This window comes from Novosphingobium sp. JCM 18896 (genome assembly GCF_025938095.1).
Taxonomy (GTDB): Bacteria; Pseudomonadota; Alphaproteobacteria; order Sphingomonadales; family Sphingomonadaceae; genus Novosphingobium.
The window spans coordinates 838,133-893,514 of the sequence record NZ_JAPCZF010000002.1 but is presented as its reverse complement, the minus strand read 5'-3'; the positions used below and the strand labels follow the sequence as shown (position 1 = coordinate 893,514).

51 protein-coding genes and 1 tRNA gene (2 of these 52 running past the window's edge) are annotated in these 55,382 nt (G+C 68.5%); 25 read left to right on the top strand and 27 right to left on the bottom strand.

The window, feature by feature from the left end; translation table 11 throughout:
* Nucleotides 1-715: the 3' portion of a sugar phosphate isomerase/epimerase family protein gene (locus tag OLX23_RS10235; RefSeq protein WP_264444863.1), read on the top strand. Its footprint begins 143 nt before the window's first position; only the last 715 of its 858 coding nucleotides appear in the window; its start codon lies beyond the left edge, outside the window; it ends in the stop codon at nucleotides 713-715.
* Here OLX23_RS10235 and OLX23_RS10230 read toward each other — a convergent pair.
* Nucleotides 712-1,683 carry a sugar phosphate isomerase/epimerase family protein gene (locus tag OLX23_RS10230; RefSeq protein WP_264444862.1) on the bottom strand — a complete coding sequence of 324 codons (972 nt, stop codon included), beginning with the start codon at nucleotides 1,681-1,683 and terminating at the stop codon, nucleotides 712-714. The two genes, OLX23_RS10235 and OLX23_RS10230, sit on opposite strands and share 4 nt — an antisense overlap.
* 161 nt (nucleotides 1,684-1,844) lie before the next feature.
* On the opposite strand from OLX23_RS10230, the gene OLX23_RS10225 reads away from it, so the two are divergent.
* From OLX23_RS10225 to OLX23_RS10215, 3 genes are read left to right on the top strand one after another with little or no spacing between them, the layout of a single operon-like run.
* The gene (locus tag OLX23_RS10225) at nucleotides 1,845-2,465 is read left to right on the top strand and encodes a gluconate 2-dehydrogenase subunit 3 family protein (protein WP_264444861.1); all 621 of its coding nucleotides are present in this window, start codon (nucleotides 1,845-1,847) and stop codon (nucleotides 2,463-2,465) included.
* Between the two features lie 28 nt (nucleotides 2,466-2,493).
* Complete coding sequence (locus OLX23_RS10220) at nucleotides 2,494-4,179, top strand: GMC family oxidoreductase (protein WP_319641308.1); 1,686 nt, start codon at nucleotides 2,494-2,496, stop codon at nucleotides 4,177-4,179.
* Between the two features lie 9 nt (nucleotides 4,180-4,188).
* On the top strand, nucleotides 4,189-4,869 hold the full coding sequence (locus OLX23_RS10215; protein ID WP_264444859.1) for a TetR/AcrR family transcriptional regulator: 681 nt from the start codon (nucleotides 4,189-4,191) through the stop codon (nucleotides 4,867-4,869).
* A gap of 6 nt (nucleotides 4,870-4,875) precedes the next feature.
* On the opposite strand, the gene OLX23_RS10210 is transcribed toward OLX23_RS10215, so the two are convergent.
* Nucleotides 4,876-5,256, bottom strand: a complete 381-nt coding sequence (locus tag OLX23_RS10210; protein ID WP_264444858.1) for a response regulator — start codon at nucleotides 5,254-5,256, stop codon at nucleotides 4,876-4,878.
* 113 nt (nucleotides 5,257-5,369) lie between these two features.
* Nucleotides 5,370-5,729 (bottom strand): hypothetical protein, encoded by a 360-nt coding sequence (locus OLX23_RS10205; RefSeq protein WP_264444857.1) that lies wholly within the window; start codon nucleotides 5,727-5,729, stop codon nucleotides 5,370-5,372.
* 200 nt (nucleotides 5,730-5,929) lie between these two features.
* On the opposite strand from OLX23_RS10205, the gene OLX23_RS10200 reads away from it, so the two are divergent.
* The 3 genes from OLX23_RS10200 to OLX23_RS10190 are packed head-to-tail and all read left to right on the top strand — an operon-like array spanning nucleotide 5,930 to nucleotide 9,335.
* Nucleotides 5,930-6,277, top strand: a complete 348-nt coding sequence (locus tag OLX23_RS10200) for an STAS domain-containing protein (RefSeq protein ID WP_264444856.1) — start codon at nucleotides 5,930-5,932, stop codon at nucleotides 6,275-6,277.
* A gap of 48 nt (nucleotides 6,278-6,325) precedes the next feature.
* Nucleotides 6,326-7,285, top strand: coding sequence for an MBL fold metallo-hydrolase (locus OLX23_RS10195; RefSeq protein WP_264444855.1), 960 nt, complete (start codon nucleotides 6,326-6,328; stop codon nucleotides 7,283-7,285).
* Complete coding sequence (locus OLX23_RS10190; protein WP_264444854.1) at nucleotides 7,260-9,335, top strand: CHASE2 domain-containing protein; 2,076 nt, start codon at nucleotides 7,260-7,262, stop codon at nucleotides 9,333-9,335. The genes OLX23_RS10195 and OLX23_RS10190 overlap by 26 nt, the downstream gene beginning before the upstream one ends.
* 102 nt (nucleotides 9,336-9,437) lie before the next feature.
* Here the strand turns inward: OLX23_RS10190 and OLX23_RS10185 are convergent, their stop codons facing one another.
* Together OLX23_RS10185 and OLX23_RS10180 are read right to left on the bottom strand one after the other, a co-directional pair.
* On the bottom strand, nucleotides 9,438-10,025 hold the full coding sequence (locus tag OLX23_RS10185; protein ID WP_264444853.1) for an OmpA family protein: 588 nt from the start codon (nucleotides 10,023-10,025) through the stop codon (nucleotides 9,438-9,440).
* Between the two features lie 2 nt (nucleotides 10,026-10,027).
* Nucleotides 10,028-10,462, bottom strand: coding sequence for a FecR domain-containing protein (locus tag OLX23_RS10180; RefSeq protein WP_264444851.1), 435 nt, complete (start codon nucleotides 10,460-10,462; stop codon nucleotides 10,028-10,030).
* A gap of 41 nt (nucleotides 10,463-10,503) precedes the next feature.
* Between OLX23_RS10180 and OLX23_RS10175 the strand changes: the two genes are divergently transcribed.
* Nucleotides 10,504-10,917 carry an ATP-binding protein gene (locus tag OLX23_RS10175; RefSeq protein ID WP_264444849.1) on the top strand — a complete coding sequence of 138 codons (414 nt, stop codon included), beginning with the start codon at nucleotides 10,504-10,506 and terminating at the stop codon, nucleotides 10,915-10,917.
* On the opposite strand, the gene OLX23_RS10170 is transcribed toward OLX23_RS10175, so the two are convergent.
* The 8 genes from OLX23_RS10170 to OLX23_RS10135 form a co-directional block, all read right to left on the bottom strand.
* Nucleotides 10,914-11,834, bottom strand: a complete 921-nt coding sequence (locus OLX23_RS10170; RefSeq protein ID WP_264444847.1) for a M48 family metalloprotease — start codon at nucleotides 11,832-11,834, stop codon at nucleotides 10,914-10,916. The two genes, OLX23_RS10175 and OLX23_RS10170, sit on opposite strands and share 4 nt — an antisense overlap.
* Complete coding sequence (locus OLX23_RS10165; protein ID WP_264444846.1) at nucleotides 11,831-12,337, bottom strand: SH3 domain-containing protein; 507 nt, start codon at nucleotides 12,335-12,337, stop codon at nucleotides 11,831-11,833. Before OLX23_RS10165 ends, OLX23_RS10170 begins: the two co-directional genes overlap by 4 nt.
* A 90-nt stretch (nucleotides 12,338-12,427) precedes the next feature.
* Nucleotides 12,428-14,266, bottom strand: coding sequence for a CHASE2 domain-containing protein (locus tag OLX23_RS10160; protein ID WP_264444845.1), 1,839 nt, complete (start codon nucleotides 14,264-14,266; stop codon nucleotides 12,428-12,430).
* A 258-nt stretch (nucleotides 14,267-14,524) separates the two neighbouring features.
* Entirely contained in the window at nucleotides 14,525-14,977 is a 453-nt protein-coding gene (locus OLX23_RS10155; protein WP_264444843.1) for a hypothetical protein, read from the bottom strand.
* Between the two features lie 548 nt (nucleotides 14,978-15,525).
* Nucleotides 15,526-16,242: a M23 family metallopeptidase gene (locus tag OLX23_RS10150; protein ID WP_264444840.1), complete on the bottom strand. Its 717-nt coding sequence runs from the start codon at nucleotides 16,240-16,242 to the stop codon at nucleotides 15,526-15,528.
* A gap of 155 nt (nucleotides 16,243-16,397) precedes the next feature.
* Nucleotides 16,398-17,189 (bottom strand): ferritin-like domain-containing protein, encoded by a 792-nt coding sequence (locus tag OLX23_RS10145; protein WP_264444838.1) that lies wholly within the window; start codon nucleotides 17,187-17,189, stop codon nucleotides 16,398-16,400.
* A gap of 25 nt (nucleotides 17,190-17,214) precedes the next feature.
* Complete coding sequence (locus OLX23_RS10140; RefSeq protein ID WP_264444836.1) at nucleotides 17,215-17,688, bottom strand: peroxiredoxin; 474 nt, start codon at nucleotides 17,686-17,688, stop codon at nucleotides 17,215-17,217.
* A complete protein-coding gene (locus OLX23_RS10135; RefSeq protein ID WP_264444834.1) occupies nucleotides 17,688-20,399 on the bottom strand; it encodes a bifunctional [glutamine synthetase] adenylyltransferase/[glutamine synthetase]-adenylyl-L-tyrosine phosphorylase in 2,712 nt (903 codons plus the stop codon). The genes OLX23_RS10140 and OLX23_RS10135 overlap by 1 nt, the downstream gene beginning before the upstream one ends.
* 104 nt (nucleotides 20,400-20,503) lie before the next feature.
* Between OLX23_RS10135 and OLX23_RS10130 the strand changes: the two genes are divergently transcribed.
* The 3 genes from OLX23_RS10130 to OLX23_RS10120 all read left to right on the top strand — a co-directional run bounded on the left by OLX23_RS10130 (nucleotide 20,504) and on the right by OLX23_RS10120 (nucleotide 23,368).
* Nucleotides 20,504-22,165, top strand: a complete 1,662-nt coding sequence (locus OLX23_RS10130) for a M28 family metallopeptidase (RefSeq protein WP_264444832.1) — start codon at nucleotides 20,504-20,506, stop codon at nucleotides 22,163-22,165.
* Complete coding sequence (locus OLX23_RS10125; RefSeq protein WP_264444831.1) at nucleotides 22,162-23,145, top strand: agmatine deiminase family protein; 984 nt, start codon at nucleotides 22,162-22,164, stop codon at nucleotides 23,143-23,145. Before OLX23_RS10130 ends, OLX23_RS10125 begins: the two co-directional genes overlap by 4 nt.
* 97 nt (nucleotides 23,146-23,242) lie before the next feature.
* Nucleotides 23,243-23,368 carry a hypothetical protein gene (locus OLX23_RS10120; protein ID WP_264444830.1) on the top strand — a complete coding sequence of 42 codons (126 nt, stop codon included), beginning with the start codon at nucleotides 23,243-23,245 and terminating at the stop codon, nucleotides 23,366-23,368.
* A 6-nt stretch (nucleotides 23,369-23,374) separates the two neighbouring features.
* On the opposite strand, the gene OLX23_RS10115 is transcribed toward OLX23_RS10120, so the two are convergent.
* The 5 genes from OLX23_RS10115 to OLX23_RS10095 form a co-directional block, all read right to left on the bottom strand.
* A complete protein-coding gene (locus tag OLX23_RS10115; RefSeq protein WP_264444828.1) occupies nucleotides 23,375-23,908 on the bottom strand; it encodes a hypothetical protein in 534 nt (177 codons plus the stop codon).
* 25 nt (nucleotides 23,909-23,933) lie between these two features.
* Nucleotides 23,934-24,344, bottom strand: coding sequence for a hypothetical protein (locus OLX23_RS10110; RefSeq protein ID WP_264444826.1), 411 nt, complete (start codon nucleotides 24,342-24,344; stop codon nucleotides 23,934-23,936).
* Nucleotides 24,341-24,787, bottom strand: coding sequence for an acetyltransferase (locus OLX23_RS10105; RefSeq protein ID WP_264444824.1), 447 nt, complete (start codon nucleotides 24,785-24,787; stop codon nucleotides 24,341-24,343). The genes OLX23_RS10110 and OLX23_RS10105 overlap by 4 nt, the downstream gene beginning before the upstream one ends.
* A gap of 13 nt (nucleotides 24,788-24,800) precedes the next feature.
* Nucleotides 24,801-26,792, bottom strand: a complete 1,992-nt coding sequence (thrS, locus tag OLX23_RS10100; protein ID WP_264444822.1) for a threonine--tRNA ligase — start codon at nucleotides 26,790-26,792, stop codon at nucleotides 24,801-24,803.
* A 243-nt stretch (nucleotides 26,793-27,035) separates the two neighbouring features.
* Entirely contained in the window at nucleotides 27,036-28,376 is a 1,341-nt protein-coding gene (locus tag OLX23_RS10095) for an ArnT family glycosyltransferase (RefSeq protein ID WP_264444820.1), read from the bottom strand.
* Nucleotides 28,377-28,602: 226 nt separating this feature from the next.
* On the opposite strand from OLX23_RS10095, the gene OLX23_RS10090 reads away from it, so the two are divergent.
* From OLX23_RS10090 to OLX23_RS10065, 6 genes are all read left to right on the top strand, one after another.
* Nucleotides 28,603-30,759, top strand: a complete 2,157-nt coding sequence (locus OLX23_RS10090) for a putative bifunctional diguanylate cyclase/phosphodiesterase (RefSeq protein WP_264444818.1) — start codon at nucleotides 28,603-28,605, stop codon at nucleotides 30,757-30,759.
* A gap of 41 nt (nucleotides 30,760-30,800) precedes the next feature.
* Nucleotides 30,801-31,568 (top strand): alpha/beta hydrolase, encoded by a 768-nt coding sequence (locus OLX23_RS10085; protein ID WP_264444817.1) that lies wholly within the window; start codon nucleotides 30,801-30,803, stop codon nucleotides 31,566-31,568.
* Between the two features lie 11 nt (nucleotides 31,569-31,579).
* Nucleotides 31,580-32,449, top strand: a complete 870-nt coding sequence (locus OLX23_RS10080) for a hypothetical protein (protein ID WP_264444816.1) — start codon at nucleotides 31,580-31,582, stop codon at nucleotides 32,447-32,449.
* Nucleotides 32,446-33,423, top strand: coding sequence for an LLM class flavin-dependent oxidoreductase (locus OLX23_RS10075; RefSeq protein ID WP_264444815.1), 978 nt, complete (start codon nucleotides 32,446-32,448; stop codon nucleotides 33,421-33,423). The genes OLX23_RS10080 and OLX23_RS10075 overlap by 4 nt, the downstream gene beginning before the upstream one ends.
* A gap of 26 nt (nucleotides 33,424-33,449) precedes the next feature.
* A complete protein-coding gene (locus OLX23_RS10070; RefSeq protein WP_264444813.1) occupies nucleotides 33,450-38,165 on the top strand; it encodes an NAD-glutamate dehydrogenase in 4,716 nt (1,571 codons plus the stop codon).
* Between the two features lie 125 nt (nucleotides 38,166-38,290).
* Nucleotides 38,291-39,514 carry an NAD(P)/FAD-dependent oxidoreductase gene (locus OLX23_RS10065; RefSeq protein WP_264444811.1) on the top strand — a complete coding sequence of 408 codons (1,224 nt, stop codon included), beginning with the start codon at nucleotides 38,291-38,293 and terminating at the stop codon, nucleotides 39,512-39,514.
* 173 nt (nucleotides 39,515-39,687) lie between these two features.
* Here OLX23_RS10065 and OLX23_RS10060 read toward each other — a convergent pair whose 3' ends face one another.
* Nucleotides 39,688-40,398 carry a hypothetical protein gene (locus tag OLX23_RS10060; RefSeq protein WP_264444809.1) on the bottom strand — a complete coding sequence of 237 codons (711 nt, stop codon included), beginning with the start codon at nucleotides 40,396-40,398 and terminating at the stop codon, nucleotides 39,688-39,690.
* Nucleotides 40,399-40,536: 138 nt separating this feature from the next.
* Here OLX23_RS10060 and OLX23_RS10055 point away from each other — a divergent pair, with 138 nt between their 5' ends.
* Complete coding sequence (locus tag OLX23_RS10055) at nucleotides 40,537-40,992, top strand: RidA family protein (protein WP_264444807.1); 456 nt, start codon at nucleotides 40,537-40,539, stop codon at nucleotides 40,990-40,992.
* A gap of 156 nt (nucleotides 40,993-41,148) precedes the next feature.
* Here OLX23_RS10055 and queG read toward each other — a convergent pair whose 3' ends face one another.
* Nucleotides 41,149-42,207 (bottom strand): tRNA epoxyqueuosine(34) reductase QueG, encoded by a 1,059-nt coding sequence (queG, locus tag OLX23_RS10050; RefSeq protein WP_264444928.1) that lies wholly within the window; start codon nucleotides 42,205-42,207, stop codon nucleotides 41,149-41,151.
* A gap of 70 nt (nucleotides 42,208-42,277) precedes the next feature.
* Between queG and OLX23_RS10045 the strand changes: the two genes are divergently transcribed.
* The 3 genes from OLX23_RS10045 to msrB are packed head-to-tail and all read left to right on the top strand — an operon-like array spanning nucleotide 42,278 to nucleotide 45,050.
* Nucleotides 42,278-43,267, top strand: a complete 990-nt coding sequence (locus OLX23_RS10045) for an ABC transporter ATP-binding protein (RefSeq protein WP_264444805.1) — start codon at nucleotides 42,278-42,280, stop codon at nucleotides 43,265-43,267.
* Nucleotides 43,264-44,508, top strand: coding sequence for an ABC transporter permease (locus OLX23_RS10040; RefSeq protein ID WP_264444803.1), 1,245 nt, complete (start codon nucleotides 43,264-43,266; stop codon nucleotides 44,506-44,508). Before OLX23_RS10045 ends, OLX23_RS10040 begins: the two co-directional genes overlap by 4 nt.
* A gap of 44 nt (nucleotides 44,509-44,552) precedes the next feature.
* Nucleotides 44,553-45,050, top strand: coding sequence for a peptide-methionine (R)-S-oxide reductase MsrB (msrB, locus tag OLX23_RS10035; RefSeq protein WP_264444801.1), 498 nt, complete (start codon nucleotides 44,553-44,555; stop codon nucleotides 45,048-45,050).
* A 7-nt stretch (nucleotides 45,051-45,057) separates the two neighbouring features.
* Here the strand turns inward: msrB and OLX23_RS10030 are convergent, their stop codons facing one another.
* The 4 genes from OLX23_RS10030 to OLX23_RS10015 all read right to left on the bottom strand — a co-directional run bounded on the left by OLX23_RS10030 (nucleotide 45,058) and on the right by OLX23_RS10015 (nucleotide 48,946).
* Complete coding sequence (locus tag OLX23_RS10030; RefSeq protein ID WP_264444798.1) at nucleotides 45,058-45,723, bottom strand: PilZ domain-containing protein; 666 nt, start codon at nucleotides 45,721-45,723, stop codon at nucleotides 45,058-45,060.
* 190 nt (nucleotides 45,724-45,913) lie between these two features.
* Nucleotides 45,914-48,421, bottom strand: a complete 2,508-nt coding sequence (locus OLX23_RS10025; RefSeq protein WP_264444796.1) for a TonB-dependent receptor — start codon at nucleotides 48,419-48,421, stop codon at nucleotides 45,914-45,916.
* A 97-nt stretch (nucleotides 48,422-48,518) separates the two neighbouring features.
* Nucleotides 48,519-48,603: transfer RNA gene (locus OLX23_RS10020), tRNA-Leu, on the bottom strand.
* A 61-nt stretch (nucleotides 48,604-48,664) separates the two neighbouring features.
* Nucleotides 48,665-48,946: an integration host factor subunit beta gene (locus OLX23_RS10015; protein WP_264444794.1), complete on the bottom strand. Its 282-nt coding sequence runs from the start codon at nucleotides 48,944-48,946 to the stop codon at nucleotides 48,665-48,667.
* 303 nt (nucleotides 48,947-49,249) lie between these two features.
* Here OLX23_RS10015 and OLX23_RS10010 point away from each other — a divergent pair, with 303 nt between their 5' ends.
* Entirely contained in the window at nucleotides 49,250-50,896 is a 1,647-nt protein-coding gene (locus tag OLX23_RS10010; protein WP_264444792.1) for a peptide MFS transporter, read from the top strand.
* Nucleotides 50,897-50,953: 57 nt separating this feature from the next.
* On the opposite strand, the gene rnk is transcribed toward OLX23_RS10010, so the two are convergent.
* Both rnk and dxs read right to left on the bottom strand, forming a co-directional pair.
* The gene (gene rnk, locus OLX23_RS10005; protein ID WP_264444790.1) at nucleotides 50,954-51,361 is read right to left on the bottom strand and encodes a nucleoside diphosphate kinase regulator; all 408 of its coding nucleotides are present in this window, start codon (nucleotides 51,359-51,361) and stop codon (nucleotides 50,954-50,956) included.
* 214 nt (nucleotides 51,362-51,575) lie between these two features.
* A complete protein-coding gene (dxs, locus tag OLX23_RS10000) occupies nucleotides 51,576-53,498 on the bottom strand; it encodes a 1-deoxy-D-xylulose-5-phosphate synthase (RefSeq protein WP_264444789.1) in 1,923 nt (640 codons plus the stop codon).
* Between the two features lie 97 nt (nucleotides 53,499-53,595).
* On the opposite strand from dxs, the gene OLX23_RS09995 reads away from it, so the two are divergent.
* Both OLX23_RS09995 and OLX23_RS09990 read left to right on the top strand, forming a co-directional pair.
* Nucleotides 53,596-53,979, top strand: coding sequence for a VOC family protein (locus tag OLX23_RS09995; RefSeq protein WP_264444788.1), 384 nt, complete (start codon nucleotides 53,596-53,598; stop codon nucleotides 53,977-53,979).
* A complete protein-coding gene (locus tag OLX23_RS09990) occupies nucleotides 53,979-54,434 on the top strand; it encodes a thioesterase domain-containing protein (RefSeq protein WP_264444786.1) in 456 nt (151 codons plus the stop codon). The genes OLX23_RS09995 and OLX23_RS09990 overlap by 1 nt, the downstream gene beginning before the upstream one ends.
* A gap of 2 nt (nucleotides 54,435-54,436) precedes the next feature.
* Here OLX23_RS09990 and OLX23_RS09985 read toward each other — a convergent pair whose 3' ends face one another.
* Nucleotides 54,437-54,913 carry a PilZ domain-containing protein gene (locus OLX23_RS09985; RefSeq protein WP_264444784.1) on the bottom strand — a complete coding sequence of 159 codons (477 nt, stop codon included), beginning with the start codon at nucleotides 54,911-54,913 and terminating at the stop codon, nucleotides 54,437-54,439.
* Nucleotides 54,914-55,034: 121 nt separating this feature from the next.
* Here OLX23_RS09985 and OLX23_RS09980 point away from each other — a divergent pair, with 121 nt between their 5' ends.
* A protein-coding gene (locus tag OLX23_RS09980) for a bifunctional arginine demethylase and lysyl-hydroxylase (RefSeq protein ID WP_264444783.1) crosses the window boundary here: on the top strand, nucleotides 55,035-55,382 show its 5' portion. Its footprint extends 510 nt past the window's final position; the window shows 348 of its 858 coding nt (coding positions 1-348); it begins with the start codon at nucleotides 55,035-55,037; its stop codon lies beyond the right edge, outside the window.

Below are 55,382 nucleotides of genomic sequence, written 5' to 3'. Positions count from 1 at the left end.
TCTCGCCAAGGTGCTCGACGACGTGGGGCTCGAGCGCACGGTCGTCGCGATCATTCCCGACGAGGCGCACAGCCCGATCTCGCCCGACGCCGCGGCGCGACAGGGGGCGGTCGATCATCTGAGCCGCGTGATCGACTGTTCGGCCGCGCTCGGCGGCCAGATCGTCGCCGGCCCCTGGTTCCAGCCGCTCGGCGTGTTCACCGGCGCCAAGCCGAGCGAGGCCGAACTCGATCGCTGCGCCGAGGTCCACCGCCAGGTCCTGCCGGCGATGCGCGCGGCGGGGATCACCCCGGGTCTCGAACCGCTCAACCGCTTCGAAGCGCACCTGCTCAACACCTGCGACCAGGCGATCGCCTATGCCGAGCGCGTGGGGGAAGGCGGCGTGGGCATTCTCTACGACACCTTCCACGCCAATATCGAGGAGAAGGACCCGCTGGCCGCGCTGCGCAAGCTGCACGCTTCGGGCCAGCTCAGCCACGTCCACATCTCGGAGAACGACCGCGGCACGCCGGGGCGCGGCCATGCGCCGATCCGCGAGACGATCCACGCGCTCAAGGCGCTGGGCTACGATGGCTGGCTGACGATCGAGGCCTTCGGCCGCGGCGTGCCCGATCTCGCCGCGGCAACGCGCGTCTGGCGCGACTTCTTCGCGAGCGAGGAAGAGGTCTACACCGAAGGCTTCGACCTCATCCGCCGCGCCTGGCAAGAGGCCTAGGCGCGCAGTTGCGCCAGGAACGCGTAGCCCTTGCGCGCCGCCTCGATGCGCGGGATCGCGAAGGGCGGTTCCTGCTCGACGTAGAAGTGGCGCACGCCGGCATCGTGGGCCGCGGGCAGGATCTTCGCCCAGTCGAGCGTGCCCGAGCCCACTTCGGCCGGCTTCATCGACAGCGCGAAGTTGGTCGTGTTGCCCGCCGCCACGTCCTTGACGTGGAGTTGCGCGACGCGGCCGCGATGCTGACGCAGGAACGCCGCGGGATCGAGCCCGGCGGTCGCGACCCAGCCGACGTCGACCTCGAAATGAACCGCGGCGGGATCGGTTTCTTTCACGAGGATATCCCACCCCGTGGTGCCACCAATCGGCGCGAATTCCATGTTGTGGTTGTGATAGCCGAGCGCCACGCCGAGCGGCCTGAGCGCCGCGCCCTTCTCGTTGAGCATGGCGGCGGTGCGGCGCCAGTGATCGGCGCCCGCCTCCGCGAAGGTGCGGCCGATCGTCGCCTGCATCGCCTCACCCGGCTGCGGCCGGAAATTGTCGGGGAACGGCGCGATCGGCAGGGCCGCGCGCTTGGCACCGAGCGCGCCGAGCGCATCGGCGATCTCCGCCGGCGCGCTGCCGAGCGTGAGCCCGGCCCCGCCCATGCCGCGCATCACCGGGTGGATATGCAGGCTGGAGATCGCCAGGCCGGCCTTGTCGGCGGCGGCGCGCAGATCGGCGGGCTTGCGGTTGTACAGGCTCGGCAACTCGATCTCGCGGTAACCGATCGCGGCGATCTGCGCGAAAGTGGCGTCGATGTCGCGGCCGGCCTCGTCACCGAGGGTATAGACCTGCAGGCCCACCGGCAGCCCGACGCGCGCGAAGAACGTCCGCCTCTTGGCCGCGATCGCGGTTCCTTCGAGCATTGCGACGGCTCCCGTCACGGCCATGCCCGCGAGCAGCGAACGACGGCTGATTGCCTCGATCATTAGACTTCCCCTCACCCGCAGTTTTTGCGGTTTCCGCAAGGGATATCCCCCGGGAAGGACCGCGGCAACACTTAATCGAACGATTTCGTTCGTTTTCTCTTGTAGGCCCCTGCGCACGGGCTTATGCCACGGCAAAACACATGGGATGGGAAAGGCCAGACATGACGACAACCAGCATGGATCGGCGGTCGCTGCTCGAAGGCGCACTGCTGCTGCTCGGCGTGACCGCGACCGCGGGCTTCACCCCGGAAGCCTTCGCCAAGGCGGCCAGCGCACGCCCCTCGCTCGGCGCGCCCGAGTTCGCACTGCTCAGCGCCGTCGCGGATACGATCATTCCGAAGACCGAAACGCCGGGCGCGGTCGATGCGAAGGTACCCGCGAAGTTCGACGCGCTCCTGGTCAACTGGGCCGCGCCCAAGCGCCGCACCGAACTGGTCGGCGCGCTGACCGCGATCGACCGCGTCGCCCGCGACAAGGAAGGCCAGCCCTTCGCCGCGCTCTCGCCCGAGAAGCGCAAGGAACTGCTCATCGCGCACGACGCCGCGTCGCTCAAGCCAGTGCCGCGCGCCGAGAAGCTGACGGGCATGCGGGCGATGATGGCCGGACCTTCGGTGGCCGATCCCGCCTATGCCAAGCTCAAGGAGCTGATCGTCGTGCTCTACTACTATTCGGAAGAAGCGCTCACGACCGAGCTGACCTACGAGCATTCGCCCGGCGACTGGACGCCGTCCGTGAAGGTGACCCCCGAGACCCGCGCCACCGGCGGGTTGGGCATGTTCTGAACCAAGGCCACGAACGGAAGGAATGACAATGTTCGATGCAATCGTGGTCGGCTCCGGCATGAGCGGCGGCATGTCCGCCAAGGAACTCTGCGAACGCGGGCTCAAGGTCCTCGTGATCGAGCGCGGGCGCAAGCTCGTGCACGGCGAATCCTACACCGACAATCTGCAGCCCTGGGAAGTGCCCAATGCCGGCATGGTCCCCGAGGAGGACCTGGCCCGCCACTACAAGATCCAGGGCGAGAGCTTCATCACCGCGGCGACGCAGCAGTATTGGGTCAAGGACGACGAGAACCCTTACATCACCCCCGAGGGCAAGCCGTTCGACTGGATCCGCGGCTATCACCTGGGCGGCCGTTCGATCATGTGGGGCCGCCAGTCCTACCGCCTGTCGGCGCAGGATTTCGAGGCCAATGCCAAGGACGGCCACGGTTCGGACTGGCCGATCCGCTATGACGACCTCGCGCCGTGGTATTCGCATGTCGAGAAGTTCATCGGCGTCGCCGGTTCGAAGGAAGGCCTGCCGCAGCTGCCCGACGGCGATTTCCTGCCCGCCTTCGCGCTCAACGACGGCGAGCTGCAGTTCAAGGCCGCGATCGAGAAGGCCTTCCCAGGCCGCAAGGTCATTCCCGGCCGCACCGCCAACCTGTCGCAGGCGCAGCCGCACCACGAGGAACTGGGCCGCATGACCTGCCAGGCGCGCTCGCTCTGCGATCGCGGCTGCACCTATGGCGCCTATCATTCGAGCCTGTCGTCGACCTTGCCGGCGGCCGATCGCACCGGCAACCTGACGATCGTCACCGATGCGATCGTCCATTCGCTGGTCCACGATCCCAAGACCGGCAAGGTCAGCGGCGTGCGCGTGATCGACAGCAACACCAAGGCGCGCAAGACCTACGAGGCCAAGATCGTCTTCCTCAACGCCTCGACGATCGGCACCGCGCAGATCCTGCTCAATTCGAAATCCGAGGCCATGCCGCGCGGGCTGGCCAACTCGTCGGACATGGTCGGCCGCAACCTGATGGACCACCTTTTCGCACTGTCGGTGGCGGGGCTGCTGCCCAATGGCCCCAAGGACAGCTTCTACCACGGCCGCCGGCCGACCGGGCTCTATATCCCGCGCTTCCGCAACGTCACCGAGCCCGGCGAAGGCTTCCTCCGCGGCTTCGGTTACCAGGGCGGGGTCTCGCGCATGTCCTGGCGCGCGGGCATCGGCCAGCCGGGCATCGGCGCCGAGCTCAAGGCGCGCACGCGCAAGCTCGGGCCCTGGTTCACCTATATCTCGGGCTTCGGCGAAATGCTGCCCAACCCCGAGAACCGCGTGACGCTGAGCACGACCCAGGTCGACAAGTGGGGCATTCCGCTGGTCGAGGTGAACTGCGTGCACGGCCCGAACGAGCAGAAGATGGCCAAGCAGATCCTCGACGACGGCAAGGCGATGATCCAGGCGGCCGGCGGCTTCGTCGTCAGCACAGCGACCGAGCCCGGCACCCCGGGCCTCGGCATCCACGAGATGGGCACCGCCTGCATGGGCAAGGACCCCAAGACCTCGGTGCTCAACAAGTTCAACCAGGCGCACGATGTGAAGAACCTGTTCATCACCGACGGCGCGGCGATGGCATCGAGCGGTTGCCAGAACCCCTCGCTCACGTACATGGCGCTGAGCGCGCGGGCCGCCCACCATGCCGTGGAGTTCCTGCGCGAGGGTACGATCTAGGAGCAAGCGATGGCGCAGCCGGCCGAACAGACGACCGGGGCCGCGGGCAAGACCAAGCCGGCCCGCCGCGGCCGGCCGACCGCCGCGCGCGTGGCGGAGATCGACGCCGAAATCCGCGCGGCCGCGCTCGACCTGTTCGTCGAACTGGGCTTCGAGGCGGCGAGCATGGACGCCATCGCCGCGGCGGCGAAGGTATCCAAGGGCACGCTCTATGCACGCTACGAGAGCAAGGAGCCGCTGTTTCGCGCGATCCTCGAGCAGCAGCTCGAGGAATTGAGCGATCGCTCGACCGCCGAGGATCGGCCCGTGCCCGCCAATCTCGAAGCGCGTCTGCGCCAATATGCCCGGGCGATCGCGAAGGTTCAGCGCTGGCCCGAATTCCGCCGGATCGCCACCTTGCTGACCGAATCCGGCCGCGCCTTCCCCGATCTCGCGCGCGAGTGGGACGAGATCATCACCCGCCGCTCGGTCGAATCGTTGCAACGCGACATGGCCGCCTATGGCGATCCGCATATCGACTGGGGCTTCTTCGCCCAGCTGTTTCACTCGGCTATATCGGGCTGGCACCGCGCCGAGAGCGGGCAGCGCCAGGTCGAGGACGAAGAGATCGTCGCTTTCGCCGACAAGGTGATCGACGTGATCCTCGCCTCGATCGGATCGGTCCCCGAGGCAGCGCCGCTGCGGCCGTGAGGAACCTCAGCGCGGGCTGATCAGCCCCGCCAGCAGCCGCAAGGTCTCGATCGCCGGCGCCGGCTTGGCGCTGTGCGGGACATCGGCATAGCGTTCGGGCAGCACCGCGGCGTCGTGACCCGAGGTCAGCACGAACGGCACGCCGAGCTCGACCAGCCGGTCGGCGACCGGATAGACCAGCTTCTTCTGCAGCTCGACGTCGAGGATGGCGGCATCGACCGCGCTCGTACCGATCACGTCGAGCGCGCCTTCGAGCGAGGCGACGGGGCCGATCACGCGCGCGCCCAGTTCCTCGATCTCGTCGACCAGCGCCATGGCCAACAGCGGTTCGTCCTCGACCACGAGGATCCGCAAGCCCTGCAATACGCTGACGTTGGTATAGGTCATTTCATTCCCGCGCCCGTTTTGCGTCGACTTAGAGGCCGTGTGCACAAGTCACATTAACCTGTGTTGCCTCGCCACAGAAAAAGCCACGAGATCGGTGCCTATCGCCCCGGCGGCTAGAGCCGTTCGCGGAAATCGAAGCGATGCGGCGGATCGAGTTCGGTGCGTCCGAGCAGGGTGAACACATATTCCCGATCGGCCTCGCCCAGCCGCGCCAGCCAATATTCGGCGAGCTTGACCGCGCCCTGCCATTCCTCGACCGAGACGAAGCGTTCGGACGAGGTGGCATCGGCGAGCTGCGGAACCGGCCCGCGGCGCAGGTGCGACCGGTCGAGCCGGCGCGCATGCCGACGCCCGTGGCGATCGATCTCGAGGCGGCCGCCGAGCCGCTCGAACAAGGTCGCCACGAACAGCGCCAGATCGCGATGATCGGCCAGCCCTCCGTCCCTGCTTTTCGACGATCTATCCTGATTCATGACCCGCGACCCCTCGCATGTGGAAACCCACTCATCCCATCACGAATCCGTAACAAAATGCCTGTGCCGTCAATGCGCAGCGCCACGGCTCACCGCATTTCCGCTGTGCCGTTCGGCAGAACTTGAGGACATGACCCCGGACCTGCGACGAACCGAAGCCGATGCTTTCCAATTCCCCGGCTATCGCTTAACCTTGCGGCATGACGCAGGGCACTCTGGACTGGACGGTCGAAACGCGCGAGGGCCTGCGCCTGATCGCTCCGATCGGCCGCGTCGACGAGACCACCGCCACCGAATTCGCCGAGCGTCTGGCCGAAGAGATCGCCAAGGCCGCGAGCGATGGGCACAAGCGTCTGGCGATCGATCTCGCCGAAATCGAATACATGTCCTCGCGGGGTCTCCGCGGCCTGACCCTGGCGCAGCGCCAGTCGGCCGACAGCGGCATCACCATCGTCCTCGCGCGGCCCAACCAGATCATGCGCGAGATCCTCGCGATCAGTCGCTACGACAAGGTTTTCCAGGTCTTCGACGACATCGATGGCATCTGAACCGCAAGAGGGGCACTCGCAGGCGGACAAATGCAGTCAGGAGGGGGGATGAAGGTCCGGTTCTGGGGTACGCGAGGTTCGCTGCCGGTGGCGCAGAAGGCCGCGGCCATCCGCGACAAGATCGCGACCGCGCTCGTCGCCGCCGACGGACGCCGCTTCGCCGACCTCGACGAGGCGCGCACCTTCGCCGACGACGAGCTCGAATTCGCGGTCGGCGGCACCTATGGCGGCGCCACCAGCTGCGTCGAGATCGAGGCCGGTGACGAATTCATCCTCTGCGACCTCGGCAGCGGCGCGCGCGAGTTCGGGCTCGACGCCATGGCCCGCTGCGCCCGCGGCCACGCGCGCGTCTACCACCTGTTCATGTCCCACTTCCATTGGGACCACATCATGGGCTTCCCCTTCTTCGTGCCGGTGTTCGATCCCGAAACGAAGATCGTCATCCATTCGGGCCATGCCGATGCCGAGCTCGCGCTGCGCCGCCAGCAGGAGGAAATCTCCTTCCCCGTCGCCTTCGACTGGCTGCGTGCGCAGATCAGCTTCGTCACGCTCGAGACGGGCAAGCCCTATGCGATCGGCGCAGTGACGGTGGAGCTCATCGAGCAGAACCACTCGCACAAGAGCTACGGCTACCGCTTCACCGACGCCGCCGGGAAGTCGGTGGTCTACAGCACCGACAGCGAGCACAAGGTCGATCGCATGGACCAGGAAGCGGCCTTCGTCGCCTTCTTCGGCGATTGCGATCTCGTCATCTGCGACACGATGTATTCGCTGGCCGATTCCGCCTCGATGAAGGAGGACTGGGGCCATTCGAGCAATGTCGTCGCGATCGACCTGTGCCACCAGGCGCAGGCCAAGCGGCTAGCGCTGTTCCATCACGAACCGACCTACAGCGACGCCGACATCCAGCGCATGCACCAGGAAAGCATCCGCTACGAGGAGCTGACCCGCGAGGCGGCGCCGCTCGCGGTGATCTGTGCCTATGACGGCCTCACCGTCGAGGTCTGATCCCCCGCTTCCGCGCCGCCCGCTGCGCCGACTGGTCTGGCTGGTGGCGGGGGCCGGCGCCCTGATCGGCGCGCTGCTGAGCCTGTGGATCGCGCCGCCCGTGCGCCGCGCGCTGTTCGACGAGTGGCAGGTGCTTGCGCCGCGGAAGATCGACGCAAACAAGGTCGCAGTCGTGCTGATCGACCGCGAGAGCCTGGCTGCAGTCGGCCCCTGGCCCTGGCCGCGCTATTATCTCGCGCGACTGACCGAGACGATCGCGGCGCAGCAGCCCAAGGCGATCGGCTTCGACATGATCTTCGCCGAGGCCGACCGGCTCAACCCCGATCGTTTCGTCGCGCTCTATCCCGAGATCGACCCGCAGGCCGCCGCGGCGATCGACGCGCTCCCCTCGATGGACGCGAGCTTCGCGCAAGTGCTCGGCACGGCGCCGGCCGTGCTCGGCCGGCTGGGCATCGACGGCGACGGCAGCGATCCCAAGGCGGTCTTCGTCGATCCCGAGGTCCAGGGTCGCCCGCCGCCGGCCACGCCGCGCCATAGCCACGTCCTCACCTCGATCACCGAGCTCGACGACGTCTCACTCGGCCATGCCATGCTCAACGGCCCGCCCGACGACGACGGCGTCGTCCGCCGCGTGCCTTTCACCGTGCTCGCCGGCGCGCGGCCAATGCCGGGCATGGCCGCTGAGCTCGCGCGGATCGCGCAGGACGTCCCGCAACTCGCCTGGCACGGCGACACGGCGCTGATCGGCAAGCGGCGCATTCCCGTCGACCAGGCCGGCCAGGTCCAGCTCCGCTTCGGCCACTTTCCCGACAGCGCGCGCCATTCGGCAGCGCGGGTACTCGCCAAGGCCGTGCCCGCCGACGCCTTTCGCGGCAAGATCGTCCTGATCGGCCTCGGCGCCGAAGGCATCGCCGATCTCGTCGCGACGCCGCTCGAGACCGAGGGCTACGGCGTCTTCGTCCAAGCCCAGGCGGTCGAGGCGCTGCTCAGCGGCGGCTGGCTGGCTCGCCCCGCCTGGCTCGCCGGGACCGAGTGGGCGCTAGGCTTGGCACTGGCCCTGCTGATCGGCCTCGCGGGAAGTCTCCGGCGACGCTGGCCGTGGCTGGTCGCAGGCGCAGTCGGGGTCCTGCTACCGCTGCAGTCCTGGCTGCTGTTCGACTACGGCGGGCTGCTGTTCGATCCGCTGCGACCCGCGATGATCGGCATTTCCGCAGCGCTCGCACTCGGCACCCTCGTCGCGCTGCGCAACCGCGCCGAACGCCGCCAGCTCGCGCAGGAACTCATCGAGCAGCGCGTCACCTCGGCCGTGCAGGAGGGCGAGTTGCAGGCCGCGCGGTCGATCCAGCTCGGCATGGTGCCGACGCGCGACCGGCTGGCCGGGCTCGATCCGCGCATGGACGCGGCGGCGGTGCTCGAACCCGCCCATTCGGTCGGCGGCGACTTCTACGACGCGATCCGCATCGATGCCGACCACCTGCTGTTCTTCGTCGGCGACGTCACGGGCAAGGGCGTTCCCGCCGCGCTCTACATGGCGCTGTCGAAGAGCCTGGCGAAGAGCGTGCTGGTGCGCGAGCGCGGCAGCCTCGCCCATGCGGTCAACACGCTGAACCTCGAACTGATGCGCGACGCCGACCCAGCGATGGGCGTGACCATGCTCGTGGTCCTGGCCAATTGCGCGACGGGCGAGCTGACCATGGTCAATGCCGGGCACGAGAACCCGATCCTGCTCAAGCCCGGCCGCCCGCCGCGCTCGATCCCGATGCAGGGCGGGCCGCCGTTCTGCGTCGTGCCCTTCTCCTATCCCGAGGAGGCCCTGTTCCTCGCCCCTGGCGATGCGCTGGTCCTGCTGACCGATGGCGTGACCGAGGGGCAGGATGCCGAGGGCGCGCTGTTCGGCCTCGACGGCGTGATGAAGAACCTGGGTGCGCGTGACGGCAACGCGCCCGAGGCCATGGTGCAGAGCCTGGTCGCGGCGGTGCGCGGCTTCGAGCACCCGACCGAGCCGAGCGACGACCTGACGATCCTGGCGCTGCATTACCGCGGGGCTTAGCGCTCAACAGGGCGATCGAACCCGCATCCACCTCTTTTCCGTCGCCCCTGCCTTCGCAGGGGCGACGGGCTGGCATGCGGAACAGGTAAGGCGGGATCGCCCCTACCGTACGATCACCTCGACCCTGCGGTTCTGGGCGTTGGCGACGTTGTCGCCGGTCTCGACCGCCGGCTCGCGCTCGCCGCGGCCGACCGCGCTCAGCGCATCTGCGGGGAAGCCCTCGGCGGCGAGCACGGCCATGACCTGCCTGGCGCGCTCGAGCGACAGCTGGTCGTTGGCCTCCTCGCTGCCGACCGTGTCGGTATGGCCGGTGACCTGGACCTCGGCGCCAGGCCGGACCGCCACGTCGGCGCGGATCTGGGCGAGCACGGCGCGCGATTCGGGAACCAGATTGGTCGCGCCGTCGCTGAAATAGAGCGTATAGCTGCGCGGCGCCGGCGGCAGGCCGCTCATCAGCCGCTGGTAGGCCGGCTTGATCGTCTTCACCGTGCGCAGCGAGGTGCGCCCCGCGGTCATCCGCGCCGAGCGCAGCGGTGCGTCGAGCACCTGCTCCTGGCCGTTTTCCTCGAGCACGGCGAGCGCGCCGACCGGATGCCCGTCCTCGCCCGGCAGCAGCAGGGTCTGCGGCGCGGCGCAGGCGGTGCAGGCCAAGGTCAGCAGAACCGCGGCGATGATCCCCCCTCTGGTCATCGTCAGGGCACTTCCACCACGAAGCGGGTCCCGCGCACGCCGAGCATCGAGGTGGGCGTGCGCACGCGCATGGCGTCGCGGCGCGACTTGGCGATGCGGCCCGAGACCACGCCGAGCGAGCCGCGATCGACGCTGGTGACGAAGGAGCCGGTCTGGCGCGTGCGGTCGAACTGGAATTCGGTCAAGGTCACGCGGCTGTTCGGGCCGACCGCGAAGCGCGTGCCGTCGGCGAAGGTCACACCCATGCGCCCGTCGCGACCGGTGACGAGCACGTCGCCCGGCTCGAGCTGTACCCCCGGCGCCACGGGCAGCATCCGCCCGCCGCGGCTGACCGAGGCGGCGCCGACGTTGCTCTTGACCCGGCCGATCTCGGCCAGGGCGGGACTTACGACGAACGATGCGGCCGCGAGGGCCGCCAGCATTGCTAGAGGACGCATTTTATTCTCCCCTGACCGCTGCCCCGTGGCATATCATCCGCATGGTTTCGGGCACAACCATTTCGCTGCGCCACCAGGCGGGGCAGGCGGCGGGCGACGCGCTGATCGCGGCGATGGCGCTGGTCGACCGCTTCGCGCGCAGCCAGGCGCTCGAGGTGCCCGCGGCCCAGCGGCTGGCGATCGTCGTCGAGGAGATCGTCAGCAATCTCATCGATCATGCCGCGCACGGTCGCGAGATCACTTTCGCACTCACGCTCGATCAGGACGAGGCGGGCCCGCATATCCTGCTCGACGACGACAGCGATCCCTTCGATCCGCGCGCAGCACCACTGCCCGATAGCCCCAACCCGGTGCGCGGCGGCGGCGTCGGACTGGCGCTGGTCGACGCCTGGTGCGACATCGTGGCCTACGACAGCGCTCAAGGCCGCAACCGCCTGATCCTGCGGCTCCGTTAGTTACGGCGACGCGGACGGCTGCGCGCGGGTGCGCGAGCCGGTGTCGACTTGGCGGCCGCGGGGGCCGGCGCGGCGCGCAGCGCGACGAAGCTCGGCAGGTCCTCGACCACTGCGATCACCGTGTCGAACTTGGTGCCCATCGCCCGATCGAGCCGCTCGATGCGATCGACCGGCAGCGGGTGGGTCTTGTTCATCAGCGCGTAGCCCTTCTCCTCGGGCGCGGCGCTGAGCGTCTGCAGCACGCCGACGAGGCCGTAGGGCGAATAGCCAGAGCGCGCGGCGATGACGACGCCCATGCGATCGGCGTCGTATTCGTCGTCGTGGTTGAGCCCGCGGGTGAACATGTCCTTGCCCGCAGAGATCAGCGCCGCCTTGAACGCCCCCCCGATCCCGCCGTTGCCGCCGACATATTCGGTGAAATCGCCGAGCGCGGCATTGCGCAGGCTGCCCTGCAAGGCGCCAAGGTGATCCTTCTTGGCGACGTGGGCGATCTCGTGCGCGAGCACCCCGGCCAGTTCGGCCTCGTTGCGCATCTGGTCGAACATGCCGCGCGAGATCAGCACGTAGCCGCCGGGCATCGAGAAGGCGTTGACGTCGTCGGTCTCGACGATGCCGAACTGCCAGGGCAGATCGGGCCGATCGCTGTGCATGGCCAGCCAGCGGCCGACGCGATTGACGTAGCGCTGCTTCTCGGCGTCCTGCACCAGCGGCGCCGCGCCGAGGATGATGCTGGCGAGATCGCCGCCGATCTTGATCTCCTCGGGCTCGGGGATCTTGCGCAGCGAGTCGCCGAGTTTCTTGACGTTCTGCACGCCCTTCACCAGCCCGCCGATATTGGGGAACTGCGCCTGGGCCATGCCCGGCAGCGACACGAGCGCGGCGGCCAGGGCGGCGCGGAGGATAGACCGTGCGATCATTTCCGCGACCTCCCCTTGTCGAGATAGGCGACGGTGTTTTCCTTGAGCGCGGCCTTCTGCGCGGTGGCGCGCGCGTCGTCGGCGGTCACCGCGAGCGTGCCGAGCAGCTCGAGCTCCTGATAGTCGGGCGTGGCGTTGCGGATGTCCTCTTCGTCCATGCCCTTGATGCCCGTGGTCGCAGTGCGGCCGGAGCTGCCCGTGCGCAGGCTCGCCATGCCGGGCCGCGATGCGCCCGGACGCGCCGCGCCCGCTTCGAGCCGCAGATTGAGCAGGCGCACCCAGCCCTTGGTGCCATTGCTCTCGACCGAGGCCCAGGCACCGCGCCGTTCTAGGATCGTCACCGGCTGGTTTGCCGTGACCGGTCCCGCTTTCGCCGCGTCGATGAAAGGCTGCGCGAGCAGGTCACCCGCGCGCAGGATCTGGCCCTTTTCGGCCGCTTCGGCGCTCGTGACCCGGCAAAGCAGGACGGCGGCGAGCAGGATGGCAGCGCAACGTCTCATCATTCCCCTCGATCGGTTGCGCGACCCGAAATACACCTATTCCCCTCTTGGTCCTAGTGCCAAGCCGGGGGCGAAACTTGTACGAACGCGACTCTAGGTTCGGCGGGTTGGTTCAAAAAGACGCACTGGCGCCTCGCGCCCCTTCACCTTGTGCGAGCCGCAGTCGCGCCATTCGAAGGCATCGCCGGCCGCTTCGCGCGTCGCCTCGGATACGAGCACGCGGGCGATGCCCTTGGTCAGCCCCTCGATGCGGCTGGCGAGGTTCACCGTGTCGCCGATCACCGTATAGTCGAGCCGGTCGTTCGAGCCGATGAAGCCGACCACCGCGCGGCCCGAATGGATGCCGATGCCGATCTCGAGCTCGGCCCCGAGCGCGCCGAGCTGGCCGCGCAGCGCCTCGAGCGCCGCCGACATGTCGAGCGCCGCGGCCACCGCCTGCTCGGCGTGGTCGGCGCTGGCGACGGGCGCGCCCCAGAAGGCCATGATCGCATCGCCGATGAACTTGTCGAGCGTGCCCGAGTGGCGGAAGATCACCTTCACCTGCTGCGAGAAATAGCCGTTGAGCAGCGCGACGACGTCCTCGGCACTCGACACTTCGGACAGCGAGGTGAAGCCGCGGATGTCGGAGAACAGCACCGAGACCTCGCGCGATTCGGCGCTGTTGCGGTGATCGATCTCGCCGGTCTCGATCAGGCTCGTCACCACCCGCGGATCGAGGAAGCGCTTGAACATGCCCGAGGTGCGCAGCCGCTGGTTGCGCTCCTCGAAATAGGCGATGCCCGAGCCGAGGAAGTAGAAGGTCCAGCCGAAGGCGAGCGGCCCGAAGGCGGGGACGAAGACGCCGTTGGCCAGGGCCAGCGCGCCGACCGCGATCGCCGCGACGGTGATCGCCAGCAGGGCATAGCCGATGCGATTGGCGCTGACGTTGCGCGCCAGCCCGATCGCCACGAGCGCGATCAGCGCCAGTGCGAAAGGCATGACGCTGGATCGCGGCACTTCGCGCAGCCAGTCGCCGCGGTCGAGGTTGTCGAGCCCGGTCGCGAGGATCTGCACGCCGGGATAAGTGCTCGACAGCGGAGTCAGGCGCAGGTCGAGCAGCCCCGGCGCGGCGGTGCCGACCACGACGAGCTTGCCCTTGAACTCATCGCGCGGACGCTGGGGATGCTCGCGCAGGGCATCGAGATAGACGTCGGCGAAGGAAACGTGCTTCCAACCGCTGCGCCAGTTGAGCAGCACCTCGCGGTCGGGCGGCAGCGGGCGGCCGAGATCGCGCAGCATCCGTGCGGCGAGTGAGGGAAAACGCCAGCCGCTCTGCTCGCGGTAGAGCGAATGGTGCCGGCCGACGCCGTCGCTGTCGCTGGTGAAGTTGATCAGGCCGCCGCGCATCGCCTCGGGCGCCACGACCAGCGGCATCATCAGTGGCACGCGCGCATCGACGGGCGGCTTTCTGGCGGGCTGCGCTCCGACCGCGGGCGGCATCTGGCTGACCCAGGCGCCTTGGCCGTCGGCGTTGAGCGTCATCGCCAGCCAGACGTTCGGATGGCGCGCCACGGCATCGGCAAAGGCGGCGTCGTGCTCGGGCCGGTAGATGTCGGCCTCGTTGAACAGGATGTCGAAGGCCATGCCGCGCGGCTGCTGCTGCATGACCCAGTCGATCAGCTCACCGTGGACCGAGCGCGGCCAGGGCCAGGAGCCCGCGAGATCGTTCATCATCTCGAGCGAGCGCTGGTCGATGTCGATGATCACGACGCGGTCGGATTGCGGTCGCCGGCTGGTGTTGAGCTTGAGCAGCACGTCGCCGCCGCGCTGGTCGGCCAGCCGTGACAGGCCGAGATAGCGATAGTCGAGGACGATCAGCAGCGCGAAGAGCATCGCCAGCAGGAACCACCTGCCCGTCGCGAGCCGCCGCACTCGTTCGCCCACCTGCCCCATGCGTGCGATCTTGAACGAGCACGTCGGCGGGCGCAATCGCTTCGCGCTTCGCGTCGTGACGGTTAAGTTGACGAAAGTGACAAAGGTGACAGGCTCAAGAAGGGCGCGAGTGTCACCTTACCTCCCGATCCTGTCACCGCACCGCGATGTAGGAAAGTCGGATAGCGGACGGAGGCGGACTTTTGGAGGGAACTCCCGGCCGGCGCCAAGTCCGGGGTGGAGTTCCCTCCGTTAACCGTTCAACCGGCCGTCACCGCATCATAGCGGCGGATTCTGACAGTTTGCTGTAACCGGACGCACCGGGAAGATGGTCGCCTCATCCATGATGCGACCCAACGCAGAAAGCGCCTCGAGCAGGTCGCCGATCGAGTCTTCCTCGATCAGCAGGGTCAGCGTGTCGCGCAGCATGTCGGGGCGGCCGTCGCGCAGCGAGCAGACGAGGCTGAGGATGATCGCCTCGTGCTCGGAAACGTGGTTGCAGGCGAGCGCGCAGAACTGGAAGGTCTCGAGCCCGTTGCGGTTGAACAGCGACATCATCCGCAGGAACGGCTGCAGCCCGGCAATCATGTTCCAGCGTGCAAAGGCGCTGCCGAGGGCCGTACCGGGGCACTGGCGTTCCCCCATCGCCTTGACCCAGGACCGCATCGACCAGACCATGAAGCGTCCGCCATGGTCGAGACCGGTGACCGGGCGGTCGAGAAATTCGTACATTCTGGGCTCCCGTTTTCTCTCGGTGGGGTGATTCCCTCTCCTGAGAAACAAAGAACACTATTCTTCTTGCAAATGCAAACGATTCGCAATAACAAGGTCTGGACAGCGGATGAAGCGTTGGCCTCGTCCGTTGCCTGGGTCATTTTTTGACCTTTTCTCCCTCCCCAACTTAGCCGGGGTCGCCACGTGCGACCCCGGGTTTTTCCTGGAGGGAAGAGCTTCTCACATCGTGGATTGGGGCTGGCAGTGCCGAGCGCTCTTTCATCCTCCCCGGTACGGGGAGGTGGCAGCCCGTAGGGCTGACGGAGGGGGCTGTCGGTCGATCGTCGCGCTCACGGGAGAGCCCCCTCCACCACCCGCTGCGCGGGCGGTCCCCCTCCCCGTACCGGGGAGGATCAGGTCTGCGCTCGTACGCATCGCGCACAAACAAAAAAGGCGGCGCTAGGCGCCGCCCTTTGATTGCATCCTCCACAGCGTCCTTGTTGTTCTACCCCTGTTTGTTGTTCTCGGGGCTTGGATCTTGGTGCCGCAAGCGCGGCTGAAACCTTTTAGCGGATCTGGGAGATCTGCATGTAGGGAACCGGGTTAACGGCCTGGCCGGCGACGCGCACTTCGTAGTGCAGGTGCGGGCCGGTCGAGCGACCGGTGGTGCCGACGTAGCCGATGACGTCGCCCTTGCGGACGGTCTGGCCGGCCGCGACGTTCAGGCGCGACATGTGACCATAGCGGGTCTGAAGCTCGCCGCCATGCTCGATCGCGACGTAGAGGCCGTAGGAGCTGAACCAGTCGGCGCGGCTGACCGTGCCGTCGGCCGTGGCGTAGATCGGCGTGCCGATCGGCGCGGCGAGATCGACGCCCTTGTGGGCGCGGCGACCGCCGAGAACCGGATGGACGCGCATGCCGTAGTCGCTCGAGAAGTGAACGCCTTCGACCGGGATGCGCGAGGGAATGGAAACCGCGGTGCCGCGGAAGGGGTTGGCGCCGCCGATCGTGGCGACCGGCGCGACGCGCGACGAAGCGGCGAGGTTGACCGACTGCGGTGCCTGCTGCTTCTCGATGGCTTGCCAGTTGGAGAACAGCTGCTTGAACTGCTCTTCCGAACCGCCGGTCGCCGGCTTCGCGGCCTGGGCGGCGCGGAGCGGGGCAGCGATGTCGGCGTTGGCACTGCTGTTGGCGAGCACGGGGCTTGCGCTGAAGACCGCGGCGGCAGCGAAGAGCGAACCTGCAACTGCACGAACCGTGGCAAAAAGACCGTTAGCGACCACTCAAAAAATACCTCGTCTAGGTCGGCTATCTCCGCTGCGCGGGCGCCGATACGACTGTCGTATTCTCCGGCGGCGGAACCGCCGAAGCCAATTTTTGGAGATGGTCGGAACCCCCCCGCCGTCTCGCAGATTGCTATTACCCAGTCGAAACTAAGCTAGGCAAGCGCACGCTCGGTTCGTCGCGGTAAACCGGCTGCCGCACGCGCTGAGTCGTTGAACGGTCCTTTCAAACCCGCCCGAAAATGCCGAGTTATTAACAGATTCCAGGTTTCGTTAATCTCTTCGCCGCGCGACGCGCAGACCGCGGCGAAATGAGTTGCACCGATTCGGACGTGGTTAATTTCGTCGTCAAGGATTCGTTCGAGGAGCCTCACGCCGGGCTCGTCGCCCATCGTCCGAAGCCGTTCGATCATCGCCGGAGTGACGTCGAGACCGCGCGCTTCGAGCACCATCGGCACGATTGCCAGCCGCGCCGCGACATCATGCGCGGTCTCGGTCGCGGCATCCCACAGACCGTCGTGCGCGGGCAGCGCGCCGTAGTGGCTGCCGAGTGTGCGCAGCCGCCGTTCGATCAGTGCGAAATGCATCGCCTCATCGGCCGCGACCGCGAGGAAATCGCCGACGAAGTTCGCGCTCATCTCACCGCCGAAGCGTCCGGCCATGTCGAGCGCCAGGTCGATCGCGACGAATTCGATATGCGCGAGGGCGTGCCACAACGCGATGCGGCCGCGCTCCGATCCGCCCTTGCGGCGCTTGGGCATGTGCCTGGGCAGCAGCAGTTCGGGCCGCTCGGGCCGCGCCGGGCGATCGGGCATGCCCACGTCGAACACGGCATCGAGCCGACCGAGCCGCCAGTCGCGCGCCACCGCCCGCGCCGCCATCGCCTTGGCGCGCGGATCGGCGGTCAGCAGCACCGACCGGATGGCAGATGCGACGCTTACGGGCATCGGCGCGGGCATCAACGCCTGGTCTCTAGAGCGCCTGGGCGGCCACCAGCACGGCCTCGGCGTGGCCCTTGACCTTCACCTTGTCCCAGACCTGCGCGATCTTACCCTCGGCATCGATCAGCAGGGTCGTGCGGACCATGCCCATATAGGTGCGGCCGTAGTTCTGCTTCTCGGTCCAGATGCCGAGCGCGTCCGACAGCCCATTTTCGAGGGCGTCGCTGGCAAGCGGTGCGACGAGCGCATGCTTCTCGGCGAACTTCGCGTGCTTCTTCGGCGGATCCTTGCTCACGCCGAGCAGCGCCGTGCCGGCCTTGTCGAACTCGGGCGCGAGCCGCGAGAAGTCGAGGTTCTCGGTGGTGCAGCCCGGGGTGTCGTCCTTCGGATAGAAGAACAGCACGAGCTTGCGCCCCTTGAAGTCCGAGGGCCGGACCGTACCGCCGTCGGGCGTCTCGAGCGCGATGTCGGGCAGGACTTCACCGGGCGTGGGGCGAGTGGTCATCAGTCGATCTCCAGGTCTTCGCCGAACAGATCGCGCCAGACCGCGGCGACTGCGCCGCGCGCCTGGGCCAGGCCGGCCAGCACCGCTTCCCAATCGCCGCATCCGCAGGCCTTGGCAAGCACCGCGCAGGCCGCGGCGTGCGGCTCCTGCGCATCGGGGGCGAGCAACCGCGCGGCGATCAGCATCCGCGCGAGCGCGCCGTGCGCGGCGATCATCGTCTCGGGAAGCAGGCCCTTGGCCACCAGCACGGGGATCGCCTCGCCCAGCCGCGGCAGCAGCGCGGTGCCCTCGCGCAGCTGCAGGTAGTGAACGATGAATTCGACGTCGACGAGCCCGCCGCGCGCGAGCTTGACGTCGAGCGGCCCCTTGCCCGGCTTGTGCTGCGCCATGGTCCGGCGCATCTCGATCACGTCGGCGCGCAGCTTGGCCGGATCGCGCGATGCGGTCAGCACGCCGGTGACGATCTCGCAGAGCTCGACACGCGCCTCGACCGAGCCATAGAGCGGCCGACCGCGGCACAACGCCATATGCTCCCAGGTCCAGGCCTGCTCGCGCTGGTAGCGCGCGAAGCTGTCGAAGCTGACCGCGAGCGGCCCCTGATCGCCCGAGGGTCGCAGCCGCGTATCGACCTCGTAGAGCGCGCCCTCGGCCGTGGGCACGCTGAGCGCGCCGGTGACGCGCTGGCACAGGCGGTTGTAATAGGCCGAGGCGCCAAGCGGGCGGCGGCCATCGGATTCGCCGGCGAAGTCGCCGGTGAACAGATAGACGAGATCGAGGTCCGAGGCGTGGGTCAGCGCGCCGCCGCCCATGCGCCCGAGCCCGAGGATCACGAGCTCGCTGCCCGGAATGCGGCCGTGGTTGCGCTCGAACTCGATCAGCGCGGCATCGGTCAGCACGCGGATCGCCGCCTCGGCGACGCGCGCGAGCGCGGCCGAGATCTCGAGCGGATCGGTCGCGCCCTCGATCAGTTGCACGCCCAGCGCGAAGCGCTTCTCGCCGACCCGGCGGCGGACGCGGTCGAGCACGCGCTCGTAGTCGTCGTCGCTCTCGCCGCGCGCGAACTCGGCGATCAGCGCGTTGACGTCGCCGGGCAGCGCGAAGGCGCTCTGGTCGATCAGCGGATCGAGCAGGTCGGCGCGGCGTGCGAGTTCGTCGGCCAGCGGCGGCGCCAGGCTGAGGATGCGCGCGAGCAGTTGCACCAGCGCGGGCCGCGCTTCGAGCAGGTTGAACAGGTTGATCGCGGTGGGCAGGTTGGCGAGCAGTCGCTCCCAGCGCAGCAGGGCCTGTTCGGGCTCGGGCGCCTTGGCGAAGCCCGCGAGCAGCGCCGGCTGGATCGCCTCGAAGGCCATGCGCGCGGCATCGCTGCGCAAGGCGCGCAGCTTGCCCGAACGCCAGCCGTCGATCCGCCGGGCGAGTTCTTCGGGATCGGCGAAACCCAGGCTCGCGAGTTCGTCGGTCACGGGTGCGTTGCTCGCGGGCATGGCCGGCGCGGCACGCCCCTCGCCCGGTCCGGTGCTGGCGATCAGCGCGTCGTAGCGCTCGCCGACGCCCTGGGTGATGCGGGTGATCTCGCTCAGCAGGGTATCGCTGTCGGGCAGGCCCTCGAGCTTCGCGACCTCCTCGATCGCCGCCCAGTCGCTGGGCAGCGCGTGGGTCTGCTGGTCGGCGACCATCTGCAGGCGGTGTTCGAGCGTGCGCAGCCGGTCGTAGGAGTCGCCGAGCAGCAAGGCATCGTCGGCCGGGATGATCCCCGCCTCGGCCAGAGCGTCCAGCGAGGCGCGCGTGCCGCGCAGCCGCAGCGCCGGATTGCGACCACCGTGGATCAGTTGGTGCGTCTGCGCATAGAACTCGATCTCGCGGATGCCGCCGCGGCCCTTCTTGAGATCGAAGTTCGGCCCAACGGTCCAGGCCTGACGCGTGTTCGAGCGGATCTGTGCGGTCAGCCGGCCGATCTCGGCGATCGCGCCGAAATCGAGGCTCTTGCGCCAGACGAAGGGACGGATCGCAGCGAGGAACTGCTCGCCCGCGGCCACGTCGCCCGCGCAGGCGCGCGCGCGAATGAAGGCCGCGCGCTCCCAGGCCAGCGCCGAGCTTTCGTAATGGGTCAGCGCCGCCTCGATCGGGATCGCCAGGGGGCTGACCTCGGAGGCCGGGCGCAGTCGCAGGTCGACGCGGAAGACGTAGCCCTCGTCGGTGGTGCGCGCGAGCGTCTCCATCAGCGCGCGCGCCACGCGCTCGGCCGCCTCGCCCGGATCGTCACGCTCACGCCGCGGCAGCAGCGCGGGATCGTAGAGCAGGATCGGATCGATGTCCGACGAGTAGTTGAGCTCGCAGGCGCCGTGCTTGCCCAAGGCCAGCGCGAGGAAGCCCGCGGGTTCGGCATCGGGCACGCGGCGGCGGATGGCCTCGGCGATCGCTGCGTCCATCGCCCGGTCGGCGAAGGCCGAAAGCTCGCCGGTGACGCGCGCGACGGGGAACGCGCCGGCGAGATCGCCGACGGCCAGCGCCAGCGCCAAGGCCAGCCGCTCGCGCCGCAGCGCCACGCCGACGTCTTCTATGCCCTCTCCCTGCGCCTTGGCCCAGGCCAGGGCCGCCTCGCCCTCACCCGCCGCGAGCAGCGCGACGAGATCGGGCAGGCGCCCCATCGCCCGCGAGAGGAAGGGCGCGTGAGCATCCGCGCGGGCCAGGGCTCCGGTCCAGTCTGCAGTCATGACGTCTGACTGCCCGCCCGGCGCGCGCAGGGCAAGCCGGCTTGTCCGCTCGAACCGCCTCTCCTAGAACCGCGCCATTCCCTCCCTTCGAGGTTCATTCGCTCATGAAATCGCAGCTTTTCGCTTTCGCCGCCCTGGCCACCGTCCTGGCAGCGCCCGCCCATGCCGCCGCCCCGGCTCCCAGCAATGCGGCACCGCAGATCGACGTCCCGCTGATGAAGCGCGTGGTCGAGACACTCGCCTCCGACGCGCTCGAAGGCCGCGCGCCGAGCACCGCGACCGAGCCCAAGGTGCTCGACGCGATCATCGCCGAGTTCAAGGCGGCCGGGCTCCAGCCCGGAAAGGACGGCTGGCTGCAGGACGTGCCCACGGTCGAAATCACCGGCAGCCACTATTCGCCGCTGACCGTTGCCGCCAAGGGTGCACCGCTGAGCTTCACCTATGGCAACGACTTCGTCGCCGCGTCCTATCGCGTCACCCCGCACACCGCGCTCAAGGACGCTGAGCTGGTCTTCGTCGGCTATGGCATCAACGCCCCCGAACTCGGCTGGAACGACTATGCCGGGCTCGACATGAAGGGGAAGATCGCGGTCGTCCTGGTCAACGACCCCGACTACCAGACCGAGAGCGAGCAGGGTCCGTTCAAGGGCCGCCGCATGACCTGGTACGGCCGCTGGCCCTACAAGTACGAGGAAGCCGCGCGGCAGGGCGCCGCGGGCGTGCTGATCGTCCATGATACCTTCCCCGCCGCCTATGGCTGGAACGTGGTCGAATCGTCGTGGTCGGGCGCGCAGTACTACGTCCAGTCGGCCAACGACGGCATGGACCAGACCGAGGCCAACGGCTGGATCCAGAAGGGCGTCGCCGAGAAGATCTTCACCGCCGCGGGCAAGGACTTCGCCGCGCTCAGCGCGGCGGCGCAGCAGAAGGGCTTCAAGGCGGTGCCGCTGGGGGTGAAAGCCAGCCTCTCGTTCGACAACGCCGCGCGCAAGTCGATCTCGCACAATGTCGTCGGCGTCCTGCCGGGCACGACCAGGCCCGACGAATACGTGCTCTATTCGGCGCACTGGGATCACCTCGGCCGTTGCAAGCCCGATGCCAGCGGTGACGACATCTGCAACGGCGCGGTCGACAACGCCACCGGCGTCGCCGCGCTCGCCGCGCTGGCCAAGGCCAATGGCACCGCCGGCCGCACACCGCGCAGCCAGGTGTTCCTGGCGGTGACGCTCGAGGAATCGGGGCTGCTCGGCTCCGAATTTTATGCGCAGCACCCCGTCTATCCGCTGGCCAAGACCGTCGGCGGCGTGAACATGGACGCGCTGCGGGTCAGCGGCCGCGCGCGCGACTATCAGATGATCGGCGGCGACAAGTCGGACCTGACCACGAGCTTCCGCGCGACCCTGCAGTCGCTGGGGCTCAAGGAGGCCCCCGAGGATCACGCCGAGCGCGGCGGCTACTACCGCTCGGACCACTTCAGCTTCGCCAAGCGCGGCGTGCCGATGTACAACCTCAAGCGCGGGCTCGACCAGTTCGACGGCGGCGTCGCCGCGGGCGAGGCGGCCAACGAGGACTACGTCAAGAACCGCTACCACGGCCCGAACGACGAATATTCGCCCGACTGGGACTGGTCGGGCATCACCCAGGACGTCGCGCTGTTCTACCGGCTCGGCCGCGATCTCGCGACGAGCAGCGCCTGGCCCAACTGGCATCCCGACGACGAATTCCGCCGCGTGCGCGACGCCAGCCGGGGAGCGACGAGCAAGTGACCTTCCGCTTCCCCCCCGAATGGCATCCGCAGGACTGGATCTGGATCGGCTTCCCGCATGACGGCGAGGAATGGCCGGGCTTCCTCGAAGCGGCGCAGGTCCAGATCGCCGCTTTCGCCAGCGCCGTCGCCGAAAGCGGCCAGGAGGCGCGCCTGATCGTCCGCAACGAGGCCAACGGAGCGCGCGCGCGGTCGCTGGTCAGCAGCAAGGTGACGATCGAGCGGCGCACCTATGGCGACGTCTGGCTGCGCGACACGGGCCCCTTGGTCATGATCGATCAGGCCGGCAACCGCCGCGCGCGGCGCTTCGGCTTCAACGGCTGGGGCGAAAAGTACCTGATGGACGGCGACCAGACCATCGGCGCCGCACTCGCGCGCGACGCGGGTCTGGCGATCGACACGTCGGACTGGATCCTCGAAGGCGGCGCGATCGACACCGACGGCGCCGGGGTGGTCGCGACCACCGAGCAGTGCCTGCTCAACCCCAACCGCAACCCGCAGCTCACGCGCGGCGAGATCGAGACGCGGCTCTGCGGCGATCTCGGCTTCGAGCGCGTGCTCTGGCTCGGCGACGGGCTGATCAACGATCACACCGACGGCCATGTCGACAACCTCGCGCGCTTCGTGGCCCCCGGCGTGCTCGCCGTGCCGCGCGCGACCGGAGCCGACGATCCCAACGCCGCGATCTATGCCGACACCAAGGCGCGCGCCGAGGCCTTCGGCGTGACGGTGCGCGAGGTCCCCTCGCCCGGCCGCGTCGAGCGCGACGGGCGGATCGAGCCGGCGAGCTACATGAACTTCGCGATCACCTCGAAGCTCGTAGTGGTGCCGACCTTCGGCACGCCGCACGATGCCGAGGGCGTGGCGGCCGTAGCGGCGCTGTTCCCCGATCGCAATACCGTGGGCCTGGCCGGCGATGCCGTTCTCGCGGGCGGTGGCGGTTTCCACTGCGCGAGCCAGCAGATGGCGGCGGCAATCTAACCACTCACACCGTCGCCCCTGCGCAGGGGCGACGGGATATGAGCGTGAGGCTGGCTCTTCACCTTTCGGTAACCGCCATGGGCGCAAGATCGCACCCATGGCCCGAGTCATCGCCCTCACCCGCACCGTCGCTCAGCATCGCAAGCTAGAAGCGCTGCGCATGGTGATCGTCAGCGGCTGCGCGCTTGCGCTGATCCTCGCCGGCCAGGCCTTCCCTCTCTAAGCGACGTCAGCCCTCGATCGCGTTCGCAATCGCGATGGCCTTCGCCTTGACCTCGGCCTCCGGCACCGGCGCCTGACCGAAGGTGATCGCGCCCGGCGGGGTCACCACGATCATGCGCTCACCCTCGGGCACGTAGGACAAGGTGCGCATCTTCGCCATCCATACGGCCTTGCCTTTGGGCATGGCGACGGGTTCGCCCGGCCCGGTCACGTCGGGCTGCGACGTCACGCCGGCGAGCTGCTGGTCGACGGTCTGGCCGCTGACCTTGTCCTGGCGCAGCAGCACGCCGAAGTTGTCCTTGCCGTCGGCGCTCGAATAGGTGCAGTTCGACACGGTGACCTGTTCGTTGCTCGTCGCCGCCGAGCCTTCGGCCTTGGCCACGGCGACGCCGGCGGCCTTGCTCGCGGCCTCGGCCGGGAAGGTCTTGCAGGCGTCGACCGCCCATTCGGCGCTCTTGCCGCCGGCCCCGCCGCCGCCGCAGGCCGCGACGAAACCGGTGAGCGCGAGCGCGCAGAGCGAACGACGAAGATCGATGGTCATCGGCAGTTTCCTCGGGTCGGGGTGATCAGGAACGGCGGCGGTGAGCCGCCCGTTTGGGCGCCGGCTTCGGCGCAGTCTCGAACCAGTAGCGGCTCTCGTCGGGCAGGATCGCAATGAAACCGGCGTCGGTCTCACGCAGGCGGAAACGCGGCTTGTGCAGCGGATCCTCGAAGCGGACCTCGCCCAGATCCGCGTCGAAGAACCAGCGCGCCGATTCGGCGAGCGCGGGCACCGCGCCGCAACCGGTGGCGACGAATTCGCCGCCGACGTCGTCGGCCCAGGCGATCTCGGCGCGGCAGACGGTGCGCGCCGAATCCTCGGTCTTCACGACGTAGCGGCCGAGATAATAGCGCTCGATTTCCGAGGCCGGCCGCGCGGCGGCGGGTACGGCGGCCAGCGCCAGCAGAATGCCTGCAACATATCGCACGCGCATCATGCCCCGTTTCCCCCGTGGCGCAGATGGATCAGCGGATAGGGTCGCCCCTCGCCGTCGGTCTCGGACCGTCCGACCGCTACGAAACCACGCGCGAGGTAGAAGGGCAAGGCATTCGTCGCCTGCTCGTTGGCATCGACACGCGCCTGCGGCGCCAGGGCAAGAGCGTGTCTTATCAAGGCGCTACCGAAACCGCGCCCGTGCACCGCGGGATCGACGAAGAGCGCGTCGATCATGTCGCCGTCCATCGCGAGGAAGCCCATGGCACGGCCCGCCGCATCGTCGACCAGCCACAGATCGGCGAAGGGCAGGAACTGCGTGCCGACCATCCGCTCGATCGCCGCGCGGTCCTCGGCGCTCAGGAACCCGTGCGTCGCGTCGACCGCGGCGCGCCAGATCTCCAGCGCGCGCGGTACGTCGGCCGTGGTTCCCGGACGGATGATCACCCCAGGTCGGCCACTATTTCAGATCAGGCGGCGTCGCCTCGGCGGTGAGCAGCGCGATCGCCTCGTCGAGCGAGACGAACTTCTGCCGCTCCTCGCCCAGGGTGCGGATCGCGACCGTGCCCTCGTCGGCTTCTCGCTTGCCGACGACGAGCAGGTGCGGGACCTTGGCCAGCGAGTGCTCGCGCACCTTGTAGTTGATCTTCTCGTTGCGCAGGTCGGTCTCGACGCGCACGCCCGCGGCGCGCAGCTTCGCGGCCACTTCGGCGGCATAGCCATCGGCGTCGGAGACGATCGTCGCCACCACCGCCTGGACCGGCGCGAGCCAGACCGGCAGCTTGCCCGCGAAGTGCTCGATCAGGATGCCGATGAAGCGCTCGTAGGAGCCGAAGATCGCGCGGTGCAGCATGACCGGGCGGTGCTTCTCGCCGTCCTCGCCGATGTAGCTGGCGTCGAGCCGTTCGGGCAGCATGCGGTCGGACTGGATCGTGCCAACCTGCCAGGTGCGGCCGATCGCGTCGGTCAGGTGCCATTCGAGCTTGGGCGCATAGAAGGCGCCTTCGCCGGGCAGCTCTTCCCAGCCGTATTCGTCGGTCGCGAGACCCGCCGCGACGACGGCGTCGCGCAGCTCGGCCTCGGCCACGTCCCACTGCTCCTCAGTGCCGATGCGGTTGTCCGGGCGCAGCGCCAGCTTGATCGCATAGGTGAAGCCGAAGTCCTTGTAGACGCGGTCGGCCAGCGCGCAGAAATCGCGAACCTCGCCGACGATCTGGTCCTCGCGGCAGAACAGGTGGCCGTCGTCCTGGGTGAACTGGCGCACGCGCATCAGCCCGTGCAGCGCGCCGTGCGGCTCGTTGCGGTGGCAGCAGCCGTTCTCGACCAGCCGCAGCGGCAGGTCGCGGTAGCTTTTGATCCCCTGCTTGAAGATCAGGATGTGCGCCGGGCAGTTCATCGGCTTGAGCGCCATCCAGTCGGCATCGCCCGAGATCACCGGACCCTCGTCGTCGACGTTGGGCACCTCGTCGGGGATGACGAACATGTTCTCGCGATACTTGCCCCAGTGGCCGGACTTCTCCCACTGGCGCGCGTCCATCACCTGCGGGGTCTTCACCTCCTTGTGATTCCCCGACGCCAGCGCGCGGCGCATGTAGTCCTCGAGCGCGCGATAGATGACGTAGCCCTTGGGGTGCCAGAACACCGAACCGTGCGCTTCGGCCTGGAGGTGGAACAGGTCCATCTCCTGCCCGAGCTTGCGATGGTCGCGCTTGGCCGCTTCCTCGAGCCGCAGCAGATGCGCGTCGAGCTGCTTCTTGTTGAGCCAGCCGGTGCCGTAGATGCGCGAAAGCATCGCGTTCTTCTGGTCGCCGCGCCAATAGGCACCCGAGACGCGCGTCAGCTTAAACGCCGCGGGATCGAGCTTGCCCGTGCTCGGCAGGTGCGGACCGCGGCACATGTCGTACCAGTCCGACCCGCTGTGATAGACGGTCAGTTCCTCGCCCTGCGGCAGTTCGGCGGCCCATTCGGCCTTGAAGCTCTCGCCCGCGGCCTGCCACTGCGCGATCAAGGTGTCGCGCGCGATCACCTCGCGCACCAGCGGCTTGTTGGCGGCGATGATCTTGCGCATCTCGGCTTCGATCGCCGGCAGGTCCTCGTCGGTGAAGGGGCGATCCTTCGGTGCGAAGTCGTAGTAGAAGCCGTCGTCGGTCGAAGGACCGAAGGTGATCTGCGTGCCCGGGAACAGCGCCTGCACCGCCTCGGCCAGGACGTGGGCATAGTCGTGGCGGGCGAGGTCGAGCGCGTCGGCCTCGTCCTTGGCGGTGACCAGCGCCAGCGCCGCATCCTGCGTGAACGGACGCGACAGGTCGACCAGTTCGCCGTCGATGCGCGCGGCGAGCGCCGCCTTGGCGAGGCCGGGGCCGATCGCGGCCGCGACGTCGGCGGGAGTCGAGCCCGCGGGCATCTCGCGCACGGAACCATCGGGCAGGCTGATTTTCAGAAGCTCGGTCATGCTGACTCTCGGTAAGAATTCAGGGCGCGCTTTGGCAGAAAGCCCGGCGCACCGGAAGGGGCAGCGTCGGTTCGATCAGGTTCGGATAGGAGACGCCGCCCGTCCGAACCCGGACGGCGGCGTGCCGGCGCGTCAGGCGCCCGCTACGAACCGCCCCCGGTTGCCCGGGGTGGTGGTAGTGCTCGGTGCCAGGAAGATCACGCGTGCCATCGCGGCCGCGCCTAGCATGGTGGCCTCAGGCCTTCAACCGGCAAGGCTCCGCTGCCGGCGAGTCAGCCAGAACACGGCCAGCCAGCCGCAGGTCATGCAGACGAAGGGCATGACCGGATAGTGAAAGCGCGACTGGCCCGAAAAGACCATGGCGATCACGCTCGGATAGGCGGCGATGCCGAAAGGCAGCAGCCACCAGTCGACGAGGCCCAGCCAGCGCCGTCCGGCCATCCAGGCGCGGCGCAGCAGCACGGCGAAAGCCAGACCGAAGCCTGCGAGCAGCGCCAGGTAATAGGCTTGGTTGGCATAGCGCACCGCGCGGAACAGCCCTGGCGCCCGGGCATAGGCCGGCGCACCCGTCTCGTAATTCCACACCGCCTCGCCGTCAGGACCCCACAGGCGCAGCAGTTTCAGCGGCATCAGCGCCACGAAGCGACCGGGATTTTCCGCGATCCAGCGCAGGCCCAGGCGCTTGGCTTCGGCGTCGTAGGCGATCTCGTCGAGGTCCTTGCGCGCGTCGAGCGCCAGGACCACCGGATCCTCCGGGGTAAAGCCCCCGCGCGCGCTGTCGTTGTTGCCGGTCAGCAAGGTGATCCCGCCATTGGTCGAGACCGCCACCCATTGCCCGAACGCATCGTGATTGCGCAGCGTCCAGGGCAAAACCGTCAGCGCCGCGATCATCCCGACCAGCGCGGTCCGCCCGGCGATGCCCGGCACACGCGCCAGCACCTGACGCAGCGACCTGCCGCGACGCAGCAAGGCAATCGCGAAGATCAGCGGCAGGACGATGATCGTCTGCGCCTTGACCAGCGAGGCGAGGCCGAACAGCAGCCCGGCGAAGACCAGCGCCATCATCGACCGGCGCGCGATCAGCAACCAGCAGCAGCCGAGCAGCAGCGTCGTATAGAACACCTCGGTGAGCGCCAGCGGGTAGTAGCCGATCGCATTGGGATAAACCGCCAGCAGCAGCAGACCCGCACGGCCAGCCGCCTGCGATGCAAAGATGCGCTTGCCGAGATCGAGCGTCAGCCAGCCAGCGATCGTGCCAACGACCAGATTGAACAGGCCGACCACAAGCGTCGAGGCGCCGAAGCACCAGAACACGACGGCCAGCGCCAGCGATTGCCCGGGCGGCCAATAGGCGGTGGGAATGCCGTCGCGATAGTAGCCCAAGCCCGCGGCGAGATCGACCGCGCGACCATAGTACCAGCCGGCATCCGAAGTCGGGGTGACCTCGATCAGCAGTATCGCGATGCGCGGCAACAGATAGGCCGCCCAGACGAGCACCAGCGCGGCGCGCGACCGTGCGAACCAGTCGCCGGCCGAGCCGCTGCCTTCGACACTGCCGGGCGCCACTTGCGGATATCCGTGCATGGGGCGGAGCCTAGCCGCAGAACCTTACCGTCCCGATAATCGCGATCCGCCTGCCCCCAGGCCGTGCCGATCACGCGCCGCTTATATGACAGAAAAATGGCAGAAATCTAAGGATTTGCTTGATGACGCGGGGACACTTTCTCAACCTTTGCGAACTAGCCAGCGCCGCAACGGGTCGCGAGTCAGGCCGCCAGAGAGCGGCCGTTCAAAAGTCGATGAGGTCGAAATGGTGCGGGTACGTCGGTTCACCCTGGGGTTCACCCTGGGGTCCAGTCTGAAGGCTGGATTGGGGGCAATATTCGGGTCGCTCGAGAAGCGGCTGCTCGGCGCGGTGCTGCTGATCGTGGCGTGCACCTGCGCGCTGCAAGTGATCTCGCAGGATCGCGCGTACAAGCTGCGCGTCGAGAGCGAGGAGCTGCGCGAAGCGGCGACGAACACCGAACACGCCGAACAGCTGGTCAAGCTGGTCGCGCAGTTCCGGCTGGCGACGCATCTCTATCTCTCCCCCGCCTCGGCGAGCGAGACATCGTCGAGCGAGGCCGGCCGCGCCGACGGCGAGATGACCGACGTCGCCATTCGCATCGGCGAACAGATCAACGCGCTGCGCGCCAGCGGCATGGAGCTCTACGGCCTGCAGCAGGACATCGCCGTGCTCGCCGACATCGACCAGCACGTCGCGACGATCGCCGAGGTCCGCGCCAATCCCACCTCGGGCCGCGCCGAGCGCAGCGCGATCGACGAGCGCAACGCGCAGATGGCCTCGCTCGCCGCCGCGATCGAAGCCAAGGCCAGCGCCGACCGCGACGGCGCCTACGACCAGCTCAGCCGGTCGAGCGACAACTGGCAGATGCTCGTCGTCGGTGCCGGCACCGTGACGATCGCCTTCGCGCTGCTGATCCTGATCGACCTGCTGCGCAACATCCTGCCCGCGCTGCGCCGCATGCACGTCGCGCTGCGCCGCCTCGCCCAGGGCGATCTCGATTTCGAGGTCGGCGATTTCCGCCTGCGCGAGCTGAAAGCACTGTCGGGCTCGCTCGAAACCTTCCGCCGCAATGCCCAGGCGGTGAAGAACCTGGCTTTCACCGATCCTTCGACCGGCCTGCCCAACCGCCGGGCCTTCATCGAGCGCACCGCGCAGAAGCTCGCTGGTGGCGACGGCGAGAGCTTTCTGGTGATGCTGGGCGACATCGACCGCTTCAAGCACGTCAACGACGACTATGGCCACGCGGTCGGCGACCGGCTGGTCAAGCTGATCGGCGAGCGCATGGGCGCTCTGCTCGGCGACCAGGCGATCGTCGCGCGCACCGGCGGCGACGAATTCGCGATCTGCGTGCCGCTTGCCGGCAGGGCCGCCGCCACGCTCGGCACCGATCTGGTCACGGCGATGCGCGATCCTTTCGATCTGGATGACTATACCGTGGCGATCAGCGTCTCGCTGGGTCTGGTCGAGACGAAGGGGGTCGAAGCCGGGGGCGCCCATGCCGAACCCGACGTCAACGCACTGATCAACCAGGCCGACCTCGCACTCTATGCCGCGAAGAACGGCGGCCGCAACCGCGCCACGCGCTTCACCGCCGATCTCGAGGAAGAGCGCGAGCTCAGCCGCGCGCTCGAACGCGACCTCGCGCTGGCGCTCGACGAAGGCCAGCTGCGCATGGTCTATCAGCCGATCCATTCGATGACTGGCGGCGAGGACGAGGTCGAGGCCCTCGTGCGCTGGCAGCACCCGCTGCTCGGCGAGATCAGCCCGGCGCGCTTCATCCCCGCGGCCGAGCGCTCGGGCCTGATGGTCCAGCTCGGCTACTGGATCGTCCAGCGCGCGCTCGACGACCTGTCGCGCTGGCCGCACCTGTCGATGAGCATCAACCTGTCGCCGCTGCAGCTGCAGCAGGAGGGCTTCGTCGGCTTCCTCATGGACTGCTGCCGCAGCCACGCGATCACGCCGCAACGCGTGATCCTGGAGGTCACTGAATCGCTGTCGATCGAACGCAACACGCGCGCGCTGATGACCCTGAACCTGCTGCGCAACGCCGGCTTCCGCATCGCGCTCGACGATTTCGGCACGGGCTATTCGTCGCTGTGCATGATGAAGACCTTCAAGTTCGACCGCCTCAAGCTCGACCGAAGCCTGATCACCGATCTCGGCAAGGACCCGACCTCGCAGGCGGTGTTCGACGCCGCCGTGACCATGGCCTTGCGCATCGGCGCCGAGGTCGTCGCCGAGGGCATCAGCGACGAAGGCCTCGTCGATCCGGTGCGCAGCGCGGGCTGCACCCACGTCCAGGGCTACCACTACAGCCGGCCGATCGAGGCCGAGGCGGTGGACGGTTATTACGAGGCGGGACCGACGGCCGATCGCAAGAGCGACCGCAAGGTGGCCTGACACCCTTGCCCTTCGGGCAGGACGGTTCCACATAGCGGGCGATGCTCACGCAGTTCCACACGCTGGCCGACGGCCGCCGCATCGCCTACCGCTTCAACCCCGGAAGTGCCCCCGGAGCTGCCGGAGCCGCTGGCCCGGCGCTGGTGTTCCTGCCCGGCTACATGTCCGACATGGCCGGCGGCAAGGCGACCGCGCTGTTCGACTGGGCGGTTGCGCGAGGACGCGCCTGCCTGCTGCTCGACTATTCGGGCTGCGGCGAGAGTCCGGGCGACTTCGCCGACGGAACCCTGTCGCGCTGGCGTGACGAGGTGCTGGCGCTGATCGCGGCGCAATGCCCGGGGCCCGTCGTGCTGATCGGATCGTCGATGGGCGGCTGGCTGATGCTGCTCGTCGCGCTGGCCCTGCCGGCCGAGCACCGCGCCGGGCTGATCGGCCTCGCCCCCGCGCCCGACTTCACGACCTGGGGCTATACGCCCGCCGACAAGGCCAGGCTCGAAGCGGGCGAGACCATTTTCGAGCCCAACCAGTACGGCCCCGAACCCACCCCGACCCACGCCCGTTTCTGGGCCGACGGGCAGCAGCACCTGCTCCTCGCCGACGAGATCGCGCTCGATTGTCCGGTGCGGCTGATCCACGGCCAGGCCGATCCCGACGTGCCTTGGGAAGTGTCGATGCGGCTCGCCGCGGTGCTGCGTTCAGCCGACGTGCAGGTCGCGCTCATCAAGGACGGCGACCACCGCCTCTCGCGCGACGGCGACATCGCGCTGCTGCTGCGCACGGCAGCGGCTCTGACCGGGGAGGCCGGCTGACGGAGCCCGGAATGTCCTTCGCACTTGCCCTTCTCGCGGCCCAGGTCGGCGCCCTCAACACGCCCGGCGCCGCACCGCCGCTGCCCCACGAACGCGATGCCACGCCGCTGCGGCCGCCGCCGCGCAACCGCGCCAAGGCTGCCGGGGCGCCCGCCCCGATAGCTGCGGAGAAGGTCTGCCCGCAGACCGGCGATTTCGCCGCCGACGCCGATGCCTCGCGCGCCTGGGCGGCAAGGGCGAGCGGCACCGAACGCGCCAAGGCCAACGAATGCCTGGGCACCCTGCTCGGCATGACCGGCCGCTGGACCGAATCCGCCACCGCCTTCGGCGAAGCGCGCCAGGAAGCGGGCACCCCGCAATGGCGCGCACGGTTGGGTGCGGCGGCGGGCGAAGCCGCGCTCAACGCCAGCGATCCCGCGACGGCGCTGACCATGCTCGACGCCGCGATCGTCGACGCGCTCGACAGCCCCGCCATGTCGGGCTTCGTCGCGCTGCTGCGCGCCCGCGCGCTGGTCGCGCTCAAGCGCGATGCCGAGGCCGAAGCGCCGCTGGCGCAGGCGCGTGCGGCGGCGCCGAACGATGCCGAGATATGGCTGCTCTCGGCCACGCTCTCGCGCCGGCTGAACAAGCTGACTGAAGCGCAGGCACAGATCGAGAAGGCAGCCGCGCTGAAGCCGGTCGATCCCGCGATCGGGCTCGAAGCCGGCGTCATCGCCGTGCTCGGCGGACGCGACGAGGCCGCGCGCCGATCGTGGCAATCGGTCATGTCCACCGCGCCCGACAGCGCCGAGGCGAGTACCGCCAAGGGCTATCTGGCGCAGCTCGATCCGGCGCTGGCCGCCAAGCCGACACCGAAACCCACGGAGCCGCCTTCACGATGATTCCGCTTTCGGTCCTCGATCTCGTCCCGGTGCGCGAAGGCGGCACCGTCGGCCAAGCGCTCGCCGAGAGCGCCGCGCTCGCGCGGGTCGCCGAAGAGGCCGGCTACCGGCGCTTCTGGATCGCCGAACACCACGGCATGGAAGGCATCGCCGGCGGCGCGACCGCGGTCGCGCTCGCGCATGTCGGGCAGGCGACCTCGACGATCCGCATCGGCGCCGGCGGCATCATGCTGCCCAACCACAATCCGCTGGTCATCGCCGAGCAGTTCGGCACGCTCGACGCGCTGTTCCCCGGCCGCATCGACCTCGGCCTCGGCCGCGCGCCCGGCGCCGATCAGCGCGTCGCGCAGGCCTTGCGCCGCAACCTGATGGAAGCCGCCGAACGCTTTCCGCAGGACGTCGTCGAACTGCAGGCGCGCTTTGCCGGCGAGGCAATGCCGATCATGGCGACGCCGGGCAGCGGCGCGCCGGTCGAAATGTGGATCCTCGGCTCGAGCCTGTTCGGTGCGAGCCTGGCTGCACATCTCGGCCTGCCTTTCGCCTTCGCCTCGCATTTCGCGCCGGCCCAGCTCGACCAGGCGCTGCTGATCTATCGCGAGCGCTTCCAGCCTTCGGAAACGCTCGACAGGCCGCATGTCATGGCCGCGATGAACGTGATCGCCGCCGATACCGACGAGGAAGCCGCGCTGCTCTCGACCTCGGGCGACCAGTCCTTCGTCGCGCTGCGCACGGGCAATCCGGGCAAGCTCAAGCCGCCGGTGCCGCACTATCGCGACAGCCTGCCGCCGGCCGTGCGCGAAGGGCTCGACTTCGCGCGCCAGGCCAGCGCCGTCGGCAGCCCGGCAACGGTGCGCGCGCAGATGCAAGCCTTCATCGAACGGACACGGGCCGACGAAATCATCGTCGCCGGTGCCATCTGGGATCCTCAGGCGCGGGAACGATCCCTGCGACTGACCATTGAGGCCCTGAGCTAGGGCCGCATAGAACGGGGAGCGAAGCCATGCCGTCACAGAAACATCTGGCGAGCGCGATGGCCGAACAGTTGTCGGCCTCGCTGCTGACCGGCGAAGAGGGGTTCAGCAAGCAGGGCCTGGCCGAGGCCGCGCGCGTCGTGCTCGAGGCCGCCTACGACCGCAAGCCGGGCCAGTCGGCAATCGTGGTCGAGGCCGTCACCGGCGCGATCACCGAGCGCCTTACGCGTATCGCCGTGGTCAACGACGACATGCCGTTCCTGGTCGATTCGATCGCCGCGACGGTCGACGCCGAAGGGCTGGCGATCGACCGTCTGGTCCATCCGATCGTCACCACCCGGCGCGGCACCGAGGGCCAGCTCAAGGAGCTCGGCACCGACGATCCAGACAACGCCAAGGCCCAGCGCGAATCGATCGTCTATGTCGAGACCCCGCGCGCCGACGCGCGTACCCGCGTAAGGCTGCGCTCGGCGCTGGCGGCGACCCTGGAAGAGGTCCGCCTGGCGGTCGAGGACTGGCCGAAGATGCAGGCGGCGATGGCGGCCGATGCCGATCGTCTGGCCGAACAAGCCGGTGTCGAAACCGAGGGCGTCGCGCTGCTGCGCTGGTTCCGCGAAGGGCGCATGACCCAGCTCGGCCATGTCCTCTATGGCCGCGACGGCCGCAAGACCAAGGCGCTCGGCATCAGCCGGCTCGGCGATCGGGTCCTACCCTCGGACGCCAGCTTCGCGCGCGCCTTCGCCTGGTTCGATGCCCAGGCCAAGGCCAAGCGCGATCCCGCGCCGCTGGTGCTCAAGTCCGACGAGATCAGCCACGTCCATCGCCGCGTGCCGGTCGACCTGGTCTTCGTACCCGTGATCGAAGGCGGTAAGGTCACCGCCATTTCCACCCATGCGGGCCTCTGGACCAGCGCCGCGCTGGCCTCGCCGCCCGACCAGGTGCCCGGCCTGCGCGCCTCGCTCGCCGATCTCATGCAACGCTTCGGCTTCGACCGGCGCGGGCACGACGGCAAGGCGCTGGTCCACGCGCTGACCACCCTGCCGCACGACCTGCTGATCGCCTTCGAGGCCGAGGACCTGAGCCGCGTCGCCACCGCGATGATGAGCCTGGTCGATCGCCCGCGGCCGCGCATCCTGCTCGTGCGCTCGGCGCTCGACCGGCATCTCTATGCCTTCGTCTGGCTGCCGCGCGATGCGATGTCGACCGCGCTGCGCCTGCAGGTCCAGGCGCTGCTCGCCGAGGCCGCGCATTCGCCGGTGATCGACTGGAACCTCGAGATCGCCGCCAACCTCGCGATGATGCGCTTTGTCATCGACATCGACGACGACGCGACCACGCCCGACGAGGCCGAGCTCGACCGCGTCTTCGCGGCGATGGTCCGCGGCTGGCCCGCGGCGGTCGAGGCCGAGCTCGTCGAACACGATTCGCCGGCGCGCGCCGCCGCCCTCGCCGCGCGCTTCGCCGAGGCCTTCCCGCTGGCCTATCGCACCGACTACGGCCCGGCCGAAGCCGCCGCCGACATCATGCGGCTGCGCGGCCTGGCGGTCGAGGTGATCGACGCGCCGCACCGCGACGCGCGCTTCCACTGCCGCGAGGGCTGCGGCGGCGGCCAGGTCCAGCTCAAGCTCTATCAGCGCCGCGGCAAGCTCGAGCTGTCCGACGCTGTGCCGATGCTCGAGAACTTCGGCTTCCGCGTCGCCGGCGACGTGCCGACCCTGCTCGACACGTCCGAGACCGAGGGCGGCGAACTCGGTGCGATCCACGACTTCACGCTCGACCTGCCGCGCGGGCTGAGCGCCGGGGACCTGCTGGCGCGCGCCGCCGAGGTCGAAGCGGCGATCGCCGCTGTGCTCAACGGCATGGCCGAGGACGATGCGTTCAACCGGCTGATCACCGCCACCGGCCTCGCCGCGCACGAGGCGAACTGGCTGCGCGCCTGGTATCGCTACTTGCGCCAGGCGACGCTGTCCTTCGGCATCGCCACGGTGGTCGATGCGCTGGCCAATGCGCCGCGCGTCGCGCGCGGGCTGATCGCGCTGTTCGTCGCGCGCCACGATCCCGCCTTCGCCGGCGATCGCGCCAAGGCCGAAGCCGCGGCAGAGGACGAAATCCGCGACGGGCTGGCCCAGGTTTCGGCGATCAACGACGACCGTTTGCTGCGCCATTATCGCGCGCTTGTTGCAGCCATGCTGCGCAGCAATGCCTTCGTCGTGCCGCAGCATAATGCGCCCGAAACCGCGCTCGCGTTCAAGATCGATTCGGCCCAGGTGCCCGGCCTGCCGCGGCCGGTGCCGTGGCGCGAGATCTTCGTCTATTCGCGCCGGGTCGAGGGTATCCACCTGCGCGCCGGCCCGGTCGCACGCGGCGGCCTGCGCTGGTCAGATCGCCGCGACGACTTCCGCACCGAGATCCTCGGGCTGATGAAAGCGCAACGCGTCAAGAATGCGGTGATCGTGCCGACCGGCGCCAAGGGCGGCTTCTATCCCAAGCGTCTGCCCGATCCCGCGGCCGACCGCGAGGGCTGGCTGGCCGAGGGCAAGGCCAGCTACCAGGTCTTCATCCGCACCTTGCTGTCGATCACCGACAACATCCAGGGCGGCAAGGTCGTCCACCCCAAGAGCGTCGTCATCCGCGACGGCGAGGATCCCTATTTCGTCGTCGCCGCCGACAAGGGCACGGCGACCTTCTCCGACACGGCCAATGCCCTGGCCGAAGAGAAGGACTTCTGGCTCGACGACGCCTTCGCCAGCGGCGGCTCGAAGGGCTACGACCACAAGGCCATGGGCATCACCGCGCGCGGCGCTTGGCTGTCGGTCCGCCGTCACTTCCTCGAACGCGGGGTCGACGTGCAGAGCGAGTCGGTGCGCGTCGTCGGCTGCGGCGACATGTCGGGCGACGTCTTCGGCAACGGCATGCTGCTGTCGAAGGCCTTGAAGGTCGTCGCCGCCTTCGACCACCGCCATGTCTTCCTCGATCCCGATCCCGATCCGGCGAAGAGCTGGGCCGAGCGCGACCGCATGTTCGCACTGCCGCGCTCGTCTTGGGACGACTACGACAAGGGGCTGATCTCGAAGGGCGGCGGCGTCTTCCCGCGGTCGCTCAAGTCGATCCCGCTGAGCCCCGAGATCCGCGCGGTGCTCGACATCGAGGCCGAGAGCACCGATCCCGAAACCTTGATCTCGGCGATCCTCAAGGCCCCGGTCGACCTGCTGTGGTTCGGCGGCATCGGCACCTATGTGAAGGCCGCGGGTGAGAACAACGTCCAGGTCGGCGATCCGGCCAACGACGGGCTGCGGGTCGACGGGCGCGAGGTGCGCGCGCATGTCATCGGCGAGGGCGCCAACCTCGGCTGCACCCAGGCCGGGCGGATCGAGTTCGCGCTTGCCGGTGGCCGGATCAACACCGACTTCATCGACAATTCGGCGGGCGTCGACTGTTCGGACAACGAGGTCAACATCAAGATCGCGCTGGCTTCGGCGAAGCGCGACGATCGCCTGACGGAGAAAGCCCGGGTCAAGCTGCTCGGCGACATGACCGACGACGTCGCCGAATTGGTCTTGGAAGACAACAGGTTGCAGGCACTCGGCCTGTCGATCGCCGAGGCGCCGGGACCGGCGGCGACGCCGAGCTACATCCGCGTGATCGAGATGCTCGAAGAGCGCGGCCAGCTTGACCGCAAGACCGAGGGCCTGGCCGACAACGAGACGCTGGCACGCCGCGCGGCCGAGGGTTTCGGCCTGTCGCGCCCCGAACTCGCGGTGCTGCTGTCGAGCGTCAAGCTCGCGGTCCAGGCGGGATTGGAAGACTCTTCGCTGCCCGACGACCCCGGCTTGACAGCCGACCTGCTTGCCGCGTTCCCGCCGCAGATGCGGCGAAAGTTCGAGGACGACATCCTCTCGCACCGGCTGCGGCGCGAGATCATCGCCACCAAGCTGGCCAACCGCATGATCAACCGGCTGGGCATCGTCCACCCGCTCGAACTCGTCGAGCAGGAAGGCGCGACCCTGGCGCAAGTCTGCGCGGGCTTCGTCGCCGCCGAGCGGCTGTTCGGCATGGACAAGGTCTGGCAGGCGATCGAGACCGGCGACATGCCCGAGGCCGCGCGCATCCAGCTGTTCGATCGCGCCGCCGCGGCGCTGCGTCCGCAGATCGCCGACCTGCTGCGCACGGGCAGCGGGCAGACCCATCCCTCGGTGCTGATCGAGGCGCTCAAGCCCGGGGTCGACCAGCTCGCCAAGGCCGCGCAGAAGCTGCTCGGCAGCGAGGGCCGCGCGAGCTCGACGCGGCTGCGCGGCGAGCTCGTCGCCACGGGTGCGCCCGAGGCCGAGACCGGCATGGTCGCGCACGTCTTCGACATGGACGGCGCGGTCGGCCTGGCCAGCCTCGCGAGCAGTATCGGCGTCACCGCGACCGCGCTGACCGCGGGCTTCATCGATCTCGGCGCGCGGCTCGGGCTCGACTGGGCCCAGGCCGCGGCGGTGCGGATGAATCCGTCGGATTCGTGGGAGCGCCTGCTCGTCGCCGGCCTCGCGCGCGATTTCCAGCAGATGCGGCTCGATTTCCTCCACCGCGCGGTGACCAAGAAGGGCGATCCGATCGCCGCGGTCGATCGCTGGGCCGAGGCGCAGTCGGGCGCGGTGCGCCAGTTCCGCGCGATGATCGCCCGGGCGCAAACCGCCGTGGCGGTATCGCCGGCGATCCTCGCGCAGCTCGCCAGCCAGGCGAGGAACCTGCTGGCGCGGTAAGCGGCCCATCCTCCCCGTTCCGGGGAGGATGGGCGCTTTGCCTCTCGCAACCTATGATCCACAAAGGATCACAATCCGATAGTACCCCCATTGACGCGGCTCCCGATTTCGCCAATCGAGCGCGGATGGATAAAGCAGACGTCGTCATCGTAGGTGCGGGTCATGGCGGGGCGCAGTGCGCCATCGCGCTGCGCCAGGGGGGTTTCACCGGGTCGATCGTGATGATCGGGCGCGAGCCCGAGCCGCCCTATGAGCGCCCGCCGCTGTCGAAGGAATACTTCGCGCGCGAGAAGACCTTCGACCGGCTCTACATCCGTCCGCCCGCCTTCTGGGAAGAGAAGGACGTCCACCTCCACCTCAACACCGAAGTCACCGCGGTCGATCCCGCGGCCAATCAGGTCACCCTCTCGAACGGCAAGACCCTGGGCTACGGCAAGCTCGTCTGGGCGACCGGCGGCGATCCGCGGCGCCTGTCGTGCCCGGGTTCGGACCTCGCCGGCCTGCACCCCGTGCGCACCCGCGCCGACTGCGACCAGCTGATGGGCGAGATCGACGGCGGCGTGAAGAACATCGTCGTGATCGGCGGCGGCTACATCGGCCTCGAGGCCGCGGCCGTGCTGACCAAGCTCGGCTGCCAGGTCACCCTGCTCGAGGCCCTGCCGCGCGTGCTCGCGCGCGTCGCCGGCGAGGAACTCTCGGCCTTCTACGAGAAGGAACACCGCGACCACGGCGTCGACCTGCGCACCGGCGTGGCGGTCGAGGGCCTGGTCGGAGAAGGCCGCGTCACCGGCGTCCAGCTCGCCGACGGCACCGTCCTCCCCGCCGACGCGGTGATCGTCGGCATCGGCATCGTCCCCGCGGTCGGCGCGCTGATCGCCGCCGGCGCTTCGGGCGGCAACGGCGTCGACATCGACGAATATTGCCGGACCTCGCTGCCCGACGTCTATGCGATCGGCGACTGCGCGGCTTTCGCCGTCGACTATGCCGGCGGCACGGTGATGCGCGTCGAATCGGTGCAGAACGCCAACGACCAGGCGACCTGCGTCGCCAAGGCGATCCTCGGCGACGAGAAGCCCTACAAGGCCTTCCCCTGGTTCTGGTCGAACCAGTATGACCTGCGCCTGCAGACCGCGGGCCTCTCGGTCGGCTTCGACCAGACCGTGCTGCGCGGCAGTCCCGACGACCGCGCCTTCTCGGTGGTCTACCTCAAGGGCGGCAAGGTCATCGCGCTCGACTGCGTCAACATGGTCAAGGACTACGTCCAGGGCCGCAAGCTGGTCGAAGCGGGCGCCAGCCCCGACCTCGCCCAGCTCGCCGACGCGAACGTGCCGCTCAAGGAACTGCTGTAATCCGCTGCCCCCGCCCAAGCGGGGGCACGGTCAGACCGGCGGCAGGCCAGGATTCAGAACCCAACCCGCTCGTGCTGAGCTTGTCGAAGCACCAAGCGCCACAGTCGCGCCAACACCCTTCGACAAGCTCAGGGTGAGCGGGGTTGGTTTTACGACCCGGATCCCGCAATGTCTCAGAACAGCTCGAACTGGTAGTCGGCCAAGGTCTGCGTCAGATCGCGGCGATAGCTGCCGGCATAGGAGTGTCCGTCGCAGGCACCCGTCTGCGTCACGGTGATCGCCAGCGGCGTCGGCACCAGGCGCAAGGTGCAGGCCTTGGGCAGCGGGGCACCGTTGGCGTCGCCCATTTTCACGACCATCGCGTTCGGCCCGTCCCACAGCGCGGCGCGATCCTCGTCGAGCGAGGCCACGTTCCTGTCGGGCAGCTTGAACACACGCAGCGCATAGCCGTTGGCGCGCCGCGGCGTCAGCAGCAGCTTGCGGCCGTCGGCGGCGAGATAGACGCCGCTGTGCACGTAGGAACCGCTCTCGACGTCCTCGGTCCGGTGCAGCATTTCCTCGCGGATGCAATCGCGCAAGACAGTGGGGTCGGCATCGAGCGTACAGCCGCCGTTGTCGTCGACGCCGATCGCGCGGAAAGCGCTGAGCCAGGCGGCCTGGTCGCGGCGCACATAGGCGGCGATCGCGCCGTTCCAGGCGGTCAGCGCCGCAGCATAGGCCGCAGCAATCCGCCCATCGTATTCGCGCATCTGCGGATCGGCGCAGATGATCTTGTCGAGCCGCGTCGTCGCCTTGCCGCAGTCGATGCCGCGCGCCTCGGCCGCGGGGGCCAGGGCGACCAGCCCGATCAACAGGACCAAAGATTTCGCCAGAACGGTCTTCATGCCACCACCCTCCCCGGATCGTCGCAACCCGCCCCAGGCTAACCCGGCGTCCCGCGCCAGGGCAAGTCGCAAGGCGGCGCATTGCCGCCGGCCGGCCGCACCGCGCAGGATCGCCGCACCGTCTGCCGGAGGCCGCCCATGCGTTTCGCTTCGTTCGCCCTGTTTTCCCTAGCACTCGCCCTGCCCGCTGCCGCCCAGGCCGAGACCACCCATTTCCCGATCGTCCGGCCCGGTGCGCCGACCACGGCCGGACCGCCGTTCAGCGCGGCGGTGCAGGTCGGCGACACGCTCTACATCTCGGGCTCGACCGACACCGATCCCGCCACGGGCAAGCCGCCGACCGACCCGCGCGCCGGCGCCAAGCTGCTGATGGACGGCCTCGTGCGCACCCTGACGCGCGCCGGCATGACCACCGACGACCTCGTCTGGGTGCAGATCTTCGCCAGCGACCTCGCCAACTATGCCGTGTTCAACGAAGTCTACCGCACCTATTTCAAGGGCCCCCTGCCCGCGCGCGCCTTCATCGGCGCGGGGAGCCTGCTGGGCGGGGCGAACTTCGAGATCATGGGAATCGCGGCGAAGGAGAAGAAGTAGTTCGCGCTATATCCTTCCTACGCCCATTCCCAGATCATCACACATCAACGCCGTCGCCCCTGCGAAGGCAGGGGCCCAGCCGCGTTCTCGTTCTGACGGGGGTGGGCCTGAAGGCTCCGTCGGTTAGGCCCCTGCCTTCGCAGGGGCGACGAGAGACTAGCGATGTTCGCAGAGCCGTAAGGCCGCCCAATCGGCGGCTTCGGCGACGACCGGATCGGGATCGGCGCGCAGCGCTTCCACTTGGGTCGCCAAAGCCAAGTCGCCGCTGTTCCCCGCGGCGATCAGGCAGTTGCGGACGAAACGGTCGCGGCCGATGCGCTTGATCGGCGAGCCCGAGAACAGCGCGCGGAAGCCCGCGTCGTCGAGCGCGAGCAATTCGTCGAGCCGCGGCGCGACGAGTTCGGCGCGTGGCAGGAACTGGCGCATGGCATGCGCCTCGTCGGCGAACTTGTTCCACGGGCAGGCGGCCAGGCAATCGTCGCAGCCGTAGATGCGGTTGCCCAGAGCCTCGCGGAACTCCTCCGGGATCGGGCCTTTGTGCTCGATCGTCAGGTAGGAGATGCAACGCCGCGCATCGAGCCGGTAAGGCGCGGGGAAAGCCTGGGTCGGGCAGGCGTCCTGGCAGGCGCTGCACGAACCGCAGCGATCCTCGCCGGGTTCGTCGAGAGGCAGCGCGAGCGTCGTGTAGATCGCGCCGAGGAACAGCCAGGAGCCGTGCTCGCGGCTGACCAGGTTGGTGTGCTTGCCCTGCCAGCCGAGCCCGGCCGCCTCGCCCAGCGGCTTTTCCATGACCGGCGCCGTATCGACGAAGACCTTGACGCCGATCTCGCCCAGCCCGCGCTTCTTCGCCGTCTCGACCAGCCAGCGCGCCAGCGCCTTGAGCGCCTTCTTGACGACGTCGTGGTAATCCTTGCCTTGCGCATAGACCGATATCCGCGCGCGATCGGGATGCGCGGCGAGCGCCGTCGGATCGGTCGCCGGCGCATAGGACATGCCGAGGCCGATCACGCGCTGCGCCTCGGGCCAGAGCCCCTGCGGCGAGCGGCGGTGGTGCGCGCGCTCGGCCATCCAGTCCATCGAGCCGTGCATGCCCTCGGCCAGCCAGTCCTCGAGCGCCAGCGCCGTGCGCGCGTTCTCGCTCGCCGGCGCGACGCCGAAAGCCGCGAAGCCCAGCCGCGCCGCTTCCGCCGCCAGGTCGGCGCGCAGTTCGGTCATGACTTCGGGATTAACCAAACTCGATCAGGCTCCTATTCACACGCCACGATTAATCGCGCAGGCTATGAAGATGGACGTAGGGGATCGGGCCGGAACCGGCAACTTGGGTGCCACGGGCGAGCGACCGCTGGCGATCGAGGCGCGCGGCCTGGTCAAGCGCTTCGATGGCTTCACCGCGGTCGACGGGGTGGACCTGGCCGTGCCCGAGGGCGCGATCTACGGCATCCTCGGCCCCAACGGCGCGGGCAAGACCACGACCCTGCGCATGCTGCTGGGTATCATCGACCCCGACGCCGGCCTGCGCCGCGTGCTCGGCGCCGAACGGCCGCACGACGTCGCCCATGCCATCGGCTACCTGCCCGAGGAGCGCGGGCTCTATCCGGCGATGAAGGCCTATGAGGCGATCGCCTTCGTCGGCGCGCTGCGCGGCCTGCCGCTGGCCGAAGGGCGCAAGCGCGGCAAGGCGCTGCTCGAGGAGCACGGCCTCGGCTATGCGATCGATCGCCAGATCCGCCAGCTCTCCAAGGGTATGGCGCAGCAGGTGCAGATCCTCGGCACCTTGGTGCATGAGCCGAAGCTGGTGATCTTCGACGAGCCTTTCTCGGGCCTCGACGCGCTCAACCAGGGCAAGCTCGAGAAGATGATGCGCGGGCTCGCCGAAAAGGGCACGACGGTGATCTTCTCGACCCACGTCATCGCCCACGCCGAGCGGCTCTGCGACGAGGTCGCGATCATCGCCGGCGGCAAGGTGCCCTTCGCCGGGCCGGTCGATGTCGCGCGCGACCGCATCCGCCCGCAGGTGCGGCTCGAAACGCGCGCCGACGACGGCACCTGGCGCGCCGCCCTGCCCGCCGACGTGCGGCGCGAGGGGCGGTTCTGGAACTTCATCCTGCCCGAGAGCGGCATCGAGCCGCTGTTGCGCGCGCTGATCGAAGGCGAGGCCGGGATCCTCTCGCTGTCGATCGAGCGCGCCGGGCTGCACGACGCCTTCGTCGCCATCGCCGGCGAGGCCGCGGCGCGCGCGCTCGAGGAAGGCACCAGCGAGGAGCAGCGCGCATGACCCCGCATCCCGCCCAGGGCCGCCTGTCGACCTTCGCCGCCGCGCTGGTGATCGCCCGGCGCGATTTCACCGCGATCCTGTTCAGCCGCAGCTTCATCTTCTTCCTTATCGGGCCGCTGTTCCCGGTGATCGTCGGCGTGCTCGCCGGCGGGATCGGCCAGCAGGTCCACGAGAGCGCCGCGCAGCCCGTGCTCGGCGTGGCCATGCGCGCGGCCGATGCCGACGCGATGATCGCCGCGCGCAAGGCGCTCGACCCGCGGATCGGCGCGAACCTGCCCGAATTCGTGGTGATCCGCCGGCTCGCGCCGGGCGAGCCTTTCGATCCGGCCGAAGCGCTCAAGGGCACTGGCGCCAACCTCGCGGCGATCGCCAGCGGCTCGCCCGCGGCGCTGGTGCTGACGGGCCCCAAGGAGCGCATCGAATGGTGGCAGGGGCCGGTCTCGGTCGTCGCGGCCGAGGCGCTCGGCCGCGGGCCCAAGACCTACCCGACCGTTTCGCTCGCGAGCACGAAGACCACCACCACCGCCGACAAGACCGACACCCGCATGCGCACGGCGCAGGCCGGGCAGACCCTGCTGTTCCTGCTGACGATGCTGCTGGCGGGCATGGTCCTGTCGAACCTCGTCGAGGAGAAGGGCAACAAGATCATCGAGATCCTGGCCGCGGCGATCCCGATGGATGCGGTGTTCTTCGGCAAGCTCTTCGCCATGCTCGGGGTCTCGCTGGTCGGCATCGCGGTCTGGGGCGCGACCGGCGGGCTGATCGTGCTGGCCGGCGGGCAGTCGCTCGAAAGCCTCGCCGATCCCGCGGTCGGCTGGCCGCTTTTCTTGGCGCTGGGGGCGATCTACTTCGCCCTGGCCTATCTGCTGATCGGCTCGGTCTTCCTGGCGATCGGCTCGATGGCGACGACCGTGCGCGAAGTGCAGACCCTGTCGATGCCCGCGACGATGCTGCAGCTCTTCGTGTTCTTCTTCGCCACCTATGCGATGACGCGCCCGGGCTCACCGGTCGAGCTCGCCGCGGTGCTGGTGCCGTTCTCGTCGCCCTTCGCCATGCTCGCGCGCGCGGCGCAGGACAGCGCGGTCTGGCCGCATCTCGCGGCGATCGGCTGGCAGGTGCTGTGGGTCGTGCTGCTGGTGCGCGCGGGCTCGCGGCTGTTCCGCAAGCGCGTGATGAAGTCGGGGCCGCAGGGGACCAAGCCGAAGCGGCGCGGCCTGTTCGCACGCAAGGCGCGCGCCTGACGCGCAGGATTGACGATTCGGCGGACGCCACCGATCTTGCAGTCATGGACGCCGTTCCCTCGCTTGGCCGCCGCCGCTTCCTGATCGGGCTCGCCGCTTCGGCCGCGCTGCCCGCGCTTGCCGCCTGCGGCAGCGACCCGGCCCAGGCCGCAGCCTTTCCGGTCAGCTACAGCGATGCCGAATGGCGCCGCCGGCTGACCCCCGCGCAGTTCCACGTGCTGCGCGAGCACGGCACCGAAAGCCCGGGTACCTCACCGCTGAACCGGGAGCACCGCCGCGGCACCTTCGTCTGCGCGGCCGACGGCAACCCGCTGTTCGCCTCTTCGACCAAGTTCGAGAGCGGCACCGGCTGGCCGAGCTTCTATCGCCCGCTGGCACGCGCGATCGGCACGACGCGCGACCGCTCCTTGGGCATGGTGCGCACCGAAGTGCACTGCGCGCGCTGCGGCGGCCACCTCGGCCACGTCTTCGACGACGGGCCGGCGCCGACGGGCCTGCGCTATTGCATGAACGGCGTGGCGATGCAGTTCCGCCCCGCCTGAGCCGGGCTCAGGCGATGCGGCGCGTCACCACCGAGGCCTGCGGCGCTTCGAGCGGCCGGTTAACCGGCTGCAGCTGCGCCGCGAGCTTGGCGAGTTCGTCGAAGGTGAAGACCTGCTGGAACACGAGGCCATAGGCCGTGGCCGAGCGCCAGGTGACACTGCCGGTCAACGACGGGAAGCCCTTGGCCGAGATGCGCAGCTTCTGGCGGATCGCCAGCGGCAGGTCGGTCTCGATCCGCGCGCCTTCGCGCGAGAGATCGCGGATCCGCGCCTCGGCGCTTTTGCCGTCGACCTCGAGCGTGGCGGGAAATTCGATCCGCAGGCGCAGCGCGCGCTTGGGATAGGGGCTGGCCTCGGCGATGAAGTCCTGGACGTCGATCCAGTCGGCGAAACGGAAGCCCGCATGATCGCCGCCTTCCCAGACGCGCTCGAGCTCGAAGCGTTCGCCCGAGGACAGTTCGAGCGTGAACGCGGGAATCTGCGGCAGCGGGTGGAAGGTGCGCAGCCGCACGCCGCTGGCCGAGACGTCGCGGATGATGCAGAGGTATTCGCCGTGATCGCAGATCAGCTTGGCGCTGCGGATCAGCAGCGTGAAACGCGGTGCCGCGCGCAGATCCTCGACGGAAATCTCCGTCGTCCGCCCGGGCCCCTGGTTCGATTGCGCTTCGTCCATTCCGCACCTGATCGTTGCCCGAACGGCGCGTACACCCGCGCCGTCGTAACCGATTTCACACCGGAGGATATGCGATCCGACCTAATGTCTTATTAATTCGCGCTTCAGGACTCGAACGGGCGGGCGCCGCTAAAGAAGAAGAGCCCGGCAGCCTAGGCTACCGGGCCCCGAAAAGACTAAGCAAGCACGATCAGAACTTGTAGCCGACCGTACCGCCGAAGGTCAGTGGTTCACCGATCGGCGCATAGGTGCGCGTCGTCGGGCGGTAGTGTACCTTGTAGATCTTGTTCGTCAGGTTGTTGCCCCAGACGCGAACGTAGAAGTGGTCGGTCGGATCGGTCCAGGTGACCGATGCGTTGACGAGGGCATAGGCCCCCTGCCGCGCGCGCTGCTCGTTTGCCCGCGCGAGGTAGGGCTGGCCGGCAGCCCCAGCAGCCGTGAAGATCTGCTGGTTGTTCGGGGCGACGCCGCCCCCGCCCGCGGCGGCCAGGCGCGCGGTGTAGGAGGCGTCGGTTTCGCCACCCCAGATCGACGCGTCGGTCACGACGTAGCTGGTGGTGTACTTGAGGTTGGCCGCGAAGGTCAGCCCGCCGTCACCCTGCGGCACCTTGTATTCGAGCCCGACGAAGCCCGAGAAGTCCGGCGCGCGCACCATCTGCATGCCCGAGATGTCCTGCCAGGCCGGCGGAATGAACACGTTGGTCATGCCGCGCAGCGGATCGGCCGAATTCGGGAAGGCCGGCGTGGCCGCCGGGTTGACCGAGGTCCCGCGATAGTAGGCACCGTCGCCATAGCGTGCGTGCAGCCAGGTGGCGCCGGCGTTGATCTTGAAGTCGGGCGTCACGTTGAAGCTGAAGTTGCCCTCGATGCCCTTGATCCGGGCCTCGGGGATCGTCTGCAGCAGCACGCCGGTCACGCCGTTGACGAACTGGACAGAGCTGACCTGGAGATCGTGGTACTTGTAGTAGAAGCCGGCGAGATCGAAGCTGTAATTGCTGCCCGCGCCCTTGATGCCGACTTCGAAGGCGTCGATCGTCTCCTGGCCGATCTGACCGAACTGCTTCCAGGTGGCGGCATTGTCGAACGGAATGACGCCGTTCCATTCGCCCGCCTTGAAGCCCTGCGAATAGCTGGCGTAGACGTTCATGCGCGGCGCGATCTCATAGCGGAGCGAGGCGCGCGGGGTGAACTTGCTATAGGTCGATCCGTTGGCCGCGTTGTAGTTCTGCCCGCGTGTGCCGCCGAACGGCACGGTGATCGCCGTCGCGCCCAACGCCGCGCAGCCCGTCAGGACGGCGCAGTACGAGGTCTTCACCGCGGTGATGTCCTGCGTTTCCTTGCTGTAGCGGCCGCCCACGTTGAGGCTGAGCTTGTCGCTCATGTGGAAGGTCGCATCGAAGAACAGCGCGAAGGCTTCCTTCTTGCGCGCATAGTCGCTGGTCGAGGCGAGGCGATAGGATGAGAACGGCGTCCCCGGGCCCGAGGTGGCGGTGTTCGGGAACACGTAGTTGGCGTTCTCGCGACCCTTCCCGAACTTCTCCTTGTTCTGGAAGTAGGTGCCGCCGAGGATCAGATCGAGGTTCTCGATGGCGTTGATCGTGAAGTCGACGTTCTCCTGCCAGGTATCCTCATAGATCAGCGAGTCCGAGATCGTGTCGTTGGCGGCGCCGGTGAGACCGAAGGCGCTGTAGCGACCGTCGGAATCGTAAGTCGTCACCAGGGTCGAGTGCTGGTAGCCGGTGACCGAGCGCAGGACGCCGATGCCGGTATCGAGTTCGAGCTTGAGCGCGCCTTCGTGCTGCTTGAAGTCGAGCACGGCGGCGTCTTCGGAAACCTCGCCCAGGTTGCGCGGGGTGAAGCCCGCGGTCAGGTTCTCGAACGGGGTGAAGAAGGCACCGCGCGGATCGTTGGCGCGCGTGTAGTTGTAAGACAGCGTCGCCGTCAGCGCGCCCATCTCACCCTTGAGCTTGGCGCGGATCGATTCCTGCTCGAGCCCGAAGGTGCGGCCGTCGGTCTTGGTCGTGTCGGTGAGGCTGACCTTCTTGTAGTAGCCGTCGGTCTTGCGATAGGTACCGGCGATGCTGAAGCCGACGTTCTCGCTCAGCGGCCCCGAGATGTAGCCGCGCGCACGGCGATCGTCGAAGCGGCCATAGGTCACCTCGACATTGCCCTTCATGTCGCTGGTCGGATCGAGCGTATCGAGCAGGATCGCGCCGCCGGTCGCGTTGCGGCCGTAGAGCGCGCCCTGCGGGCCCTTGAGCACCTGGACGCTCTGCACGTTGGGCAGGTCCATGTTCAGGATCTGCGGGGTGATCTGGTAGAGACCGTCGACCCAGAGCGCGACGTTGTTCTCGTACGAGCCCGAGTTCGTCGTGGTGACGCCGCGGATCGCCGGCTGCGGATAGGTGCCGCTGTTGTTGAGCGAGAAGCCCGAGGTCACGTTCTGCAGGTCGCGCACGCTGTTGACGCCGAGTGCGCTCAGCGTTTCGGGCGTGACGACGGTAACCGTCATCGGCACGTCCTCGAGCGCTTCCGCGCGACGCTGCGCGGTCACGACGATCGTGTTGTTGTCGACGCTGGCTTCCTCGGCAGCCTGGGCAAAGGCCGGGCTGGCGAGGAACGGCGTGGTCAGGGCCGTGGCGCCGATCAGGGCGATCCACCGGCGGCGTGATTCGAATCTGTTCTTATGTGTTTTCATTGCATCCTCCCCTTCTTTGTCATTCGATTATGTCGAATTCTCCTCACGCACGGGTCCGCGCGCGCAATCGCGCGGGATTCGAGACCCGATATTGAGCTGGTGCGGACGGCGGGACTCGAACCCGCACTGGGATACCCAAGCGGATTTTAAGTCCGCTGCGTCTACCATTCCGCCACGTCCGCGGGGCGCTGCAACGCCGTCTCTCGCAGACGGGTGGGCCGGTAGCAACCGTCCACTATCGGCTCACCCGACGTTCAGGCGAGCACGCATTTCCTTACCCGGCTTGAAATAGGGCACCCGCTTCTCGGGCACGTCGACCGTATCGCCGGTGCGCGGGTTGCGGCCCTTGCGGGCTTCGCGCTGGCGCGTCGAGAAGGCGCCGAAGCCGCGCAGCTCGACCCGGCCGCCTTGCGCCAGGCTTTCGGTCACCTCGTCGAAGAAGGTATCGACCGCGCGCTCGACGTCCTCGATGCGCAGTTCGGGATTCTCCTTGGCCAAGGCCTGCAGAAGCTCGGATCGGATCATAAGATGAGTACCCCTTAACCGTGACCCGGACCTTTCGCGAAAAGGTCCCCCGCCCGGACGGCCATCCCCGCCATTCTCGTGCAGAAGCAAAATGCCACTTTGGTGTCGTATTCGCAACATGGAAAGCTGGAACGCCGGGGTTAAGTCGCCCAATTTTACCGCTGCGTATCATTTCGGTGACGCGCGCGAGCATGAGAACGGCGTTTTCACCGCAGCGCGCTTTTCTAGCGCGAAAACAGCGGCTATCCTGCGCGATTACCGCCTTGTCGAAGGACCCTCCCCACCCATGAAGCACCCGCGCCGATGAAGCCGATGTCCCTGTGGAACGAAGGCGACTGGATCGCCGCGATCGGCGCGCTGTCGCTTTTCGTCTTCCTCGGCATCGGCGCCCTGATCGCCACGCGTAAGAGCGACGATTTCGCCGGCCACCCACGCGGACTCTTCGTGCTGTTCTATGCCGAGATGTGGGAGCGCTTCTCCTACTACGGTATGCGCGCGTTGCTGATCCTTTATCTGACCAAGTTCTGGCTGTTCGGCGACGGCAAGGCCAACCTGATCTACGGCGCCTATACCAGCCTGGTCTACATCACCCCGGTGCTCGGCGGCTATCTGGCCGACCGCTATCTCGGCCAGCGCAAGGCCGTGGTCTTCGGCGGCGTCCTGCTCGCGCTGGGCCATCTGTTCATGGCCTATGAGGGCATCCAGGGCGCGACCGACCCGCTGGTCAAGCAGAGCGACCCGGCGATCAGCGTGTTCTGGGCAGCGCTCGCGCTGATCATCGTCGGCTCGGGCTTCCTCAAGGCGAACATCTCGGTGATCGTCGGCCAGCTCTACGGCCTGCGCGACACCCGCCGCGACGCGGCCTACACGATCTTCTACATGGGCGTGAACGTCGGCGCCTTCCTCGGCACGATCCTCGTCGGTTATCTCGGCGAGACGATCGGCTGGTCGTGGGGCTTCGGCCTCGCCGGCATCGGCATGGTGCTGGGCCTGATCGTCTTCATGCTCGGCAAGCCCGCGCTCAAAGGCCAGGGCGAGCCGCCGCGGCCGCTGTTGGGCAACCACGAATGGCTGCTCTACGCCGTGGGCGTCGGCGCGGTCGTGGTGATCTGGTTCCTGATCCAGTACCAGGGCGTGATCCAGGGCCTGCTGATGGTGAGCGGCGTGGCCATGCTCGGCTACACGCTCTACGAAGCCTTCAAGCTGCCCAAGGAACCGCGCGAGCGCATGTTCGCGATCCTGTTCCTGATCGCGCTCAATCCGATCTTCTGGGGCCTGTTCGAGCAGGCCGGCGGCTCGCTGAGCCTCTACACCGACCGCTTCGTCGACCGCCAGGGCGTGCCGACCAGCCTGTTCCAGGCGATCAACCCGATCTACATCGTCGTCTTCGGCCCGGTCTTCGCCGCGCTGTGGCAGTGGCTCGGCCGCAAGGGACTCGAACCCTCGGCCCCGGCCAAGTTCGGCCTGGCGCTGGTCCAGGTCGGACTCTCGTTCCTGGTCTTCGTCTGGGGCGCCCGCGCCGTGGGCCTGGAGGCGATGACCCCGGTCATCTTCGTCTTCCTGATCTACCTGCTGGCGACCACGGGCGAGCTGTGCCTCTCGCCGGTCGGCCTCTCGGCGATGACCCGGCTGGCGCCGGTGCACCTGGGCTCCTTCATCATGGGCGCCTGGTTCTACATGACCGCGGTCGGCAACTTCGTCGCGGGCAAGATCGGCGAGGCCACCGGCGGCGAGAGCGGCGAGATGTCGAAGGAACTGACCCTGGGCATCTACGAGCAGATCGGCTGGATCACGATCGGCGTCGCCGTGGTCGTATTGATCCTGTCGCGCTGGGTGAAGCGCTGGATGCACCTCGACACGCTCGAAGACCGCGTCACCCCGGCCGACCAGGCGAGCGTGCCCGGTGGTGGCGAGGGTGAGGCGGCTGCGGTCGGCCTGCCCAAGGCCTGAGACGGTCGGGGGCCTGAGACGGTCGGGGGCTTTCGCCCCCGACAACCTCCGTCCGACCTAGTCCCGGGGCTGGCTGACCGCGACGATCGTCAGGCGGCGTTCGTGACCGTCGCGATCGGGCCAGACGATCGACTGCCCCGTGCCGAGCCCGATCAGCCCGGCACCGACCGGCGTCAGGATCGAGATCCGGCCAGTGGCGATGTCGGCCTCGCGCGGGAAGACGATCTCGACGGTGCGATCGGCACCGCTGGCCTCGTCGACGAATTCGACGCGCGCGCCCATCGTCACCACGTCGGGCGCGATCGCCTGACGGGCGTGCAGGGTCGCGCGGCTGATCTCCTCGATCAGCATCGCGCTGACGTCGGGAAGCCGGTCCTCCACGCTGAGCGCGAGGTTCGAGAGCGCCTCGGCCTCGCTGTCGATCATATGTATCGGGGGCCGCGGTGCGGCCTTCTGCGTCTTCATGCCTGAATACCTTCCGGAGAGCGCGCGATCACGCGCGCGGGGATCGCTGGTCACCCCGGGCTCGGGGCGCGCGGCTCCGGAACCCGGGGCTAGATGCCCGCGAGAAGCTGACCCCCGTGGAGGCGGAAACGGCTGGAAACGACCGGGTTCGGCATGACGTGATGATGCGATGCGACGGGCGCGGAGTCAAACGAGCCGACGGCGGCTCGCCGGCTCAGGCCCGCGCTTCGCTGACCCCGGCGCTGTTGTGGCGCAGCGCCTTGAGCACCGTATCGACGATCTGCGGCGCGTTGAGGCCGGCGGTGTCGTACTGCTTGTCGGGCGCGTCGTGATCCTGGAACACGTCGGGCAGACGCATCGTGCGGATCTTGAGGCCCGCATCGGTCAGCCCCTCGTCGCTGGCCATGGTCAGGACGTGCGCGCCGAGGCCGCCGATCGAGCCTTCCTCGATCGTGATCACGACCTCGTGCGTGGCGATCAGCTTGCGGATCAGCTCGTCGTCGAGCGGCTTGACGAAGCGGAGGTCGGCGACGGTGGTCGACAGGCCCTTGGCCTCGAGCTGGTCGGCCGCCTTGAGCGCTTCGGCGAGGCGCGTGCCGAGCGAGAGCAGCGCGATCTTGCTGCCCTGCCGGACCACGCGGCCCTTGCCGATCGCGAGCCGTTCGGGCTTCTCGGGCAGCGGTACGCCCGTGCCGTTGCCGCGCGGATAGCGGAAGGCGATCGGGCCGCTGTCATGGCAAGCGGCAGTGTGCGTCATGTGCACGAGCTCGGCCTCGTCGGCCGCGGCCATGACCACCATGTTGGGCAGGCTCGCCAGATAGGTCACGTCGAACGAACCCGCATGGGTCGCGCCGTCGGCACCGACCAGGCCGGCGCGGTCGATCGCGAAGCGCACGGGCAGGTTCTGGATCGCGACGTCGTGGACCACCTGGTCGTAGGCGCGCTGGAGGAAGGTCGAATAGATCGCGCAGAACGGACGCATGCCCTGCGCGGCGAGGCCCGCGGCGAAGGTCACCGCGTGCTGCTCGGCGATGCCGACGTCGAAGGCGCGATCGGGGAAGGTCTGCTCGAACTTGTCGAGCCCGGTGCCCGAGGGCATCGCCGCGGTGATCGCGCAGACCGTCTGGTCGCGCGTGGCCTCGGCGATCAGCGCCTGGGCGAAGACGTTGGTATAGCTCGGCGGACCGGCGGCACCCTTGGCCTGCTCGCCGGTGACGACGTTGAACTTCTGCACGCCGTGATACTTGTCGGCGCTCGCCTCGGCCGGGGCATAGCCCTTGCCCTTGGTGGTGACGACGTGGATCAGGCACGGGCCCTCCGCGGCGTCGCGCACGTTCTCGAGCACGGGGATCAGCTGGTCGAGGTTGTGGCCGTCGATCGGGCCGACGTAGTAGAAGCCCAGCTCCTCGAAGAAGGTGCCGCCCATGGCCATGCCGCGGGCGAATTCGTCGGTCTTCTTGGCAGCGCGGTGCAACGGCTCGGGCAGCTTGCGCGAGATGCGCCGCGCGAGGTCGCGGATGCCGAGGAACTGGCGCGAGGAGACGAGCTTGGCGAGATAGGCCGATAGCCCGCCGACCGGCGGCGCGATCGACATGTCGTTGTCGTTGAGGATCACCACCAGGCGGTTGCCCGCCTGCTTGGCGTTGTTCATCGCCTCGTAGGCCATGCCCGCGCTCATCGCGCCGTCGCCGATCACGGCGATGCCGCGGCCCGGTGTGCCCGCGAGCTTGTTGGCGACGGCAAAGCCCAGCGCGGCCGAGATCGAGGTCGAGCTGTGCGCCGCACCGAAGGGATCGTATTCGCTCTCGGAGCGCTTGGTGAAGCCCGAGAGCCCGCCACCCTGGCGCAGGGTGCGGATGCGGTCGCGGCGGCCGGTGATGATCTTGTGCGGATAGGCCTGGTGGCCGACGTCCCAGATCAGCCGGTCGGCCGGGGTGTTGAACACGTAATGGATCGCGACGGTCAGCTCGACCACGCCGAGCCCCGAGCCGAGATGCCCGCCGGTCTGTCCGACGGCGGAAATCGTCTCCAGGCGGAGCTCATCGGCGAGCTGGCGCAAGTGCTCGGGCGCGAGCTTGCGCAGGTCGTCTGGGGTATCGATCGTGTCGAGCAGCGGCGTGGCCGGATCGGCGGTCATTGCATGGCCCTTACACCCTCGATTATCTGGTGTCGATTGAGGCCTTACGCATTATTACCAGAGGCCTGCAAAGGCGCAGAACGAGGGGGGAATGCCAATGTCGTTGCTGTCTGCGAGGCCGATCGCCTTCATCCTGACCGCCGATCGGGCCAAGGCCAAGCCGTTCTACGCGGGCGCGCTGGGGCTGCCGATTCTCTCCGAAGACGATTTCGCGGTGACCTTCGACCTGGGCCAGGGCGCGACGATCCGACTCACCGACCTGCCCGGGCATCAGGGCGCGAACCATACGGTGCTCGGCTGGGGCGTGACCGACATCCGCGCCGCGGCGGCCGAGCTCAAGGCCAAGGGCGTCACCTTCCGCGTCTACGAAGGCTTCGGTCAGGACGAGGATGCGATCTGGAGCCCGCCCGGCGGCGGCGCGCAGGTCGCCTGGTTCACCGATCCCGACGGCAACGTGCTGAGCCTGACGCAGTTCGCCTGATGGAACTCGGCGATCTCGAAGAGTACCTGCACCGCCAGATCCCGCTGTCGGCGGCGATGCAGGTTGCGGTGCGATCGGCCACGCCCGATTCGGTGGTGCTGGCCGCGCCGCTCGCCCCCAACATCAACCACAAGCACACGGCCTTCGGCGGCTCGGTCTCGGCGCTCGGCATCCTCGCCGCCTGGTCGCTGGTGCACCTGCGCCTGACCGCCGCAGGCCTGCGCGGCGAGATCGTCATCCAGTCCAACAGCATGGACTACGACCGCCCGATCGCCGGCGAATTCACCGCGGTCTCGAGCCTGGCCGATCCCGAGGCCTGGCCCGGCTTCATCCGCATGCTCACGCGCAAGAAACGCGCGCGAATCGAGGTGCGATCGGCGCTGGTCCATCGCGGCGAGACCGTCGGCCGGCTGACCGGTCGCTTCGTCGCCTTCCTCGAAAGCGACGCGGCCTGAGATCAGGGCAGGATCGAGAGCTCGACGAAATCGTCCTCGGTCCAGCGCAGGACCGCCTTGTGCTCGCTGTCGGGCAGGACCACGGTGACGTTCAGGCCTTCGCGGAAGCGGCGATTCTGCCGCAGACCGACGAGCTGGGCCCGCCGCCGGTCGCTGCGCACCGCGGGCAGGCCGACCGGCCCGTCGACCGGCCGTGCGAAAGCGATGCCGCATTCGGCGCCCTTTACCCAGGCGACGTGACCGACGAGATCGAGATCGGTGCCGAAGCGCAGCGTGACGCTTTCGCCCACGGCCATCGGCCGGTCGAGCGACAGGCGCACGCCATGGCCCGAAATGTCGCCGCACAGGGCGGCGCCGGCGCCATCGGCACCTGCGACCGAGATCGCGGCGCCGCGCGCGTCGAGCCGCTCGGCCTGGCGGCGGTCACGGCGATGGCGCCGCTCGACGGCATCTGATCCCAAGGGTGTAAGCATGTTCATGCGGCGATCGTCTCCTGCGCGCTCTGCACGGTTTTCGAGCGACGGGTTCTAGCGCCCAAGGCTTTCGACCTCGTTAAGCAGACCAACCCGCGGTTAACCCCCGCCCGCTATTACGTGGGCCATGACCAGCGACCTGTTCACCGCAGAAGCCTTCGCCACGCTCGAGCAAGCCTATCCGAACACGCCGTGCCGGATCGGTCATGGCCTGGTCGGGCATCCGCTGCTCGAACTCGACCGCCTGGCCGAACTCGCCGGCGCGCTTCCCGCAGACAGCGTCGAGCACAACCTGGGCGCCATGCCGATCGGCATCGACCCGCAGGACATTCCCGCGAGCCAGCTCGGCATCGTCGAGACGATCCGCACGATCGACGAGAGCAAGTCCTGGGCCGTGCTCAAGCGGATCGAGCAGGACCCGCGCTATGCCGAGCTGCTCGCCAGCGTGCTCGCGCAGCTCGAGGGCGTGATCCTG

Bases quoted from the DNA above. Each gene is read 5' to 3' on its own strand.
- OLX23_RS10230 (WP_264444862.1), bottom strand. From the start codon at position 1,683: ATGATCGAGGCAATCAGCCGTCGTTCGCTGCTCGCGGGCATGGCCGTG.
- OLX23_RS10225 (WP_264444861.1), top strand. From the start codon at position 1,845: ATGACGACAACCAGCATGGATCGGCGGTCGCTGCTCGAAGGCGCACTG.
- OLX23_RS10220 (WP_319641308.1), top strand. From the start codon at position 2,494: ATGTTCGATGCAATCGTGGTCGGCTCCGGCATGAGCGGCGGCATGTCC.
- OLX23_RS10215 (WP_264444859.1), top strand. From the start codon at position 4,189: ATGGCGCAGCCGGCCGAACAGACGACCGGGGCCGCGGGCAAGACCAAG.
- OLX23_RS10210 (WP_264444858.1), bottom strand. From the start codon at position 5,256: ATGACCTATACCAACGTCAGCGTATTGCAGGGCTTGCGGATCCTCGTG.
- OLX23_RS10205 (WP_264444857.1), bottom strand. From the start codon at position 5,729: ATGAATCAGGATAGATCGTCGAAAAGCAGGGACGGAGGGCTGGCCGAT.
- OLX23_RS10200 (WP_264444856.1), top strand. From the start codon at position 5,930: ATGACGCAGGGCACTCTGGACTGGACGGTCGAAACGCGCGAGGGCCTG.
- OLX23_RS10195 (WP_264444855.1), top strand. From the start codon at position 6,326: ATGAAGGTCCGGTTCTGGGGTACGCGAGGTTCGCTGCCGGTGGCGCAG.
- OLX23_RS10190 (WP_264444854.1), top strand. From the start codon at position 7,260: ATGACGGCCTCACCGTCGAGGTCTGATCCCCCGCTTCCGCGCCGCCCG.
- OLX23_RS10185 (WP_264444853.1), bottom strand. From the start codon at position 10,025: ATGACCAGAGGGGGGATCATCGCCGCGGTTCTGCTGACCTTGGCCTGC.
- OLX23_RS10180 (WP_264444851.1), bottom strand. From the start codon at position 10,462: ATGCGTCCTCTAGCAATGCTGGCGGCCCTCGCGGCCGCATCGTTCGTC.
- OLX23_RS10175 (WP_264444849.1), top strand. From the start codon at position 10,504: ATGGTTTCGGGCACAACCATTTCGCTGCGCCACCAGGCGGGGCAGGCG.
- OLX23_RS10170 (WP_264444847.1), bottom strand. From the start codon at position 11,834: ATGATCGCACGGTCTATCCTCCGCGCCGCCCTGGCCGCCGCGCTCGTG.
- OLX23_RS10165 (WP_264444846.1), bottom strand. From the start codon at position 12,337: ATGATGAGACGTTGCGCTGCCATCCTGCTCGCCGCCGTCCTGCTTTGC.
- OLX23_RS10160 (WP_264444845.1), bottom strand. From the start codon at position 14,266: ATGGGGCAGGTGGGCGAACGAGTGCGGCGGCTCGCGACGGGCAGGTGG.
- OLX23_RS10155 (WP_264444843.1), bottom strand. From the start codon at position 14,977: ATGTACGAATTTCTCGACCGCCCGGTCACCGGTCTCGACCATGGCGGA.
- OLX23_RS10145 (WP_264444838.1), bottom strand. From the start codon at position 17,189: ATGCCCGTAAGCGTCGCATCTGCCATCCGGTCGGTGCTGCTGACCGCC.
- OLX23_RS10140 (WP_264444836.1), bottom strand. From the start codon at position 17,688: ATGACCACTCGCCCCACGCCCGGTGAAGTCCTGCCCGACATCGCGCTC.
- OLX23_RS10135 (WP_264444834.1), bottom strand. From the start codon at position 20,399: ATGACTGCAGACTGGACCGGAGCCCTGGCCCGCGCGGATGCTCACGCG.
- OLX23_RS10130 (WP_264444832.1), top strand. From the start codon at position 20,504: ATGAAATCGCAGCTTTTCGCTTTCGCCGCCCTGGCCACCGTCCTGGCA.
- OLX23_RS10120 (WP_264444830.1), top strand. From the start codon at position 23,243: ATGGCCCGAGTCATCGCCCTCACCCGCACCGTCGCTCAGCATCGCAAG.
- OLX23_RS10115 (WP_264444828.1), bottom strand. From the start codon at position 23,908: ATGACCATCGATCTTCGTCGTTCGCTCTGCGCGCTCGCGCTCACCGGT.
- OLX23_RS10110 (WP_264444826.1), bottom strand. From the start codon at position 24,344: ATGATGCGCGTGCGATATGTTGCAGGCATTCTGCTGGCGCTGGCCGCC.
- thrS (WP_264444822.1), bottom strand. From the start codon at position 26,792: ATGACCGAGCTTCTGAAAATCAGCCTGCCCGATGGTTCCGTGCGCGAG.
- OLX23_RS10095 (WP_264444820.1), bottom strand. From the start codon at position 28,376: ATGCACGGATATCCGCAAGTGGCGCCCGGCAGTGTCGAAGGCAGCGGC.
- OLX23_RS10090 (WP_264444818.1), top strand. From the start codon at position 28,603: ATGGTGCGGGTACGTCGGTTCACCCTGGGGTTCACCCTGGGGTCCAGT.
- OLX23_RS10085 (WP_264444817.1), top strand. From the start codon at position 30,801: ATGCTCACGCAGTTCCACACGCTGGCCGACGGCCGCCGCATCGCCTAC.
- OLX23_RS10080 (WP_264444816.1), top strand. From the start codon at position 31,580: ATGTCCTTCGCACTTGCCCTTCTCGCGGCCCAGGTCGGCGCCCTCAAC.
- OLX23_RS10075 (WP_264444815.1), top strand. From the start codon at position 32,446: ATGATTCCGCTTTCGGTCCTCGATCTCGTCCCGGTGCGCGAAGGCGGC.
- OLX23_RS10070 (WP_264444813.1), top strand. From the start codon at position 33,450: ATGCCGTCACAGAAACATCTGGCGAGCGCGATGGCCGAACAGTTGTCG.
- OLX23_RS10065 (WP_264444811.1), top strand. From the start codon at position 38,291: ATGGATAAAGCAGACGTCGTCATCGTAGGTGCGGGTCATGGCGGGGCG.
- OLX23_RS10060 (WP_264444809.1), bottom strand. From the start codon at position 40,398: ATGAAGACCGTTCTGGCGAAATCTTTGGTCCTGTTGATCGGGCTGGTC.
- OLX23_RS10055 (WP_264444807.1), top strand. From the start codon at position 40,537: ATGCGTTTCGCTTCGTTCGCCCTGTTTTCCCTAGCACTCGCCCTGCCC.
- queG (WP_264444928.1), bottom strand. From the start codon at position 42,207: ATGACCGAACTGCGCGCCGACCTGGCGGCGGAAGCGGCGCGGCTGGGC.
- OLX23_RS10045 (WP_264444805.1), top strand. From the start codon at position 42,278: ATGGACGTAGGGGATCGGGCCGGAACCGGCAACTTGGGTGCCACGGGC.
- OLX23_RS10040 (WP_264444803.1), top strand. From the start codon at position 43,264: ATGACCCCGCATCCCGCCCAGGGCCGCCTGTCGACCTTCGCCGCCGCG.
- msrB (WP_264444801.1), top strand. From the start codon at position 44,553: ATGGACGCCGTTCCCTCGCTTGGCCGCCGCCGCTTCCTGATCGGGCTC.
- OLX23_RS10030 (WP_264444798.1), bottom strand. From the start codon at position 45,723: ATGGACGAAGCGCAATCGAACCAGGGGCCCGGGCGGACGACGGAGATT.
- OLX23_RS10025 (WP_264444796.1), bottom strand. From the start codon at position 48,421: ATGAAAACACATAAGAACAGATTCGAATCACGCCGCCGGTGGATCGCC.
- OLX23_RS10015 (WP_264444794.1), bottom strand. From the start codon at position 48,946: ATGATCCGATCCGAGCTTCTGCAGGCCTTGGCCAAGGAGAATCCCGAA.
- OLX23_RS10010 (WP_264444792.1), top strand. From the start codon at position 49,250: ATGAAGCCGATGTCCCTGTGGAACGAAGGCGACTGGATCGCCGCGATC.
- rnk (WP_264444790.1), bottom strand. From the start codon at position 51,361: ATGAAGACGCAGAAGGCCGCACCGCGGCCCCCGATACATATGATCGAC.
- dxs (WP_264444789.1), bottom strand. From the start codon at position 53,498: ATGACCGCCGATCCGGCCACGCCGCTGCTCGACACGATCGATACCCCA.
- OLX23_RS09995 (WP_264444788.1), top strand. From the start codon at position 53,596: ATGTCGTTGCTGTCTGCGAGGCCGATCGCCTTCATCCTGACCGCCGAT.
- OLX23_RS09990 (WP_264444786.1), top strand. From the start codon at position 53,979: ATGGAACTCGGCGATCTCGAAGAGTACCTGCACCGCCAGATCCCGCTG.
- OLX23_RS09985 (WP_264444784.1), bottom strand. From the start codon at position 54,913: ATGAACATGCTTACACCCTTGGGATCAGATGCCGTCGAGCGGCGCCAT.